This is a genomic window from Kitasatospora sp. MBT66, assembly GCF_000710405.2.
Taxonomy (GTDB): Bacteria; Actinomycetota; Actinomycetes; order Streptomycetales; family Streptomycetaceae; genus Kitasatospora; species Kitasatospora purpeofusca.
The window spans coordinates 232,205-275,184 of the sequence record NZ_JAIY01000004.1 but is presented as its reverse complement, the minus strand read 5'-3'; the positions used below and the strand labels follow the sequence as shown (position 1 = coordinate 275,184).

General features: G+C 71.9%; 33 protein-coding genes. 18 read left to right on the top strand and 15 right to left on the bottom strand.

Going from position 1 to position 42,980, the window contains the following annotated elements; all coding sequences use genetic code 11:
- The 5 genes from BI06_RS07970 to BI06_RS07950 form a co-directional block, all read left to right on the top strand.
- Positions 1-1,928, top strand: a 1,928-nt coding sequence (locus BI06_RS07970) for a KR domain-containing protein (RefSeq protein WP_158516403.1), incomplete at its 5' end; no start/stop codon positions are given.
- An 84-nt stretch (positions 1,929-2,012) separates the two neighbouring features.
- Positions 2,013-3,446: an NAD(P)/FAD-dependent oxidoreductase gene (locus BI06_RS07965; RefSeq protein ID WP_199523258.1), complete on the top strand. Its 1,434-nt coding sequence runs from the start codon at positions 2,013-2,015 to the stop codon at positions 3,444-3,446.
- Positions 3,443-5,605, top strand: a complete 2,163-nt coding sequence (locus BI06_RS07960) for an MMPL family transporter (RefSeq protein WP_082558365.1) — start codon at positions 3,443-3,445, stop codon at positions 5,603-5,605. The genes BI06_RS07965 and BI06_RS07960 overlap by 4 nt, the downstream gene beginning before the upstream one ends.
- A gap of 57 nt (positions 5,606-5,662) precedes the next feature.
- Positions 5,663-6,148, top strand: coding sequence for a nuclear transport factor 2 family protein (locus BI06_RS07955; RefSeq protein WP_051740464.1), 486 nt, complete (start codon positions 5,663-5,665; stop codon positions 6,146-6,148).
- A gap of 95 nt (positions 6,149-6,243) precedes the next feature.
- Complete coding sequence (locus BI06_RS07950) at positions 6,244-6,948, top strand: 4'-phosphopantetheinyl transferase superfamily protein (RefSeq protein ID WP_051740463.1); 705 nt, start codon at positions 6,244-6,246, stop codon at positions 6,946-6,948.
- On the opposite strand, the gene BI06_RS07945 is transcribed toward BI06_RS07950, so the two are convergent.
- Complete coding sequence (locus tag BI06_RS07945) at positions 6,933-7,754, bottom strand: S1 RNA-binding domain-containing protein (RefSeq protein ID WP_369826066.1); 822 nt, start codon at positions 7,752-7,754, stop codon at positions 6,933-6,935. The two genes, BI06_RS07950 and BI06_RS07945, sit on opposite strands and share 16 nt — an antisense overlap.
- 105 nt (positions 7,755-7,859) lie before the next feature.
- Between BI06_RS07945 and BI06_RS07940 the strand changes: the two genes are divergently transcribed.
- Positions 7,860-9,080 carry a glycosyltransferase gene (locus tag BI06_RS07940; protein WP_043466704.1) on the top strand — a complete coding sequence of 407 codons (1,221 nt, stop codon included), beginning with the start codon at positions 7,860-7,862 and terminating at the stop codon, positions 9,078-9,080.
- 6 nt (positions 9,081-9,086) lie between these two features.
- Here BI06_RS07940 and BI06_RS07935 read toward each other — a convergent pair whose 3' ends face one another.
- From BI06_RS07935 to BI06_RS07895, 9 genes are all read right to left on the bottom strand, one after another.
- On the bottom strand, positions 9,087-10,349 hold the full coding sequence (locus BI06_RS07935; RefSeq protein WP_051740461.1) for a hypothetical protein: 1,263 nt from the start codon (positions 10,347-10,349) through the stop codon (positions 9,087-9,089).
- A 134-nt stretch (positions 10,350-10,483) separates the two neighbouring features.
- Positions 10,484-11,098, bottom strand: a complete 615-nt coding sequence (locus tag BI06_RS49335) for a hypothetical protein (protein ID WP_149030309.1) — start codon at positions 11,096-11,098, stop codon at positions 10,484-10,486.
- Between the two features lie 37 nt (positions 11,099-11,135).
- Positions 11,136-12,410, bottom strand: coding sequence for a hypothetical protein (locus BI06_RS49330; protein WP_149030308.1), 1,275 nt, complete (start codon positions 12,408-12,410; stop codon positions 11,136-11,138).
- Positions 12,411-12,913: 503 nt separating this feature from the next.
- Positions 12,914-13,633 (bottom strand): hypothetical protein, encoded by a 720-nt coding sequence (locus BI06_RS07920; protein WP_043466698.1) that lies wholly within the window; start codon positions 13,631-13,633, stop codon positions 12,914-12,916.
- Between the two features lie 148 nt (positions 13,634-13,781).
- The gene (locus BI06_RS07915; protein ID WP_051740460.1) at positions 13,782-14,255 is read right to left on the bottom strand and encodes a hypothetical protein; all 474 of its coding nucleotides are present in this window, start codon (positions 14,253-14,255) and stop codon (positions 13,782-13,784) included.
- Positions 14,256-14,462: 207 nt separating this feature from the next.
- Complete coding sequence (locus tag BI06_RS07910; RefSeq protein WP_043466695.1) at positions 14,463-15,065, bottom strand: hypothetical protein; 603 nt, start codon at positions 15,063-15,065, stop codon at positions 14,463-14,465.
- 518 nt (positions 15,066-15,583) lie between these two features.
- On the bottom strand, positions 15,584-16,270 hold the full coding sequence (locus BI06_RS07905; RefSeq protein WP_149030307.1) for a hypothetical protein: 687 nt from the start codon (positions 16,268-16,270) through the stop codon (positions 15,584-15,586).
- A gap of 231 nt (positions 16,271-16,501) precedes the next feature.
- Positions 16,502-16,693, bottom strand: a complete 192-nt coding sequence (locus BI06_RS07900) for a DUF397 domain-containing protein (RefSeq protein WP_043466692.1) — start codon at positions 16,691-16,693, stop codon at positions 16,502-16,504.
- Positions 16,686-17,552, bottom strand: a complete 867-nt coding sequence (locus BI06_RS07895) for a helix-turn-helix transcriptional regulator (RefSeq protein WP_043466689.1) — start codon at positions 17,550-17,552, stop codon at positions 16,686-16,688. Before BI06_RS07895 ends, BI06_RS07900 begins: the two co-directional genes overlap by 8 nt.
- A gap of 295 nt (positions 17,553-17,847) precedes the next feature.
- On the opposite strand from BI06_RS07895, the gene BI06_RS07890 reads away from it, so the two are divergent.
- The 5 genes from BI06_RS07890 to BI06_RS47825 all read left to right on the top strand — a co-directional run bounded on the left by BI06_RS07890 (position 17,848) and on the right by BI06_RS47825 (position 21,869).
- A complete protein-coding gene (locus tag BI06_RS07890; protein ID WP_051740457.1) occupies positions 17,848-18,213 on the top strand; it encodes an ATP-binding protein in 366 nt (121 codons plus the stop codon).
- Entirely contained in the window at positions 18,210-18,443 is a 234-nt protein-coding gene (locus BI06_RS07885; protein ID WP_043466688.1) for a hypothetical protein, read from the top strand. Before BI06_RS07890 ends, BI06_RS07885 begins: the two co-directional genes overlap by 4 nt.
- Positions 18,440-18,652 (top strand): hypothetical protein, encoded by a 213-nt coding sequence (locus BI06_RS07880; RefSeq protein WP_043466685.1) that lies wholly within the window; start codon positions 18,440-18,442, stop codon positions 18,650-18,652. Before BI06_RS07885 ends, BI06_RS07880 begins: the two co-directional genes overlap by 4 nt.
- Positions 18,653-19,584: 932 nt before the next feature.
- Positions 19,585-20,064, top strand: a complete 480-nt coding sequence (locus tag BI06_RS07875) for a nuclear transport factor 2 family protein (RefSeq protein ID WP_043466684.1) — start codon at positions 19,585-19,587, stop codon at positions 20,062-20,064.
- Between the two features lie 425 nt (positions 20,065-20,489).
- A complete protein-coding gene (locus BI06_RS47825; RefSeq protein WP_043466682.1) occupies positions 20,490-21,869 on the top strand; it encodes a hypothetical protein in 1,380 nt (459 codons plus the stop codon).
- On the opposite strand, the gene BI06_RS07865 is transcribed toward BI06_RS47825, so the two are convergent.
- Entirely contained in the window at positions 21,798-23,327 is a 1,530-nt protein-coding gene (locus BI06_RS07865; protein WP_051740456.1) for an MFS transporter, read from the bottom strand. The genes BI06_RS47825 and BI06_RS07865 overlap by 72 nt on opposite strands.
- A 128-nt stretch (positions 23,328-23,455) precedes the next feature.
- On the opposite strand from BI06_RS07865, the gene BI06_RS07860 reads away from it, so the two are divergent.
- From BI06_RS07860 to BI06_RS07835, 6 genes are all read left to right on the top strand, one after another.
- Positions 23,456-24,502 carry an Lrp/AsnC family transcriptional regulator gene (locus BI06_RS07860; RefSeq protein WP_043466680.1) on the top strand — a complete coding sequence of 349 codons (1,047 nt, stop codon included), beginning with the start codon at positions 23,456-23,458 and terminating at the stop codon, positions 24,500-24,502.
- 180 nt (positions 24,503-24,682) lie between these two features.
- Complete coding sequence (locus tag BI06_RS07855; protein WP_082558363.1) at positions 24,683-25,561, top strand: sterol desaturase family protein; 879 nt, start codon at positions 24,683-24,685, stop codon at positions 25,559-25,561.
- Positions 25,562-25,808: 247 nt separating this feature from the next.
- Positions 25,809-35,369, top strand: coding sequence for a non-ribosomal peptide synthetase/type I polyketide synthase (locus tag BI06_RS07850; protein WP_082558362.1), 9,561 nt, complete (start codon positions 25,809-25,811; stop codon positions 35,367-35,369).
- Positions 35,370-35,427: 58 nt separating this feature from the next.
- Complete coding sequence (locus BI06_RS07845; protein WP_043466678.1) at positions 35,428-36,618, top strand: cytochrome P450; 1,191 nt, start codon at positions 35,428-35,430, stop codon at positions 36,616-36,618.
- 86 nt (positions 36,619-36,704) lie between these two features.
- On the top strand, positions 36,705-38,522 hold the full coding sequence (locus BI06_RS07840; RefSeq protein WP_043466676.1) for an NAD(P)/FAD-dependent oxidoreductase: 1,818 nt from the start codon (positions 36,705-36,707) through the stop codon (positions 38,520-38,522).
- Positions 38,519-39,577 (top strand): NADP-dependent oxidoreductase, encoded by a 1,059-nt coding sequence (locus BI06_RS07835; RefSeq protein WP_043466673.1) that lies wholly within the window; start codon positions 38,519-38,521, stop codon positions 39,575-39,577. The genes BI06_RS07840 and BI06_RS07835 overlap by 4 nt, the downstream gene beginning before the upstream one ends.
- 97 nt (positions 39,578-39,674) lie before the next feature.
- Here BI06_RS07835 and BI06_RS07830 read toward each other — a convergent pair whose 3' ends face one another.
- From BI06_RS07830 to BI06_RS07820, 3 genes are all read right to left on the bottom strand, one after another.
- On the bottom strand, positions 39,675-40,256 hold the full coding sequence (locus BI06_RS07830; RefSeq protein WP_030393624.1) for a TrmH family RNA methyltransferase: 582 nt from the start codon (positions 40,254-40,256) through the stop codon (positions 39,675-39,677).
- Positions 40,253-40,897 (bottom strand): class I SAM-dependent methyltransferase, encoded by a 645-nt coding sequence (locus tag BI06_RS07825; protein ID WP_043466671.1) that lies wholly within the window; start codon positions 40,895-40,897, stop codon positions 40,253-40,255. Before BI06_RS07825 ends, BI06_RS07830 begins: the two co-directional genes overlap by 4 nt.
- Before the next feature lie 118 nt (positions 40,898-41,015).
- Entirely contained in the window at positions 41,016-41,483 is a 468-nt protein-coding gene (locus tag BI06_RS07820) for a carboxymuconolactone decarboxylase family protein (RefSeq protein ID WP_043466669.1), read from the bottom strand.
- 211 nt (positions 41,484-41,694) lie between these two features.
- Here BI06_RS07820 and BI06_RS07815 point away from each other — a divergent pair, with 211 nt between their 5' ends.
- Positions 41,695-41,886, top strand: a complete 192-nt coding sequence (locus BI06_RS07815; protein ID WP_030393621.1) for a hypothetical protein — start codon at positions 41,695-41,697, stop codon at positions 41,884-41,886.
- A gap of 24 nt (positions 41,887-41,910) precedes the next feature.
- On the opposite strand, the gene BI06_RS07810 is transcribed toward BI06_RS07815, so the two are convergent.
- Positions 41,911-42,980: lysylphosphatidylglycerol synthase transmembrane domain-containing protein (locus BI06_RS07810; RefSeq protein WP_199523257.1), on the bottom strand; the 1,070-nt coding region annotated here is incomplete at its 5' end.

The following is a 42,980-nucleotide window of genomic DNA, read 5'->3' as shown; positions in this document are numbered from 1 at the left end:
AACACTCGGCGGAGGAGATCGGCGAGCTGGTGAGCCGGGAGCTGTACCGCTGGGGCGCGTTCGAGATCGGCCACCACGGCGGCCGCCGCTACAGCCTGCGGGCCCGGCACGCCCAGCCCGCCCCGCCGGTCCGCGCGCTGCGGCCCGGCGACACGGTGGTGATGTCCGGCGGCGGTCGCGGCATCGGCTACGCGCTGGCCCGTTCGCTCGCCGAGGAGTTCGGCGCGCGGGTGGTGGTCAGCGGCCGTGGCGCGGTGCCCGACCCGGCCGCCGTCCCGGCGCTGGCGTTCGACGAGCGGGAGTTCCGGCGGTACCGGGACGAGCGGCTGCGGGAGGCCGTGGCCGCGCGCCGGGTGCCGCAGGTCCGCGGCGAGCTGGAGAAGCTGGCCCAGGAGCGCGAGCTGTGGGCGAACCTCGTCTCGGCCCGCGAGGACGGTCTGCGGATCGACTACGTGCAGTGCGACATCACCGATCCCGAGCAGGTCGCCCGGCTGGTCGACGAGGCCGGCGACCGGCTGGCCGGCGTCGTCCACAACGCGGGCGTGGACGTGCCGGTGCGGCTGCCGGGCAAGACCGAGCAGATCGTCTCGCTGGTCGTCCGGGTCAAGGTCGGGGGCTTCCTCAACCTGCTGCGGGCGGTGGCGGACCGGCCGCCGCTGGCGTTCTTCTGCAGCGTCGGCTCGCTGACCGGCCGCTGGGGCGGCATGGTCGGCCAGCTCGACTACGGGGCCGCCAACGAGGCGCTGAGCCGGCTCGGGCTGTGGGCCTCGCAGGACGGCGAGCAGTCGGGCCGGGTCCGGCGGACGCCGGTGTCCACGGTCTGCTGGCCGACCTGGGAACGCCTCGGGATGATCACCAACTACGAGGCCACGCTGCGCTACATGTCGGCGGTGGACGTCCGCGAGGGCCTGTACCACTGGAAGCGGGAGCTGTTCTCCGGCGGCAGCGGCGAGTCGACGTTCATCGGCGACGTCGGTCCGGCGATGCTGCCGTCCGTGCTGCGCGGCTACCAGCAGGACACCGGTCTGCCCGGGATCGAGCGGCTCGCCGCGAGCCGCTACTACCTGGGCGAGCCGCTGGACTTCCGGCCGTACGCCGCGCTGACCACGGAACACCCGCTGACGGCCGGGGAGTTGCCGTGCTGCGACGACTTCCGGGTCGGCGGCGAGCCGGCGCTGCCGGTATCCCTCTGCCTGGAGTACCTGCGGGCGGCCGGTGACTGGGTGCTGCCGGAGAACGGGGACCAGCTGCGGTTCGCCGAACTCCGGGACCTGGACGTGGACCTGGCGGAGCTGCGGGTCGGCCCCGGGCGGCGGACGGCGGTGCTGACCCGGCACGCCGAGGGCCGCTGGGCGCCGGACGGCGACTGGCTGGTCGCGGTCACCCTGGAGCGCGCGGGGCGACGGCTTGCCGCCGCCGAACTGGTCTACCGGGCCGGGGAGTTGCCGCCGGAGCAGGCGGTGCTGCCGCCGACCGGGGCGCTGGGCGCGGAGGACGTGGCACCGCCCGCGCCGGGCGGCGCGCTCGGCTGGAGCGGGCACGCCTTCCGGCTGGCCGCCTGGCAGCGGGACGCGGTGGGCGGCCGGCTGTACGGGCGTGCGGAGCCGGGGCGGACGGCGGATCTGCTGCTCGCCTCGCCGGCGCCCGGCTCGGCCCTTCCGCTGAACCAGTTGGAGAACCTGCTGCGGGCCGCCTGGCTGGCCCAGGCGCCGCGGGCGGGCTCGGCGGGTGCGGTGGGCTCGGCGAGTGCGGCCGGGCAGGTCCGGCGGCTCACGGTGGAGCGGCTGTCCGTCGCGCCGTCGGCCGGGGAGGGCACCGTCCTGCTGGTCGGCACCCCCGACGGCCGCGACTGGACCGGCTACCACCCGCTCGAACTCTTCGAACCGTGCCCGGTGGTGCTCCGGGTGACCGGCCTGCGCCACCACTGACACCGGACGGTCGTAGCCCGACCGTCCGGTACCGACCGAATCACCGTGCCCCGGGGCACGGCACGACACCACCAGGGGGATCCGTTGACCACGATCGTTGACCGGTCGAAGGCCTATTGCGTCGTGGGCGCCGGGGCAGGTGGTCTGTCCGCCGGCAAGAACCTGCGGGAGTTCGGCATCGAGTTCGACGTGATCGAGCGCGCCGACGACGTGGGCGGCAACTGGTACGGCGGCAACACCTACAGCGCCGCCTACGACTCGGTGCACCTGATCACGTCCAAGCCCTACATCCAGTACGACGACTTCCCGATCCCGGCGCACTTCCCGACCTACCTCGGCCGGGAGCACGCGCACGCCTATCTGCGCGCCTACGCCGAGCACTTCGGGGTGTACGAACACGTCGAGTTCAGCCGCACGGTGGAGTCGATCGAGCGCCGGGACGGCTCGCCGGACTGGTTCGTCACCCTCGACGGGGGCGAAGTCCGCCGCTACGCCGGGGTGGTGATCGCCAACGGGCACAACTGGAGCCCCCGGTACCCGGAATACCCGGGCACGTTCGACGGGGAGATCATGCACTCCTGCGAGTACCGCAACCCCGAGCCGCTGCGCGGCAAGCGGGTGCTGGTGGTCGGCGGCGGCACCTCCGGCTGCGACATCGCGGTGGAGTCCTCGCAGAACGCCGCGTCGACCTCGCTGAGCATCCGCCGGGGCTGCTACTACTGGCCGAAGTACCTGTTCGGAATGCCGACCGACGTGCTCTACGAGAACGTCCTGAAATGGCGCATGCCCCGGCCGGTGGTGCGCTTCTTCGGTAGTCTCTTCCTGCGGCTCAACAGTGCCGGACGGCCGGAGCAGTACGGACTGCCCAAGCCGTCGCACAAGTTGCTGGAGGAGCATTTCGTCATCAATTCGACGCTCCTCTACCACTTGGGGCACGGTGATATCGGGGCGAAGCCGGACATCGCCGAACTCCGGGGGGAGCGGGTGAAGTTCAGCGACGGGAGCGAGGAGGCGTACGACGTGATCGTCTACGCCACCGGTTACCGGATGACCGAGTTCCCGTTCATCGACCGCAAGTACTTGAACTGGAACGGGCGCACTCCGCAATTGCACCTCAGCGCGTTCCACCCCGAGTACGACAACCTTTTTGTCATCGGTTACTTCCAGACTTCCACCGGCAACTGGCCGATCATGGATTACCAGTCCCAGCTCATGGCCCGCTACCTGCACCTGCTGCGCACCGACCCGCGGCGGGCGTCCTGGTTCAAGCAGGCCAAGGCCACGCCGATGGCGGGGGCCGAGCTGAACGGCGGCATCCAGTACTACGACTCCGAGCGGCACTGGCTCCAGGTCGAGCACTTCTCCTACCGGGCCATGCTGCGCAAGCTGGTCCGCCGGATGAACGCCGATCCGTCGCCCGCCGCGCGCAACCGGGGCACCGCACCCGGCGCCGGCGGCACCGGCCCCGCGGAGCAGGCCAACGCGCCGGCGGCGACCCGGCTGAGGAGCCACGCATGATGGACCTGATCGCACGGCTGGCGAACCGGCATGCCCGGGTGATGGTGCTGTGCGCCGTGGTGGTGGCCGCGGTGGCGGCCTTCATCGGCGCGCCCGTCGTCACATCGCTGACCGGCGGCAACCCGGACTTCGTCACCCCGGGGTCGGGCAGCGTCCGGGCGGACGACCGGATCGGCGCGGCCACCGGCATCCAGAGCGACGGCGGCATCATCGCCCTCGTCGACACCGGTGCCCCGGTGGACGACCCCCGCACCCGGGAGGAGGTCGACAAGGTCGCCGGACTGATGACCGGGGACCCGACCTTCGCCGACGTCCTGACGTACTACCGGACCCAGGACAAGAACCTGGTCTCCGAGGACGGGCGGCGGACGATCGTGGTCGGCCGACTCAAGGACAGCGCGGAGGACCACTACCAGGACGCCGTCGACCGGCTGTCCGACCGGCTCGACGGCGACGCCGCGGTCAAGCTCGGCGGCAGCGAGGTGGTCGGCAACCAGGTCGTCAGCACCGTCCAGCACGACCTGGAGCGGGCCGAACTCCTGGCCTTCCCGGTGCTGTTCCTGCTCTCGCTGTGGATCTTCCGCAGTCTGGTGGCCTCCGCGCTGCCGCTGGTCATCGGCGGCCTGAACGTCGTCCTGACCCTGTTCGGCCTGCGGGTGGTCGACCAGTTCACCCCGATGTCGATCTTCTCGCTCAACCTGGTCACCGCGCTCGGCCTCGGCCTCGCGATCGACTACAGCCTGCTGATCGTCTCCCGCTTCCGCAGCGAGATGACGGTCGAGCCCGACATCGACCGGGCGATCCGGGTCACCCTGCACACCGCGGGCCGCACCATCCTGTTCAGCTCGCTCACCGTGAGCGCCGCGATGGCCTCGCTGTTCGTCTTCCGCCAGCGCTTCCTGTACTCGATGGCGGTCGGCGGCCTGCTGGTCTCCGCCTCGGCGCTGCTGGTCGCGCTGCTGGTGCTGCCCGCGATGCTGCGACTGCTCGGCCGGCACATCGACTTCCTGGCCCCGGCCCGGTTCCGCCGCTCGCTGGAGGCGCCGGAGAACACCGAGGGCGGCTGGTTCGCGCTGGCCCGCGGGGTCATGCGGCGGGCCCCGCTGGTCGCGATCGGCGCCGGCGCGCTGCTGGTGCTGCTCGGACTGCCGTTCCTGAAGGTCGCCTTCACCACCGTCGGTCCCGCTTCGCTGCCCACCAGTACGAGCAGCCGCTCGGTCGCCGACACCCTGCGGGCCGACTTCCCGGCCGACCCGCTGGAGTCCGTGCAGGTCGTGGTCGCGGCCGGCGGCGACACGGCGGGCGCGCAGCCCCGGGTGGACGCGCTGCGCGACCGGATCGCGGCCCTGCCCGGCGCGGCCGCCGTCACCCCGGCCGTGGCGCTGAACGCGGACACCTGGCTGCTCCAGGTCACCCCCCGCGAGCCCGGCCTCAGCGGGGAGAGCCAGACCCTGGTCAAGGACGTCCGGGCGCTCTCCGGCCCGGACGAGGTCCTGGTCGGCGGGCAGACCGCCACCTTCGTCGACCTGCAGGACAGCCTCACCGACCGGCTCCCGGCCGCCGCGCTGATCGTCTTCCTCACCAGCATGCTGGTGCTGCTGCTGATGACCGGCTCGCTGGTGCTGCCGCTCAAGGCCGTGCTGATGAACCTGCTCACCCTCGCCGCGACCTTCGGCATCCTGGTCTTCGTCTTCCAATGGGGCCACGGCGCCGGGCTGTTCGGCACCGAGGCGCAGAACGCGCTGGACGCCACCCAGCCGGTGCTGCTGTTCGCGATGGTCTTCGGACTCTCCACCGACTACGGCGTGTTCCTGCTCGCCCGGATCAAGGAGGCCAGGGACGCCGGGGTCGGCGAGGCCGAGTCGGTCGCCCAGGGCCTGGGCCGCACCGGCCGGGTCGTCACCGCGGCCGCGGTGCTGTTCTGCGTCGCCCTGGGCGCGCTCGCCACCTCCGAGATCGTGTTCATCAAGGAACTCGGGCTCGGCACCGCGCTGGGCGTGCTGCTGGACGCCACCATCGTCCGGGCGTTGCTGGTGCCCTCGTTGATGCGTCTGCTCGGCCAGTGGAACTGGTGGGCCCCGGCGCCGCTCCGGTGGCTGTACGAACGATTCGGGCTCCGCGAGGGCGGGGCGCCGCCGCTGGCCGTCGAGAAGTCGTAAGGTTTTGACGCACCGTCACCACTATCGACCGGCCTGTCTACGACCAGAGGTGGAAACGTGTACCACGCCATCGTCCGGCGCAATCTCCGCAATTCGTTCGCCGACGTCAACCGCGGCAACTACGCGGCCATCGTGCGGCAGTTCACGCCCGACGCGGAGCACTGGTTCTCCGGTGCGCACGCGTTGTCGGGCGGGCGCGACACCGCCGAGCAGATCCAGCGGTGGTACGACCGGCTGGCGGAGGTCATGCCCGACCTGCGCTTCGAGCTGAAGAAGGTCGTCGCCAAGGGCTGGCCCTGGGACACCGTGGCCTTCGCCGAGTGGGTCGACCACCTGACCGACCGCGAGGGCAACCGCTACTCGAACCAGGGCGTGCACGTGGTCCGGATCAAGTGGGGCAAGATCACCGAGCTCCACATCTACTGCGACACCGAACTGCTGGAGTCGGTGCTGGACAAGCTGGGCGAGCAGGGCGTCGGCGAGGCCGTCGCCACGCCGGTCGGCAACCCCGGCCCGTTCCGCGAGGCGCGCGTCGGCAGGTGACGCGCGCGGGTACGCCGACGCGGGCGGTCCGGTGACACCGGGCCGCCCGTCGTCGTTCTCCGCCGTTGGGGGTCGGTGCGGGTGAAGGGGGACGGATGAACGCGCAGGACCCGGGGGTGGTCGAGCTGTGGCTGCTCGAAGCCGCCGCCGTACCGGTGGGACCGGCCGAGCTGTACGGCCTCGACGAGGAGGAGCACCGGCGGGCCGGGCGCTTCGTCCGGGACGCCGACCGGGCGGTCTACCTGGCCGCGCACGTCGCACTGCGGCACGTGCTCGGCCGGCGGCTGGGGCTCGCCCCGGCGGCGCTGGCCTTCGGCCGGGAGCCGTGCCCCGGCTGCGCCGAACCGCACGGGCGGCCGCGGTTGGCCGGCGGCCCGGCCGGGGCCGCTGCCGGGGACCCGCACTTCTCGCTCTCCCACGGCGGCGGCCGGGTGCTGATCGGCCTGGCCGCCGCCCCCGTCGGCGTGGACGTGGAGCCGCTGCCCGCGGCCGACAGCGTGGAGGTACTCGCCACGACGCTGCACCCGGCCGAGCAGGCCGAACTCGCGGACGTCCGGCCGGCGGACCGTCCCGGCGCCTTCGCCCGGCTGTGGACCCGCAAGGAGGCGTACCTGAAGGGACTCGGCATCGGCCTCGGGCGCCCGCCCGCCGCCGACTACCTCGGCACCGCCGAGCCCGCACGCCGCCCGGCCGGCTGGGCCGTCACCGATGTACCGGCCGGGCCCCGGCACGCCGCCGCCGTGGCGCTGGCCGGGGGCGGCGCGTCGGTGGAGTACCGGCTGCGTCACACCCTGGGCTGACGGCGCCCGGGCCCGGCGGTGCCGGGCAAGGCGTGCCGGAGGGACAGCAGCAGGCGTCGCCGCTCTCGGTCGAGTCCGGTGACGACGACCAGGACGTCCGCGCCGACCCGGAGGACGTCCTCGGGCTTCTCGACGGACGTCCGTGCGAGCTCTTCGAGCGGGAACAGCCCTTCGATTCCCTCGGCGACCCGCACGAACGCGCCGAAGGGGAGCAGCCGGGTCACCTTGCCGGGCAGGGCCCGGCCCACCTCGTTGTCGGCGGCGAAAGCCCGGAAGGGGTCCGGTTGCGTCGCCCGGAGGGACAGCCGGGCCTCGCCGTTCCAGGTGTCGAACTGGAGGAAGGCACAGGAGACGCGCTGCCCGATCCGCACGACCTCCTCCGCCGCCTCGAAGCGCTGCCAAGCCAGTTCGGGGTACGTGATGAAGCCGACGCCCGGGAAGACCGGATGGGCGGGGCCGTCGTCCAGGGCGACGAACACGCCGAACGACTCGACTGCCGCGATGGTGCCGGAGAGGATCTCGTCCCGCTCCAGCCCCTTCAGGAACGCCCAGAGCTCGGGGTGTGCGGCGGCCGCCATGGAGAGGCGGACCACGCCCTCGTCCGGGTCGACGGCGGTCACCCCGGCGGTGATCCGCCGGCCGACCTCCAGGGCGTCGAGTCGGGCGTCCCCCCAGGCCAGGTCCAGGGGGCCGAGCGACCCCAGCGCCTTCGTGGGGAACCCGTCCAGGGTCACCGTCGCTCCGTGGGAACGGGTGATTCCGGTGACCACGCCACTGCAGAGGTCGCCGATGTCGATCGATGCCAAGAAGCTCCGTACATCCCGATCGTCCGACACTTCGTTCATAGCGGTCAGCCTTCCACGAACTCCGTTCGGTGACGGGGATCTTGGTGGCGGGGGAGAATCGGGCGCATGCGTGCTCTGATCATCACCGCCGGTTCACGAGGAGACGTCGCGCCCTTCACGGGGCTGGGGCGGAGGTTGCAGGAGGCGGGGCTCGAGGTTTCGGTGGCCGCGCATTCGGCGTTCGAGGCGCTCATCGGGGGGTGCGGGCTCGGGTTCCGGGCGGTGCCGGGGGATCCGCAGGGGCTGATCCGGGACTGGGCCCGGGCGGGGTCGCGGGAAGAGGTCCAGGCGCTGACGCGGGCGTACGCGGACGGGCTCGCCGACGGGGTGGCGCAGGCCGTGGAGGGCGGCATCGATGTGCTGCTCACGGCCTTCGGCCCGGCGCCGCTGGCCCGGGTGGCGGGGGATGCCCTCGGCATTCCGGTGATCGGTACCTACCTCGTACCGTCCGTCCCCACCGGGGAGTTCGCGCTGCCGAACGCGCGCGGCGACCTCGACGGGCCGGAGGGCAGGCTCGCCGCCGGCCGGGACGTGGTGCGGCGGGCGGAGGGGGTCTTCTCGGGCGCCGCGACCCGGTTGCGGTCGCACTTCGGGCTCCCCGCCGAGGAGCCGTCAGTGCCCTCGGTGCCGTCGGGCGTGCGGCCGGTCTTCCACGGCTTCAGCCCGTCGGTGCTGCCGCGCCCCGCGGACTGGCCGTCCTGGGTCGACGCCTCCGGCTACTGGTGGTCCGCCCGGCCGGAGGGCTGGCAGCCGCCGGCCGAACTGGTCGACTTCCTCCAGGCCGGGCCGCCACCGGTGTTCATCGGCTTCGGCAGCATGGCGGTGGGGGAGGGCGAGCGGCTCGGCGAGCTGGTGGCCGGGGCCGTGCGGCGGGCCGGTGTGCGGGCGGTGGTGCAGGCCGGGTGGGCCGGGCTGTACGGCTTCGGCGGCGACGTCCTGGCCGTCGGCGACGTCCCGCACGACTGGCTGTTCCCGCGCACCGCCGCCGTCGTCCACCACGCCGGGGCGGGCACCACGGCCGCCGCCCTGCGGGCCGGCGTGCCCGCCGTGCCCGTTCCGGTCATGGCCGACCAGCCGTTCTGGGCGGCCCGGCTGTGCGAACTGGGAGTCGCGCCCCGCTCCCTGCCTTTCGCGGACCTCACCGCCGAAGCCCTCGCCACCGCGATCACGGACGCCCTCACCGAGCCGTCCCACCACCGCCGCGCCACCGAACTCGCCCACGCCATCGCCACCGAGGACGGCGCGGCGGCGGTCCTCGCTCACCTCGACTCGGTCGCGGCGGGCTGACCGGGCTCAGAAGAGATCGGCGAGGCGTTGCCACCAGGGAGCGGGGGCGGGGGTCGGCCGCGCTGTGACGACGGGGACGAAGGTGGTCTCGATGGGGGCGTCCCAGGTGAGCAGGGTGGCCGGGAACCAGGCGACCGGTTTCGTGTCGTCGCGGGCGTTGGCCCAGGTGGCGAGGCGGTCGGCGGTGGTGCGGTCGGGGAGCAGTCCGCGGTTGTCGGTGGTGATGCCGAGCTCGCGGACGGCGTCGTCGTGGAGGTCGTTGCAGAGCCAGGTGTGCAGGATGCCCTGGTCGTAGCCGAGCACCTCCCAGCCGAGGGCGCGGCCGCCCTCGGCCGGCTCGGGGGTGGGGGCGGGGCCGTCGAGGTGGGCGAGGAGGACCGGTTCGTGGGTCTCCGCCTCGCGGATGTCGGTGACGAGCGCGTCGACGTGGTCGCCGGGCACGAGCAGGGCGAAGAGCCGGGCGTCGGTGGGGATGTCGATCATGCCGCAGGCGGCCAGGGCCTCGGCCGGGGTGGTGAACCAGCTGCCGTCCTGCCAGAGCTGGTCGGTCAGGCAGTCGGAGGCGGTGGTCAACTGCTCGGTGCGGGGCATCCCGGTGCCGTGCAGGGGTTCCGGCGTGGCGACGAAGTAGCCCGCGAGGACGGGGTCCGCCGTGCGGGGAGGGGCGGCTCTGCGGGACCGGAGCAGTTCGGGGCGTGCTTCGCCGGGGAGTGGCGATCGGCCCTCCGCGAGGTGGAAGAGGTAGCCGCGGAGGTACGTGTCCAGGCCGCCGTCGAGGTGCAACAGGTAGTCGCGCAGCCCCTGCGCGGCGTCCCGGTAGTGCTCCCGGTATTGGCCGCGGACCCGTGACCAGCGTTCGGAGGTCGTGGCCGCCCATTCGCGCACCCGCCCGCGTTCCTGCCACCACTCGCGCACGGAGGCGTCGGTCCAGTGCTCGTCGCCGTCCATCGCGAAGCCGCCGTGGCCGAAGAAGCAGCCGCTGAGGAGGTCCTTGGTCTGTGCGGCGTCGGTCGGCTGGCGGTAGACGAACTCCTGCCCGTCCAGCGGCCCGAACTCGTCGTCGTACGCGATGTGGAACGGCGCGTCGAGCCGCCCCATCTGCATGGTGTCGGTGTCCGCCCCGTAGAACGGTCCGGGGACGTTGCGCCAGTTGCGCCCCTCCCAGACCCCGCCGAAGTGGTCGAGCGACGGGTTCTTGACGAGCAGCCGTCGGGAGGTGGGCAGCGGGTCCCAGTAGCCGCCGGGTATGCGGGTGGTCCCGTCGTCCATGGGGCCGGTCCGTTCTGTGGTGCGGTGCAGGGGCTGGTGGCAGGCTCCCAGTGATATCAGAGGTGGCGGGCATGACGGCCGGAGTGGGTAGTCGGCGGGTTCGACTTCCCACTCCGGCCGCAGCGTTGGCCCGGTCACTTCATCGGGGCGCCCATCGTGGCGGTGGCGTCAAGGTTGTGGATCGGGAGGCTCTCCTCGTAGGAGACGCGGATGTCGCCGACCAGCTTGGCGACGGCGTCCTTCAGGTCCTTCGAGGTGGTGCCCGCCTTGGTGGTAGCGATCTTGATGCCGGAGCCGTCCGGGAACATGGCGGCGGAGTAGACGGGGGCTGGGAGTTTGTTTGACTCCGCCGCTTCTCCGATCAGTTTGATCGCGGGGTCGACGATGCCTCGGGAGTACTGGCACTTCCGGATCGCAGTGTAGGAGGTCTCGATGCCGGGGTGCTTCTTCGAGGCCGCTTCGACAAGGGAACGTGCCCGGCCCTCGTCGGTCGCGAACAGGATCACGTGTCGTCCGGCCGGGTCGAGTTGGAGCGCGCCAAAGGTGTCCTTGAACTCCGCCCGTCCCTGTTCGCCCAGTGCCGACTCCAGGTTTTGCAGGGCGGAGTACGTAATGGGATCGATCGGTGCCTGGGGAGACTCGGGAACCCCGTCGCTGGCACTCGACAATGATCCACTACCGCATGAGCTGAGCAGGAGGCTCATGAGCAGCCCTGCCGACGAAGCGGCCGCCGAGCGTTGCCATTTCACGTCAACTCATCCGTTCTGCCGACTGATTCGGGCTCATTCAAGCATGGTAGGGGGAAAGGCTCAGCCCGACTTCCCTGAAGTAGTCCTTGATTTCGGTCCAGCAAACGTTCTTGGTGTCCGAGCCGGCCGAGACACTTCCTCGGGCCTGGCGAGTACCACCACTGAAGGCGAACACCAGAGCGCCACTGTCTCCGTGATCAGCGGCCCAGTTGTCGGCGTGCCCACAGACTCCGCGGGAGGTGTGCTGCAAACCGTCCCACCAGTAGGGGTTGCTTGTCCTCCAGCTGGTGTCATCGTTGGTGACCTTGATGCCGCACGGCACACCATGGCCGGAATAGTAGGACGTAATGCCGTTCTGGCACACCCAATCGCCGTTGTAACTGTAGGCAACACCTTCCACCCGGTACCACTGGCCCGGGACGTTGTCCGCTTCGTCGGACGTTGCCCCGATTCCTCCTCTGGTCCCTGTGTAGATCGCTTCCATGTCCCATTGGGGAGAGGCGTTGGTAACGGTTCCGATGCGATTGCCTGTCCATTGATGCGCCAGGTCGTGATACGGATAGGCGTTTCCGTAGACCTCCCAGCCATCTGGGAAGCAGTGAGCAGCGGTGAGGATGAAGTCGCCGGTTCCTATGCCTGCGACGGCTCCCGTCGTGCATTGATGGCCGTTGACTCCCACGTAGTCTCCGGCGATGAATGGCTGCTCATCGTTCCAGCGCCATTCAAGGCTCTCCAGCGCTTCGCCTGCTTCAAAGGAGATGGGGATACGAGCCCCTGTGGCGGTCCGGTATTGCATGGCCTCGGACTTTGCGACGGCAGTGGCGGCGTTGACCTTGTCCGTGACAACCTTGAGGCCGCTGGAGTCGGGGTTCAATGACACGGAGCGGACCGAGTACAGAAGTTTCTGTGACTCGGAGTCCGCCATGACCTGGTCCCGCGCTTCGGCGAGGTCCTTTCGGGAGTAGTTCGCTTTCGCGAGCCTGATCACCGACGTGTCGATTGAGGGTGAGGACTTCTTGGCATCAGCGATGAGGCGGTTCGCTTTTGAGATATCCGTCACATAAAGCACGACGTGCCCTTTGGGGGCATCGATGGTGAGTGACCCATAGATGCCGGAGTGGGTCGATCGACCCTGGTCTCCCAGCGCGTTTGCTACTGCTCGAAGCGGTTCGAGGATCTTTGTCTGCCGGGCGGGATCCAGGTGCGCGAACTGCTGGTCCGTGAGATCAGGTTCGGTGGCCGGTGAAATCCCTGTGGTTACTGCGGCCGTCAGTGCCGTTGCTGCAATAGCAATTATTGCGCGTCGAATCATGGAGCCCCCTTGATCGAATTTGCGCCGCACGCCGTGGAGTGAGTTGGTATCAGCCGTGCGACAGCCCCCGAGGGAATTCTGGCAGATCGTTTACTGTGGGGCCACTGAGATGCTGATTCTGGCCTTTGATTTGCCCCTTTCGAGATGATCCGTCGGTTAATTCTGGAGCTCTGGTGTATGCGAGTGATCGCGGGGAGTCGACATGGTTCTTTTGTCGGATTGATATCGACTTCGTGGCAATAGGGACTAAGATGGGGTTCGCGAGATATTGCTGGTCGATGTGAATTGGGGCGTATCGGGCCTCCTTGAAGGTTGTGCGGGTAGGTGCGTAATCCGGCGGAAAATTCCTGATTGGTAACAGAAGACCTTTTGGGGTGCAGTGAACCTGGCGCGCGCGTGCTGGCATGAGCGTGCCCCTCGCTCGGGTCGAGCGAGGGGCACTGAGTAAGAGGTTGCCGCGGCCACGGTCGGGGTGAGCCTCGGCACGGGGCCGGCGGCGGCGGTCAGGCCTTGCGGATGTAGTAGCCGGTGCCGCTGCCGTAGCAGGCGTTGGTGCTGTAGGAGCTCGTGACGATCCAGCCCGCCGGGAGGGGGGAGAAGGAGCACACGGAGGCGGTGGTCTGGGTGGTGATCTTGGCGATGCTGTAGCCGACGCCGGTGCCGACGCACGCGTTGGTGCTGTACGACCAGGTGACGACCCAGTTCGGCGGCATCGGGGTGAAGGAGCACACCGAGGCGGTGGTGGAGTTGGTGACGTTGGCGATGCTGTAGCCGACGCCCGTGCCGGCGCAGGCGTTGGTGCTGTACGACCAGGTGACGACCCAGTTCGGCGGGATGGGCGTCATCGAACAGACGCTGGCACTGGTGGCGTTGGTGACGTTGGCGATGTTGTAGCCGACGCCGGTGCCGATGCAGTTGTTGGTGCTGTAGGACCAGGTGATGACCCAGTTCGGCGGGATCGGCGACATGGAGCACACGCTGAGGCCGGTCGCACCGTTCGAGTCGGTGATGTTGTAGCCGACGCCGGTGCCCGGACAGGCGTTGGTGCTGTACGAGGAGGTGATGACCCATCCGGCCGGGATGGTGCCGTTGGAGCAGATGCTCGCGCCGGCCGTGACCCGCTGCGTGGCTGCCTGGGCCGGCGCGGTCGCGGCGGTCATCAGGCCGAGGAGCATCAGGACGGCGGTTATCAGGTGCGGGACGTGCTTCCGCGCGGTCTTCATGTGGGCCCGGGATCCTCTCGACGTTCCACGGCTGCGGTGATGCAACCGAGACGAACCATTCGCTTACTGTCTGTTCGTCGCGGCTGAGATGGTGTCAGAGATGCTGGTGTGACACCAGGGTGCAGTGGGAACACCCTCCGAGGTTTCGTCAGAGCTTCCGGATGGTGTAGGCGATGTTGCTGCCCGCGCAGGTGCCGGTGTTGAAGGAGCCCGTCACGACCCAGCCGGCGGGGAGGGGCGAGAAGGAGCAGACCGTGGTGGTGGTCTGGGTGGTGATCTTGGCGAGGGTGTAGGCGTAGCCGAACCCCTCGCAGGTGCTGGTGGTGTAGGAACCCGTGATCACCCAGTTGGTGGGGATGGGGGAGTTGGAGCAGACCGTGACGTTGGTCAGGTTGCTGGTGTCGAGGATCGTGTAGATGTACCCGGCGCCCGCGCAACCGTTGTTGCGGTAGGAGCCCGTGACGACCCACCCCGCCGGAATGGGCGAGTTGGAACAAATGGTCGTACCGGCGGTGAGCCGCTGCGGGGTGGCCTGCGCCTGGGTGGAAGCGGCGGTCATCAGCCCCAGGAGCAGCAGCAGGGCGGTTATCAGGTGCGGGACGCGGGTCCGGAAGGTCGTCATGGTCGGCCTCAGATTCTCTTGGTGGCCCCCGGCTGCGCGGATGCAGCCGCGGCGAACCATTCGCTCACTGCCTGTTTGTCGCGGCTGAGATGGTGTCAGAAGTGTGAAGACGGCACCAGAGTGCGATGGGAGTGCTCTCCTCGCCGGACGTGCAAAGGGTTGCCCCCGCGCTCGGGTCGAGCGCGGGGGCACGCGGGGCGAGGGGTGTCAGGCCCTGCGGATGTTGTAACCGAAGCCGTTGCCGCCGCAGTTACTGGTGTTGAAGGTGCTGGTGATGACCCAGCCGGTGGGGATGGTGGAGAAGGGGCACGCGGTGGTGTAGCTGAGACCAGCGGTGTTGACGATGTTGAACAGGTAGGTGGCGCCTGCGCAGTAGCTGGTGGTGGAGGTGCTGGTGGTGACCCAGCCGGTGGGGATGTTGGAGAAGGAGCAGGCCGTCGTGTAGCTGAGGCCGGCGGTGTTGGTGAGGTCGAACATGTAGGTGGCGCCCGAGCAGTAGCTGGTGGTGGAGCCGCGGGCGACGACCCAGCCGGTCGGGACGGTGGAGAACGAGCACGCCGAGATGGAGTTCAGGCCGGCGGTGTCGGAGATGTTGTACGCGTAGCCGCTGCCCGTGCAGCTGCTGCTGGTGACGACGCGGGTGACGACCCAGCCGGTCGGGACCGGCGAGTAGGAGCACACGGTCGCGCTGCCGCCCAGCGGCTGCGGTGCGGCCTGCGCCTGGGTGGTCGCGGCGGTCATCAGTCCCAGGAGCAGGAGTACGGCTGTCAGGAGGTGCGGGATGCGGTTCCGTAGGGTCTTGATTGCCATTGCGGGATCCCCTCGGTGCACTGCGGCCGCGTTGGTGTGGTCGCAGTGAACGATTCGCGCACTTCCTGTGCGCGCCGATGGTGATGCTGGCAGGGCTGTCGCGGGGTGCGCCAGGGTGTGGCGATCGGCTGCCAAGGGGGAGTGGGCAGTTCAGGCCGCCCTGCAAGGTGTTCGGTCGATGGTTCACGTTCCGGCAACGGCGGCGGCACGGGCAGGCCGAAGGGCTTCGGGCCGGACGTCGTGGTCGTGCGGACGATGGCGATGTGGCGGAGCGAGGGCTGTGCCGGTACCTCGTCCACCGGCCTCGCCGAGGCGGCCGGGGCTGCCCAAGGTGGTCTCTACCTCTTCTTCGACTCCAGGCGGGGAGCTGTTCGCCAGGGCGCAGGATCTGGGGGGCCGGACCGGTTCGGAATTGGCCGAGGAATTCCTCTCGCGGCTGGCCGCCGCCGAAAAGTGCGCCCGTACGGGTCGTGCCCCCGCGCTCCGGGTCGAGCGCGGGGGCACGCGGAGCGGGTGGGTCAGACCTTGCGGATGTAGTAGCCGAAGCCGCTGTCCGCACAGCTGCCGGTGTTGTAGGAGCCGCTGATCACCCAGCCGGCGGGGATGGGGGAGAACGAGCAGACGGCGGCGTTGGTCTGGGTCGTGAGCTTGGCGAGGGTGTACATGTAGCCGGCGCTCGTGCAGCCGCCTGTGCTGTAAGCGCTGGTGATGACCCAGCCGGTGGGGACGGGGGAGTACGAGCAGACGGTGACGTTGGTCAGGTTGGCGGTGTTGGCGAGGGTGTACACGAAGGTGGTGCCCGTGCAGATGCCGAGGTTGTAGGCGCTGGTGATCATCCACCCCTTGGGGACGGGGGAGTACGAGCAGACGGTGACGTTGGCCTGGGTGGTGAGCTTGGTGATCGTGTACACGAAGGTGGTGTTCGCGCAGATACCACTGTTGTAGCCGCTGGTGATCACCCAGCCGGCAGGGACAGGGGAGTACGAGCACACCGTGGCATTGGTCAGGGTGCTGGCATCGCTGATCGTGTAGAGGTAGCTGGTGCCCGTGCAGCTGCCGGTGCTGTAGGAGCTGGTGATGACCCAGCCGGCCGGTATCGGCGAGTTGGAGCATATGGTCGCGTTACCGGTGAGTCGCTGCGGAGCTGCCTGTGCCTGAGAAGTGGCGGCGGTCATCAGGCCCAGGAGCAGGAGCACGGCTGTCACCAGGTGCGGGATACGGCTCCGTAAATTCTTCATTGACATTCCGGGATCCCCTCGACGCTCTACGGCTGCATTGATGTAGCAGAGGTGAACGATTAGCGCGCCTTTCCCTGCACGCCAGCTGCGATGGTGGCAGAGCCGGGGCAGGCGCACCAGGGTGCCGGGAGCGGGGCAGAGGCGGCATAATTGCGCCCCCTCGCTCGGGTCGAGCGAGGGGGCGCCGGGGTGCTGGGGTCAGGCGTGGTGGTCGAGTTCGCCTGCCTTGATGGTGCGGAGCAGGTTGGAGAAGGCACCGGGGGCGGTGCGGAGTATGAGTTCGCCGTCATCGGACTCCCGGAGTTCGACCAGCCCACTTGCAGCACGCACCTCGACACAGTTGTCGTTTGCTGCGGAGTAGCTGGACTTTTGCCAGGTCTGGCTAGCCATGCTTGCGTTCACTTTCCTTCATGATGGACTGGATGAGGTCTCGTGACCTTTCCTCGGACAGCGCTGTGGATCCCATCTGGGCGATGAGCGCACGGAATCTCGCCAGGTGCGCGGGTGCATCGAAGAGCTGGCCACCATGGCCTGTGTCCATCTGTGCAGCGTCCAAATCGACGACGGGCCCCTCCGAGTAGGTGAAATTCTCGCTCGGGCTCGGGACGGAATCGACTCCGAACGGAACGATTCGGAGCGAGATATTCGGACGCTCTGATTCGACAAGAAGCGCTTCGAGCTGTTCGGCGAGGTCCTTCGGCCCACTGAACTGCATCCGCAGGGCTGCCTCGTGTATGAAGGCACAGAACGGCGTGGCGGCGGATTGCACCATGAGCTGCCTTCTCATGCGGAAGGACGTTCTGAGTTCAACCTCGTGGGGAGGCAGGGGTGGGTACGTCTGGGAGAACAGAGCCGAGGCATAGGCGGTCGTCTGAAGCAATCCAGGAACGAAGGTGGTCGTGTAGGTGACTAGCCTCCGCGCATCAGATTCCAACTCCGCCACGTCCAGGAAGTCCGTGGCGAGCTCTCCGCGATACTCCTCCCACCACCCACTCTTCCCTCGCGTTGTGATGATGTCGGCGAGAGCGTCGATCAACGGTTGATTGACGCACATGCACAGTGCGGCGATAGTGCGCAGCCGCTCGACACTGATGCCGGTCTTCCCTGCTTCCATCTGCGTCACGTGAGCGGGGTTGATGCCGAGGTCGCGAGCGAGCTGACTGCCTCCAAAGCCGGCCTGCTCCCGCATCCGCCGCAGCTCTGTACCGAGCCTGCGTTGACGGAGGGTTGGGTTGGAGCGAAGGGCCATGGCGTCCTCTCTGGATAGCGCAGGGCCAGTGTGCCGCGCCCACGGCGAGCGGGTCCATCCGGGCCGGATGCCACGTTAGAGGGAACTTCCCGATTGGCGCCACAAATCTGTGGCGACGTGGGCTATGGTCTGTCTCATAGCGATCCGACGGATCGTCAGTAATGCCTGTTTGTATGGGCAGTAGGCGCCTGCTGCCCTTTGCGCCGCAGAGCAGCCATGGCCGGGCCTGGCTCACGGTGACGTCTCCGCCGACGCCTCTTCTCCCCACTCGCACGACCTCATTCGGAGGTTTCTCATGCGTGCCTGCAACCCGCCCGACTGCTCCGCCGTCCGCGCGGAACTGCGTTCCCTCCTCCTCTCCGCCGGGTGGCGGCCCGATGCCGTCGACGACGCCGAACTCGCGTTCCATGAGCTCTTCGTCAATGCCTGGCGGCACGCCGGTTCCGCCGTCCCTGCCGTCCTGGTCTGCCTCCGGCCGACCACGCTGCGCGTCGCCGTCTGCGACGACTGCCCCGATCTCCCCGAACCCCGCATCTCCGCCGACCCCTACGCCGTCTCCGGCCGAGGCCTCCATCTCGTGCGCGCCCTCACCCACCGCCTCGGCGTCGACCCCACCAGGACCGGCAAGGTCGTCTGGTTCGAACTGGACTTCGCCGCGTGAACGCCCCCGTCGACCCCCACGACCCCTACCTGCGCACCTACACCGAACCCGAGGTCACCGCCCTCCTCCTCGAACTCCACGAACGCGGCAGACCCCACGGCCTGCGCTGGGGCTCCATCGCAGTCTCGGACCCCACCATCGACGGCCGCCTCCTCGTCGACTTCGGCGACGCCCCCCTCTCCACCCTCCTCAACCTCCTCACCCTGCTGCGCGAGGCGGCCCCGGGGTGAGCGGCTTCCTCGTCGGCGCCGCCTTCGCCGTCCTCCTCGCCCTCGCCATCGCCACCGTGATCACCGGCGTCGTCACCGCCCTCAGGATCGGCCCGCCCCCGCCGCCGATCACCCGCCACGGCCACTGGGAAACCCACACCCTCCCCGACGGCACCACCGAACACACCTGGACCGCCCACCAGCAGCCCCACACCCGCATACCCCAGTAACCCTCCCGGAGTGGGAAGTCGGACCCACCGACCTCCCACTCCACCCGGTACACGGCCCGGCCCCGGTGGCTCCCTTGCGAGCAGCAAGGGAGCCACCGAACGAGCGTGCAGGAACAGGAAGTCGGCGACACCGACTTCCTGTTCCTGCTGACTTTCGGCCTCCCAGAAGAAGCAGCGTCGGCGGAGGGCTGCCCACAGACGGCGGCGCTCCGGTGGCGCAGGAAGTCGGCCCGTCCGACTTCCTGCGCCACCTCCGAGTTGGCCGGTGCAGTTCATCGGCCCTCACCGGAACCCGACGAGGGCCCTTGCGGTGCTCCGGTGGCCCCTTGCGTGCAGCAAGGGGCCACCGGAAACGATTCTCACCGCGTCCTCCCCTCACTTCGACCTCAGCCGGCTGCCCCTCGCTCAAGCCGAGCGAGCTGGAGTGGGAAGCCGGACTCACTGACTTCCCACTCCACCGGCGGTGCGGCCCGGTCCGGGCGGCTCCGTGCACACGGCAAGGTCCATCGGAGGGAAAGACCTGGGAGTGGGAAGTCGGCGGAATCGACTTCCCTGCTCCCGGTGACCTCCGACCGTGCCAGAAGGACGGTGTTGGCGAACGGCTGCCTACGGACAGCGGTGTTCCGGTGGCCCCCTTGCCGCACAAGGGGGCCACCGGGGCGGAGTAGGAAGTCGGCCCCATCGACTTCTCGCTCTGTCCGGCCCGCGGCATGAGCAGATTCCTCTCGCTCGGGCCGAGCGAGAGGCAGTCGGCCGAGGTCGGGGGAGCGGAGCGGATCGGTGGCTCCCTTGCGCGCAGCAAGGGAGCCACCGAAGAAAGGTTCAGGCCGGCCGGGTCCGCAGCGAGAAGTACCGAGTCGACTCGGCAGTGGTGCCGGACGGCGCCGGAAAACCGCTGCTCCGCTACCCGATCCAGCTGCTAGGAAGAGGGAATGGACGACAAGATCATTACCCCGATCGACCGATTGCTCGCGGAACGCGCTTGCGAGCGGATCATCGTGGACTTCATCCACCGCCTCGACCTCGGTGAGCCGAGTTCGGTGGCTGAACTGTTCACGCCCGACGGCGTCTGGTACTGGCCTCACGGCGACCGCCGCATCGAGGGTCGTGAGGCCCTGGGTGCGTACTTCGCGTCGCGCCCCTCGGACAGGCTCTCGCGTCGCCTGATGACGAACATCCTGGTCACGGTCGAGTCCGCGACGAAGGCTCGCGCAGTTTCGTATCTGACGACATATCGGGTCGACGGCTACACCGGCGGCATCATCGAGCCCCGCCTCCCGGCGAACGTGGGTCACTACGAGGACACCTTTCACAACATCGATGGCAGCTGGCTCCTCGCCACTCGAACCGTCTTCCTTCCGTTTGGTGCCGACACGGAGCGACTCCCCTCCGGTACCGCGCCTCGCACCTGACGGGAACCGCTTCGCGGCCCGAACAGCGGGAGCAGCCGCGCAGGGCGCGGTCGGCCAACGTCCCTTCCTCAATGGGAAGGTGGCGACCGCCGTGGCTGGCCGCTGTCGGGGCAACCGGCTGAGGTCGGGCGATGCGGAGTGGGAAGTCGGCCGCTCCGAATCCCCATTTCACCGGCGGCGTGGCTCGGTTTCGGTGGCTCCCTTGCGCGCAGCAAGGGAGCCACCGAAGAAAGACCCAGAAACAGGAAGTCGGCCTCATCGACTCTCCACTCCGCCCGGCCTCCGACTTGAGCGCCGGCCCCTGGCTCGGGCCGGGCGAGGGGCAAGCCGGGTGCGGCCGGTTGATGTGGAGCGGGGTTGTGACGTCCGCGGGGTGGTGCCCGTCGCCGCCCGGTGGCGACACTGCCGTCGAAGGGGGAGGTCGTATGGGGGAACGGACGGAGTGGGTCGCCCGGGACGGGAAGACGGTGGAGGTCGACTACCCGAGCCCGGCCCGGACGGTGGTGCTGACCGTGGCCGTGGACGGGCTGGAGGAGATCACCGTGCTCGCGGGCGGGGCGGACGGCACCGAGCTCCACCGGGGGAAGGGCGCCTGGAGCGTGCTGGTCCCCCCGGCGAGGCAGGACGAGCTGCGCCGGATCACCGTGACCGGCCCACGCCGGTGGCAGCTGCGGCTCCACGATCCGTCGGAGGCGGCCGAGCTGACCGGCCGGGTCACCGGCGTCGGTCCCCGGGTGCTGGTCCACCCGGGCGGCACTGTGCTGGTCGACGTCACGCACCGTTCCTCGACGAACGACGCCCAGTTGTTCCGGCTGGTCCGGCCCACGGCGGACGGCGGCCGGGAGGTGCTGGCGACCGGTGACCGGGCCGGGAAGCTGTACCGGTCGGACAACTGGACGCTGCTGCTGGAGGGCCGGCAACTGCTGGTGGTCGAGCAGGGGGAGGACTGGTCGATCACCGGCCGTCCGGCGGACCTGCCGCCGTCGACGGAGACGGTGCGGCACGGTATCGGGGACCGCCGCGAGGTGTTCGCGTGGCCCGAGGGGGCGGGTCCGGCCCTGTTGGAGGTCGAGACCGAGGACGGAGTCCTGCTGGGACTGGAGGACCACGCCGGTGGGAGGCTGGCGTTCGTCCATGTCATGGCGCGGAACGGTGTCCAGCGGCTACTGGTGCCCGCCGACCCGGCCCGGCGGGCGCTCGGCCCGTTCCGGGGCGAGGTGATCCGCAGCCGGCGCAGGTGGCGGTTGGAACTGCTGCCGGTCGAGGACGCCCGTGAGCTGACCGGCCGGGCGGACGGCACCGGACACGACGTCCTGGCCTACACCGGGCCCCCGGCGGTACTGCGGGCCTGGTCGCTCGCGGACACGGCCTCGTCCGTCACGGTCGAGGCCGGGGGCCGGCGGATCGCGACCGGGTACGGCAGCCCGGGGGAGTGGGGCGGCGCCATGCCGGTCGGCGGCCCGCCGGAGCCGGGCGAACCCGAGCAGGTCCGGGTGGAGAGCGGCGGCCGGTGGCGGCTGGAGGTGGTGCCGCTCACGGCGGTGCCCGCCTTCGACCGTCGGCTCGCCGGCCGGGGCGCCGAGGTGGTCCGCTGGGCCGGGCCGCCGGGGCGGCTGACCGTGCGGACCGGGCGGTGGCACGGAGGGCTCGCGGAGGCGACCGTGCTGGACGAGCGGCTGAACCCGCTCGGCGCCACCAGCACCTTCGGTCGGCGGCGGCACGAGCCGGTGGAACTACCGCCCGGCAGTCTGGTGGCGGTTCGGACCTGGGGCCTCGAGGACCGCTGGCGACTGGTCGTCCGGTGACCCCGCCCGCTCCGGCCGGCGCCGCAGCAGTACCGCGACCAGCGCGGCGCCCGCCAGGGCGGTGAGGCCGGCGGCCAGCAGGGTGCGGTCGAGGCCGGTGGCGAAGGCGGTCCGGAGCAGTTCCCCGGGCAGCCCGGCCGGGGGCCGGCCGGACGCCAGCGCGCCGGCGGTGGCGTCCGGGTCGGGCCCGGCCGCCGGGTGCCCGGCCAGGGCGTCGCGCAGGCCCCCGTGCAGGACGAGCCCGAGAACGGCGATGCCCAGCGCCTGGCCGAGCTGCCGGAAGGTGTTGAGGGCGCCGCCGGCCATGCCGCCGCGCTCGGGCGGGACGGCCGCCATCGCGGCGGACGCCAGGACCGGGCTGACCGCGCCGATGCCGAGGCCGGTCAGGGCGAGGCCGGGCAGCAGGGCGGCCCAGCCGGAGGAGCCGTCCAGGACGCCCTGCACTAGCGTGCCCAGCCCGATCACGGCCAGGCCGCCCGCCAGCGGCACCGCGACCGGCAGCGCGGCGAGCCGACGGCCCGCCAGCGCCGGGACGGCGAAGGCGACGACGCTCATCGGCAGCAGCGTCAGCCCGGCGGCCATCGGGCCGAGGCCGAGCACCGACTGCAGCCAGAGCGAGATGTACGGCAGGCCGGAGAAGGCGGTGGCCGAGTAGACGGCGCCGCACAGCAGGACCCCGGTGAAGGCCGGCCGGCGCAGCAGGGCCGGCGCCAGCAGCGGGTGCGGGCTGCGCCGTTCGACCAGCACGAACACGGCGAGCGCCACGACCGCGGCGGTACCCGCGCCGAGTACGGCGGGCGAGGTCCAGCCGTCCGTCCCGCCCCGGATCAGCCCCAGCACGGCCGCCCCGGCCGCGACGGTGAAGGCCGCGGCGCCGGGCAGGTCGAGCCGGCGGGCGCCCGGGTCGCGGGACTCCGGCAGTGTCCGCCGGGCCAGCACCACGGCGGCGAGCGCGAGCGGCAGGTTCACCAGGAAGATCGACCGCCAGCCCAGGTACTCGGTGAGCAGGCCGCCGGCCACCGGCCCGACGGCCGCCGCCGCGCCGCTGACGGAGCCCCAGACGCCGAAGGCCACCGCCCGGTCACGGCCCCGGTAGGAGAGGTTGAGCAGCGCCATCGCGGTGGCGAACATCGCCGCACCGCCGCCCGCCTGGACGATCCGGGCTCCCACCAGGGTGGCTCCGTCCGGGGCGAGGCCGCAGGCCAGCGAGGCGAGCGCGAACACCGCCAGGCCCACCGTGTACACCCGCCGCCGGCCCACCCGGTCGGCGAGGGCGCCGAGGCCGAGCAGCAGCGCGGCCAGTGCCAGCGCGTAGCCGTCGAGCACCCACTGCAGTCCGTCGAAGTCCATGTCCAGCCCCGCGCCGATGTCCGGCAGGGCCACGATCACGATGCTGACGTCCGTCAGCAGCATGAACACCCCGAGGCAGACCGCCACCAGCGGTCCCCATGTGCGCATCCCCGTTCCCCCTCGTCCAGGCCCGGCCACTGCGGCCGGACGCCCCGTCACTCTCGGTCCGGCGGCCGCTCCCGCGCCGCTCGCAGGGGCCTTTCCGGCGGATCTCGACACCGCCTACCATCCGGCTGGTGGAAACCGTGACGCTGGACGGACTGGACCGGGCGCTGCTGCACGCCCTGCACGTGGACGGCCGGGCGCCGTTCCGGCGGATCGCCGAGGTGCTGGGGGTGTCCGACCAGACGGTCGCCCGCCGCTACCAGCGGCTGCGCGCCGCCGGGGTGGTGCGGGTGGTGGGGCGGACCGATGCCCGGCTGCTCGGGCAGGTCGACTGGCTGACCCGGATCCGGTGCGTGCCCGACGCCGCCGCCCCGCTCGCCGAGGCGCTGGCCCGGCGGCCGGACACCTCCTGGGTGAGCCTGCTGTCCGGCGGCGAGATCGTCTGCAACGCCCGCGCGCGGCTGCGGCCGGAGCGCGAGGAACTGCTGCTCGGCGCCCTGCCCCGGAGCCCGCGGGTGCTGTCGGTCTCCGCGCACTACCTGCTGCGCACCTATGTCGGCGGGCAGGTGGCGTGGAGCGGGCGGACCTCGGCGCTGACCGACGGGCAGATCGGCCGGCTCCGCGCCGCGGCGGGGACCGGGCCGACGGCGGCGAAGGCCCCGGGCCTCCCGCATGTCCCGGGCGTTCCTGACGTTCCGGATGTTCCTGACGTGCTGGACGTGCTGGACGTGCTGGACCGGGCGCTGCTGGCGGCGCTCGCGGTGGACGGGCGGGCCCCGCTGGCCGCGCTGGCGGCCGCGTCCGGGAGCCCGGAGACGACGGTGCGCCGGCGGCTGGCCGCGCTGGTCGACGGCGGGCTGCTCTTCTTCGACGTGGACGTCGATCCCCGCCCGCTCGGCTTCGAGGTGGAGGCGTTCTGCTGGCTGACGGTGGCGCCGGGGCGGCTGGCGGCGGTCGGCCGGGCGATGGCGGAGCACCCGGAGGTGGGCTTCGTGGCGGCGACCACCGGGCCGAGCAACCTGGTGGCGGGGCTGGTCTGCCGGGACACCGGGGCGTTCTACGACTACCTGACCCAGGGGCTGGGCGAGCTGGAGGGGGTGGTCGCGGTGGAGACGGCTCCGCTGCTCCGGAGCGTCAAACGTGCCGGGATGATCATGCCGTCATCGAATAATCCGTAAAAGCTCGCCGCTGGCCGGATTCTCGCGGCTTCTGGCTAATTATTTGTCTACAGATCATCAGACAAATCGAGAATTCCATGATTCCCCTCGAAAATGCCTCGCCATGACTTCGGGCCGCCCTTAGTATCTGAACGAACACTTTTGGTGACTGTTCGACCGCGGACAGCGAAGGGGGTCGTCATGGGCGAGCGGCTTCGAACCGTGCTGCGCCACGTCGCCTACCCGTTCCTGCTGGTCACCCTGGTGGGGATAGCCGTCGCGGCCCTGCGTCTGCGCTGGGACCTCGACCGGGTGAACCAGCTGTTCCTGCTCGGCGTGATCGCTTTCATGTCCCTGCTCGAACGTTTGATTCCGTACGAACCGGAATGGTCTCCGAGCGTGCGCGAGTGGGGCTGGTACGGCGTCTACTTCCTGCTGACGATGATCGGCGGGGCACTCTCCCAGGTGCCCGTGGCCGCCCTCGTCGGCTGGTTGGCCCCGCCCCGGTCGGCGCTGCCGCCGTGGGTGGAGATCCCGGCCGCCCTGCTGCTCGGATCGCTGGCCAACTACCTGGTCCACCGCTGGTGCCACACCAGTCCGCGGCTCTGGCGGCTGCACGGCGTCCACCACGTGCCCGACAAGGTGAACGTCGGCAACAACGGGGTGAACCACCTGTTGGACGTGCTGCTCACCCAGGGCGCCGTCCAGCTGGCGCTGGCCGCGGCCGGGTTCTCGGCGCCGACGGTGTTCGTGGTCGGCCTGTTCGTCGTCGCCCAGGGCTACTTCGTGCACGCCAACATCGACGTCCGGATCGGCCCGCTCAATTATGTGCTCGCCGGTCCCGAGCAGCACCGCCTGCACCACAGCACCGATCTGGCGGAGGCCGGGCACTACGGCTCCGACCTGTCGGTGTGGGACCACGTGTTCGGCAGCTTCACCTGGCGGCCCGGCCGCCGGCCGCTCGCGGTGGGGCTGGCGAATCCGGCCGACTTCCCGGCCACCGGCCGGGTGGTCGCCAGCCACCTCCAGGCCTGGCACCGCCCCGCCCGGGCCGAGCGCTCCCCGACCGGCACCACCTGAGCCGCGCCCGCCGTCCCGTCCCCGCCGTCCCGTCCCCGCCGTCCCGTCCATGCTCTGCCCCGCCGTCCCGCCCCAGCCCTGTCCCACCGGCCCGTCCCCCCCGCTCCTCCCGACCGGCTCGCCCCTTCGGCCGACCCGGCTTCCGGCCTGCCCGGAACCCGGCGCGCGGCCGCTGTCCCCCGGCGCGCGCGGCGCTCCCGCAGCCCGCCAGCGCGCGCGAACGCAGCGACCCAAGGACTCGACTCGTATGACGGATTCCCGCTTCGTCACCTCCCCGGACCTCCCCGAACCCTCCGAACGCCCCGTCCCCGGCGGCCCGTCCGCCGCGCCGGGCGCCGGTCGGGAGAAGATCGCGATCATCGGGATCGGCTGCCGCCTGCCAGGCGGGGCCAGCGACCACCGCACCTACTGGCAGAACCTCCTCGACGGCAAGGACTGCATCACCCCGACCCCGCGCAGCCGCTACGACGTCGCCACCCTCGGCAGCCGGGAAAAGGCCAAGCCCGGCCGGCTGGTCGGCGGCCGCGGCGGCTATATCGACGGCTTCGACGAGTTCGACCCGGCGTTCTTCGGCATCAGCGGCCGCGAGGCCGACCACATGGACCCGCAGCAGCGGAAACTGCTGGAGGTGGCCTGGGAGGCGCTGGAGGACGGGGGGCAGAAGCCGGCCGAACTGGCGGGCCGTGAGGTCGGCGTCTACGTCGGCGCGTTCACCCTGGACTACAAGATCGTCCAGTTCTCGGACCTCTCCTTCGACACCCTCGCCGCGCACACCGGCACCGGCACCATGATGACGATGGTGTCGAACCGCATCTCGCACTGCTTCGACTTCCGCGGCCCCAGCGTCTCCCTCGACACCGCCTGCTCCTCCTCCCTGGTCGCCGTCCACCTCGCCGTGCAGAGCCTGCAGCGCGGCGAGACCGACCTCGCCCTGGCCGGCGGCACCCTGCTGCACATCGCCCCGCAGTACACGATCGCGGAGACCAAGGGCGGCTTCCTCTCCCTGCAGGGCCGCTCCCGCACCTTCGACGCGTCGGCCGACGGCTACGTCCGGGCCGAGGGCGTCGCGGTGGTCGCGCTCAAGCGGCTCTCCGACGCGCTGCGCGACGGCGACCCGGTCCACGCCGTGGTCATCGGCAGCGGCGTCAACCAGGACGGCCGCACCAACGGCATCACCGTGCCCAACCCGGACGCCCAGGTCACCCTGATCGAGCGGGTCTGCGCCGAGGCCGGGATCGTCCCCGGCAGCCTCCAGTACGTCGAGGCGCACGGCACCTCGACCCCGGTCGGCGACCCGATCGAGGCGGGCGCCCTGGCCCGGGCCCTCGCCGTCGGGCGCCGTCCCGGCGACAAGTGCTACGTCGGCTCGGTCAAGACCAACATCGGGCACACCGAGTCGGCCTCCGGGCTGGCGGGGCTGATCAAGTCCGCGCTCGCCCTCAAGCACCGGACCGTGCCGCCGCACATCAACCTGGAGCGGCTCAACCCGGCGATCGACCCGGCCGCCCTGCCGTACGAGATCCCCACCGAGGTCACCCCCTGGCCGGAGCACGAGGGCCCGGCCCGGGCCGGGGTGAACTCCTTCGGCTTCGGCGGCACCAACGCCCACGTCCTGCTGGAGGCCGCGCCGGAGCCGTCACCGGAGCCGTCACCGGAGCCGTCACCGGTGTCCGTACCCGCGCTGGCCGGCGCCGCCGACAATGCCACCGCCGCCGACGATGCCACCGCCGCTGCCGGGGGCACCGAGCACGGACCGGCCGCCGGGCGCCCGCGCTGGACGGTGCTGCCGCTGACCGCCAGGGAGGCCGCCGCCCTGCCCGAACTGGCCGCCGGTGTCCAGGCCGAACTGGCCGGCGTCCGCGGCGGCAGCCCGGCCCGCCCGGCCGACCTCGGCCACACCCTCGCCCACCGCCGCCAGCACCACGACGCCCGGCTCTCGGTGGTCTACGACGCCCGCGAGCACGCCGCCCGCGCCTCGCTCGACGAGGCGCTCACCGCCCATCTGCGCGGCGAACCGCACCCCCGGGTCCTCACCGGCCACCGCCGCGAGGCCCGGCACCGCCGGCTCGCCTGGGTCTTCACCGGGATGGGCCCGCAGTGGTGGGCGATGGGCCGCCGCCTGCTCGCCACCGAACCGGTCTACCGGGAGGCCGTCGAGTCCTGCGCCGAGCACCTCGCCGAGCTGGCCGGCTGGTCCCTGATCGACGAGCTCACCGCCGACGAGGCGGACTCCCGGATGGCCGAGACCTGGCTCGCCCAGCCCGCCAACTTCGCCGTCCAGACCGGCCTGGCCGCGCTCTGGCGCAGCCGTGGCGTGCGGCCGGACGCGATCGTCGGCCACTCCACCGGTGAGGTCGCCGCCTTCTACGAGGCCGGGGTCTACGACCTCGCCGACGCGGTCAAGGTGGTGTTCCACCGCAGCCGGCTGCAGCAGGAGCTGGCCGGCACCGGCGGCATGCTCGCGGTCTCGCTCACCGAGGCCGAGGCGCTGCGCCGGATCCGCCCGTACGGGGGCGCGGTCTCGGTCGCCGCCGTGAACAGCCCCACCGCGCTCACCCTCGCCGGGGACGCCCCGGCCCTCGCCGAACTGGCCGCCGCGCTCACCGCCGAGCAGGTCTTCGCCCGTCCGCTGACCGTCGAAGTCCCGTACCACAGCGCCCGGATGGACCTGATCAAGGACGAGCTGCTGGAGTCGCTCGCCGACATCAAGGCCCGCCCGGCGCAGACCCCGCTCTACCTCACCGGCCGCGAGGGCACCGCGCGCGGCACCGAGCTGGACGCCGGGTACTGGTGGCACAACGTCCGCGACAGCGTCCGCTTCCGGCAGGCCGTGGAGCGGCTCGCCGACGACGGCTACGGCCTGTTCCTGGAGATCGGCCCGCACCCGGTGCTCGGCCGCTCGATCCAGGAGACCGTGGAGGCCCACCCCGGCACGGCCGACCGGCCCGAGCCGCGGACCCTGCCCTCGATCCGCCGCCAGGAGGACGAACAGGCCACCTTCACCGCCTCGCTGGCCGCGCTCCACAACCTCGGTGTCGAGGTCGACTGGTCGGTGCTCCAGCCCGCCGGGCGGATCGTCCCGCTGCCCCGCTACCCGTTCCGGCGCGACCGGCACTGGGTCGAGCCGAGGGCGGTCGCCGAGGTCCGGCAGGGGCTGGTCGACCACCCGCTGCTCGGCCGCCGGCTGCCCGGCGCCGAACCGGCCTGGGAGGCCCGGCTCGACGCCGAGGCCCTGCCCTACCTGGAGGACCACCGGATCCAGGGGGACGTGGTGTTCCCGGCCGCGGGCTATCTGGAGATGGCCGTCCAGGCGGTCCGCGCCCTCACCGGCGGGACGGACGCCGCCCTGGCCGACATCGAGCTGCGCAAGGCGCTGCTGCTGCCGGACGACGAGAGCCGCGCCGTCCGGCTCACCCTCTGCGCCGAGCAGGGCACCTTCACCGTCGCCACCGGCGAGGGCCGCGAGCGCACCGTGCACGCCGTCGGCACCGTCCGCCCCGGCCAGCGTCGCCGGCCCGGTCGGCCGCTGGACGCGGAGGCGGTCCGCGGGCGGGCGCTGCGCCGGCTCGCCGGGGCGGACTGCTACGCCGGACTCGCCGCGCTCGGCTACCACTACGGCCCCGCCTTCCAGGGCATCGAGGAGGTCTGGATCGGCCCCGGCGAGGCACTCGCCCGGATCCGTCCGCCCGCCCCGGTCGCCGGGCAGGGCGAGCGGCACCAGGTGCACCCGGTGGTGATGGACGCCTTCTTCCAGACCCTGCTGACGCCCCAGCTGCTGGCCGACCGGCCGGCGGACGCCCGGGGGATCCGGCTGCCGGTGGCGATCGGGGAGGTCCGGCTGGACGCGGTCGGCGACCGCCCGCTCTGGGTGCACGCCACCGTCACCCGGGGCGCCGGCGCCGAACTCCTCGGCGACCTCGCGGTGTACGAGGAGCAGGGCGCCCCGCTCGGCGGGGTCACCGGCTTCCGGGCCGCCGACGTCGAACGGGCCGCCACCGCGGTCGGCCTCGGCACCATCGACGGCTGGCTCGCCGAACCGGCCTGGGCGGAGCTGCCGGCCGCCGGCGACGCCCCGGACCTGCTGGCCGAGCACCCCGACCACTGGCTGCTGTTCGCCGACGGCGGCGGGGTCGCGGACGCCCTGGCCGAGCGGATCGCCGCCCGCGGCGGCAGCTGCCTGCGGGTCCGCCCCGGCACCGGCTACCTGGCCGCCGCCGACGGCCACCCGGCCACCGTCGAGCCGGGCTCGGCCGCGGACCTGGCCCGGCTGCTCGCCGACCGGCGGGCCGGAGGCGCCCCCGACCCGGCCGCCGTGGTCCACCTGTGGAACCTCGACCGCCCCGGGCTCGCCACCGCCGACCCCGCCACCGCGGCCGGCCACACCGCCCCCGGCGCCTACAGCCTGGTCACGCTCGCCGCCCTGCTGGCGGCCGAACTCCCCGACTGCCGGCTCCATGTGATCACCCGGGCCGCGCAGGCCGTGGCCCCCGGCGAAGCCGTGGAGCCGCTCGCCGCCCCGGCCTGGGGCATCACCCGGGTGCTGCGGCACCAGGAGCTCCCCACCCACCAGGGCAAACTGATCGACCTCCCCGCCACAGGCATCGAGGCGGAGGCCGAGGCGGAGGCCGAGGCCGAGGCGCTGCTGCGCGAGTTCGCGCTGGCCGACGAGGACGAGATCGCGCTGCGCGGCGGCCGGCGGCTGACCAGCCGGCTCCGGACCGCCGAGGGGCTCAGCCGCCCGCTGGCGCCGCGGCTGCGGGCGGACGGCGCCTACCTGGTGACCGGGGCGTTCGGGGCGCTCGGGCAACTGCTCTGCCGCACCCTGGTGAAGCGCGGCGCCCGCCGGCTGATCCTGGTCGGCCGCAGCACGCCGCCGCCGCGCGAGTCGTGGCGCGCGCTCGACCCGGAGAGCCGGGACGGGCAGCGGGCGGCCTTCCTGCGCGAGCTGGAGGAGCTCGGGGCCGAGGTCGTCCCGGCCGCGCTGGACGTCACCGACGAGCCCGCGCTGGCCGCCTGGCTGGCCGAGTACCGGCGGTTGGACCGGCCGCCGGTCCGGGGCTTCTTCCACCTCGCCGGGCAGGTCAGGGACACCCTGGTCGGCGAGCTGGACCGGTCGGCCTTCGACACCGTGTACGGCCCCAAGGTGCTCGGCGCCCTCGCCCTGCACCGGCAGCTGGCCGGGGAGCCGCTGGACCACTTCGTGCTGTTCGCCTCGATCGCCTCCCTGCTGACCACCGCCGGCCAGACCAACTACGCCGCCGGCAACGCCTTCCTGGACGCCCTCGCCCATCACCGCCGGGCGCTCGGCCTGCCCGCGCTCAGCCTGGACTGGGGCCCCTGGGCCACCGGGATGATCGAGGAGCTCGGCCTGATCGACCACTACCGGCACAGCCGGGGCATGAGCTCGCTCGCCCCGGAGACCGGTATGGCCGTGCTGGAGCGGGTGCTCGGCCAGGACCGGGCCCAACTGCTGGTCGCCACCGTGGTCGACTGGCCGGTCTTCCTCTCCTGGTACCCGGCCCCGCCGCCGCTGGTGACCGAACTCGCCGCGGCCGCACGGGAGTCCACGCCGGCCGTCGAACGGACCGGGCTGCTGGACACCCTGCGGACGGCCGGCGAGGAGGAGCGGCGGGCACTGCTCACCGAGCTGTTCACCGAGCTGGCCGCCACCGTGCTGCGGGTGCCGGCCGACCGGGTCGACCCGGCCGCCGGTCTCGGCGGCCTCGGGCTGGACTCGCTGCTGGCGATGGAGCTGCGCGCCCGGCTGAGCGGCGAACTCGGGGTCACCCTCCCGGTGGTGGCGCTGCTCGGGAACGCCCCGGTGGCCGAGCTGGTCGCCCGGCTGCACGAGTCGCTGACCGAGCTGCTGGACGAGGAGCCGGCCGGTCCGGGGGCGGCGGGGGTGGAGCGCTACGAGGACGAGTCCGCGCACCCGCTGACGCACAACCAGAAGGCGCTCTGGTTCCTCAAGCAGCTCAACCCGGACGGCTTCGCCTACAACATCGGCGGCGCGGTCGAGGTTCGGGTGGAGCTGGAGCCCGAGCTGATGGCGGCGGCCTTCCGGGCGATGGTCGAGCGCCACCCGAGCCTGCGGGCGAACTTCACGCTCGACGCCGGCCGGGCGGTGCAGCGGATCTCCGCCGAGGTGGAGCCGGACTTCGACGTCTTCGACGTCGAGCACCTGGCCTGGGACGACATCCACGCGATGATCGTCCGCGAGTACCGCCGACCGTACGACCTGGAGCGGGACCCGCTGGTGCGGTTCCGGCTGTTCCGGCGCGGCCCGGCCCGCTGGGTGATCATGAAGGCCGTCCACCACATCATCTCGGACGCGATCTCCACCTTCACCTTCATCGAGGAGCTGCTGGCCGTCTACGAGGGGCTGCGCCGGGGCCGGGTGCCCGAGCTGCCCCCGGTCGCCGCCCGCTACCTGGACTTCCTCAACCGGCAGAACGCCTTCCTGGCCGGCCGCGAGGCGCCGAGGATGCTGGAGTACTGGCGCTCCCACCTGCCGGCCGAGGTGCCGCTGCTCAGCCTGCCGACCGACAAGCCCCGGCCGGCGGTGCAGACCCACAACGGCGCCTCCGAGTTCTTCGTCCTGGACGAGGAGCTCAGCGCCCGGGTCCACGCGCTGGCCCGCGCGCACAACGTCACCGTCTTCATGGTGCTGCTCAGCGCCTACTACCTGCTGCTGCACGCCTACGCGGGCCAGGAGGACATCATCGTCGGCAGCCCGGTGACGGGTCGCACCGACGAGGAGTTCGCCGGCGTCTACGGCTACTTCGTCAACCCGCTGCCGCTGCACGTCTCGCTGGCCGGCGGGCCGACCGTGGCCGAGCTGCTGGAGCGGGTGCGGACCACCGTGCTCGGCGGGCTGGACCACCAGGAGTACCCGTTCGTGCTGCTGGTGGAGCAGCTCGGGCTGCAGCACGACCCGAGCCGCTCGGCGGTCTTCCAGGCGATGTTCATCCTGCTGCACCACAAGGTGGCCACCGAGAAGTACGGGTACCACCTCGAGTACATCGAACTCCCCGAGGAGGAGGGGCAGTTCGACCTCACCCTGTCCGCCTACGAGGACGAGGCGGAGCGCCGCTTCCACTGCGTCTTCAAGTACAACACCGACCTCTTCCTGCCCGGGACGACGGCGCGGATGGCGCGCCACTACGTCAATCTGCTCGACGCGCTGACCACGGCGGGGCCGGAGCGGGCGGCCACCGGGCTGGAGCTGCTCGGCGAGCGGGAGCGGTCCGTGGTGCTCCGGGAGTGGAGCGGCGCCGACCGGCGGGTGCCGTTCGCCGAGCCGGTCCACGAGCTGGTGCTGCGCGCGGCGGCGGCCGACCCGGCGGCGCCCGCGGTGGCGGTGCCGGCCGAGTCCGGCCCGACCGTCCGGCTGACGTACGGCGAGCTGGCCGGGCGCTCCCGCCGGGCCGCCGTGCGGCTGCGGGCGCTGGGCGCCGGACCGGGCACGGTGGTCGCGCTCTGCCTGGAGAAGTCGCCGGAGCTGATCGTGGCGCTGCTCGCGGTGCTCCGCACCGGCGCGGCCTACCTGCCGCTGGATCCGGGCCACCCGGTGGAGCGGCTGGCGTACCTGGTCGGCCACACCGGGGCCGGGCTGCTGGTCGGCGACGACCGCGAGCGGCTCGGCGGACTCCCGGCCCGGCTGGTCACCACCGCCGAACTCGGTGCCGACGGCACCACCGGTGCCGACGACCCCGACGGCGAGGGCTTCGCCGACGTGCCGGTGGGCCTCGACGACCCGGCCTACGTCATCCACACCTCCGGCTCCACCGGCCGCCCCAAGGCGGTGCGGGTCTCCCACGGCAACCTCGCCTCGGCGTACCGGGCCTGGCAGTCCGAGTACCGCCTGGACATCGACGCCAGGACCCACCTCCAGATGGCCGGCCCCGCCTTCGACGTCTTCACCGGCGACGTGGTCCGCGCGCTGTGCTCGGGCGGCACCCTGGTGCTGGTCGGCCGGGAGCTGCTGTTCAACACCGCCCGGCTGTACGAGGTGATGCGCACCGAGCGGGTGGACGCCGCGGAGTTCGTCCCGGCCGTGGTCCGCACCGTGCTGGACCACTGCGAACGCACCGGGCAGGACCTGGCGTTCATGCGGCTGCTGGTGGTCGGCTCGGACGTCTGGAAGGTCGAGGAGTACCGGCGGCTGGGCGCCCTGTGCGGCCCGCGGACCAGGCTGGTCAACTCCTACGGGCTCACCGAGACCACCATCGACAGCGCGTACTTCGAGGGGCCGACGGACGGCCTGGAGCCCAGCCGGATGGTCCCGATCGGGCGGCCGTTCCCGAACAGCGCCTTCCACCTGCTCGACGCCCAGGGCCGGCCGGTCCCGCCCGGGGTGACCGGCGAGCTGTGGATCGGCGGCTCCGGCGTGGCGCTCGGCTACCTCGGAGACGAGGAGCAGACCGCGCGCCGCTTCGCCACCCTGCCGCTCGGCGGCGCCGACGGCACCGAGCCGGTCCGGCTCTACCGCACCGGGGACCTCGCCCGCTGGGACGCCGACGGCGGGGTGCACCTGCTCGGCCGGGCCGACTCCCAGATCAAGGTGCGCGGCCACCGGATCGAGCTGGGCGAGATCGAGACCCGGCTGGCCGAATGGCCGGAGCTGGCCGGGGCGGTGGTCACCGTCCGGGCGGACCGCGGCGGCGAGCACGTGCTCTGCGCGTACTGCGTGCCGGCGCCCGGCCGGACCTTCGACCACCGGGCGCTGCGCCGCCACCTGGCCGGGCAGCTGCCGACCTTCATGATCCCGACCCACTTCACCGAACTGCCCGCGCTGCCGCTCACCGCCAACGGCAAGGTGGACGTGGCGGCGCTGCCCGAGCCCCGCACGGACGCCGCCGAGGCCGCCGAACCGCCGGTCACCCTCTACGAGGTCCGGATGGCCGAGCACTGGCGCACCCTGCTCGGCATCGAGGAGCCCGGCCTCCAGCACGACTTCTTCGAGTCGGGCGGCTCCTCGATCAGACTGATCGAGCTGATCCACGGGCTGCAGGCCGAGTTCAACATCAGCATCCCGGTCAGCCAGCTGTTCAAGGTCACCACCCTGCACGGGATGGCGAAGACCGTGGAGCACATCATCACCGGCCGGATCGAGGGCGCCCAGCCCTACCTGGGCTTCAACCAGGAGCAGCGGCAGACGCTGTTCTGCTTCCCGCCCGCCGGCGGCCACGGTCTGGTGTACCGGCAGTTCGCCGCGCACCTGCCGGAGTACCGCACGATCGCCTTCAACTACGTGTCCGGGGACGACAAGGTCGACCAGTACGCCGACCTGGTCGAGGCGCTCCAGCCGGAGGGCCCGTGCGCGTTGCTGGGCTACTCGCTCGGCGGCAACCTCGCCTTCGAGGTCGCCAAGGAGCTGGAGCGGCGCGGCCGCGCGGTGCCCAATGTGGTGATCATGGACTCGCACCGGATCCCGGAGTCCTTCGACCTCGCCGACGAGCACCTCCAGGCCTTCGAGACCGAGCTCGCCGAGCACCTGCACCGGCACACCGGCTCCGCCGCCGTCGCCCGGGAGACCCGCGAACAGGCCCGGGACTACCTGCGGTTCTGCAGCCGCACCCCCAACCACGGGGTGGTCGCCGCCGCGCTCAGCGTGATCTCCGACGACGAGAAGGTCGCGCTGTACGAGGCCGGCCGGGACGGCGCCTGGCACGGCAGCTCGGCCACCCGGACGGCGGTCTTCAAGGGCTTCGGCACCCACGCCGAGATGCTCGACCGCGAGTTCATCGCCCACAACGCCGGGCTCGCCCGGTCGATCCTCACCGGAGCCGCCACCCATGCGTCCTGAGACGGCCCCCGGGCGGGCCCCGAGCCTGCCCGCCCCCGCACGAGAGACGGAAGCGACCATGCTCCGGCAGCACCCGCCGCTGACCTACCCGTTCGAGCCCAACGGCCTCGAACTCGACCCCCGCTACGCCGAGTTGCGGGACCAGCCGCTGGTCCGGATCCGGATGCCGTACGGCGACGGCGCCTGGCTGGCCACCCGGTACGAGGACGTCCGGGCGGTGCTCGCCGACCCGAGGTTCAGCCTGGCCGCCGCGATGGGCGAGGACCAGCCCCGGATGCGCCCGGTGTCCCGCACCGGCGCCGGCCTGTTCTCCACCGAACCGCCCGAGCACACCCGGCTGCGCTCGCTGGTGGCCAAGGAGTTCAGCGCCCGCCGGGTGGAGCGGCTGCGGATCCGGGCCGCGGAGCTGGCCGACGAGCTGCTCGACGGCATGCTCGCCGCGGGCGCCCCGGCCGACCTGGTCGAGGACTTCGCGATCCCGATGCCGACCACCATCATCTGCGAGGTGCTCGGCATCCCCGCCGAGAACCACCGGATGCTCTGGGAGTGGGCGGAGACGGTGCTCTCCGCCGTCACCCCGGGCGAGGTGCTCGCGGTCGAGGGGCGGGCGTTCATCGACTACATGGCCGGGGTGCTGGAGCTGCGCGGCCGCGAGCCCGGCGAGGACCTCCTCACCACGCTGGTCCGGGCCTGCCGCGAGCAGCGGCTGATCGGCGAGGAGGAGCTCCTCTCCATCGCCTGCGACCTGCTGATCGCCGGCTTCGTCTCCACCACCAACCAGATCGGCAACTTCTTCCACCAGCTGCTGGTCAACCCCGAGGAGTCGGCACGGCTGCGGGAGCGGCCCGAGCTGATCCCCAGGGCGGTCGAGGAGCTGATGCGGTACGTGCCGCTGCTCACCGGCTTCAGCCTGCCCCGGTACGCCACCGCGGACGTCGAGCTGGGCGGGGTGGTGATCCGGGCCGGCGAGGCGGTGATGATCGCGACCGCCGCCGCCAACCGGGACCCGGAGGTGTTCGAGGAGCCGGAGCGGCTGGTCCTCGACCGGCCGGGCAACCCGCACATCGGCTTCGGCCACGGCGTGCACTACTGCATCGGCGCGCACCTGGCCCGGCTGGAGCTGCAGGTGGCGATCGAGCGGGTGCTGACCCGCCTGCCCGGCCTGCGGCTGGCCGTCCCCGAGCGCGAACTGCGCTGGAAGGAGGCCTCGATGGTGAACGGTCTGCAGGCGCTCCCGATCGCCTGGTGACCGCCGTCGCGGGCGGCCCGACCGGGCCACCGCCAGGCACCGCCAGGCACCACCAGGCAAGGCAAGGACCACGAGGAAGGCCAGAGATGGCACGGCAGAAAGACACCGCACCCCGGCGGGAGTCGATGATCGTCATCGGCGGCGGTCTCGGCGGACTGTCCACCGGGTGCTACGCCCGGATGAACGGCTACCGCACCAGGATCTTCGAGATGCACGAGATCCCCGGCGGCTCCTGCACCGGCTGGGACCGCAGCGACTTCACCTTCGACTGGTGCATCAGCTGGCTGCTCGGCAACGGCCCGGGCAACGAGATGTACCAGATCTGGCTCGAACTGGGCGCGCTCCAGGGCAAGGAGATGCGGCACTTCGACGTCTTCAACATCGTCCGGGGCCGGGACGGCCGGGAGGTCCGCTTCTACTCCGATCCGGACCGGCTGGAGGCGCACCTGCTCGGCCTCTCGCCGGCCGACGCCGCCCCGATCCGCGAGTTCTGCGCCGGGATCCGCACCTTCCGCAAGGCGCTCGCGGCCTATCCGTTCCTCAAGCCGGTCGGGCTGATGGGCCGGCTGGAGCGCTGGCGGATGCTGGCCTCCTTCGTCCCCCACTTCAACACCATCCGCAAGTCGATCACGCTGCTGATGACGGACTTCTCGCAGCGGTTCCGCGACCCGCTGCTGCGCGAGGCGTTCAACTTCATCCTCTACGAGAAGCACCCGGCCTTCCCGGTGCTGCCGTTCTACTTCCAGCTCGCCTCGCACGCCAACCACGCCGCCGGGGTGCCGGAGGGCGGTTCGCTCGCGCTGGCCCGGTCGATCGAGGAGCGCTACCTCGGTCTCGGCGGCGAGATCACCTACAACGCCAAGGTCGAGGAGATCCTGGTCGAGCGGGACCGCGCGGTGGGTGTGCGGCTCAGCGACGGCCGGGAGTTCCGCGCCGACATCGTGGTGTCCGCCGCCGACGGCCACACCACCGTGATGAAGCTGCTCAAGGGCCAGTACCTCAACGACACCTACCGGCGGCTCTACACCTCGCTGATCGACGAGCCGGGCCAGCTGTCGCCCGGGTACGTGTCGCTCTTCCTGGGGCTGCGCAAGCCGTTCCCCGAGGGCGACCCGTGCACCACCCACCTGCTGGGCGAGCGGGAGACGGCGGAGCTGACCGGGATCCGCTGCCCCTCGGTGAACGTGCAGTTCCGCACCCGGCACTACCCGGAGCTGGCGCCGGAGAACTCCACCGTGGTGTTCGCGACGTACTTCTCCGACATCGCCCCCTGGCGGGCGCTGCACGAGGGCCCCGAGCAGTCCTCCCGGGTGCGGCGCGGCGAGGAGCTGCACACCCTGCCGGTCAAGCACGGCCGGGAGTACATGGCGGCCAAACGGCGGGTCCGCAACGGCATCGTCGGCTTCCTGGACGAGCGCTACCCGGGCTTCAAGGACGCGGTGGCCGTCGCCGACGTGTCCACCCCGCTGACCCAGGTCCGCTACACGGGCGTCTACGACGGCACCTTCCCCGGCTGGAACCCCTTCGTGGAGGGCGCCGAGACGGTGGAGGAGGAGATCAAGAAGAGCGGCCCGGTGCTGCCCGGGCTGTCGAACTTCTACCTCTCCGGGGTCTGGGCGACCATCGGCGGGCTGATCCGGGCGGCTGCCGCCGGACGGCACGTCATGCAGTTCGTCTGCCGGGACGACGGGATCGAGTTCACCGCCGGGATCGACCCGAGCGCCCCGATGCCGACCCACCTGGTGATCCCGGTGGGGCGGCCCGCGGAGCCGGGCCGGCGGACGGTGCCGCCCGCGAGCAAGCCTGCGAGCAAGGCCGCGAGCAAGGCCGCGAGCGGCAAGGGCGGCAAGAGCGACGAGAACAGCGAGGACAGCGAGAACGTGCAGACGGGAGCCCTGGCATGAGGATCGAGAAGTGGGTGGTCCGGGAGCACCTGGACGGTGTGCCCGACGTCAACCGGGTCTACGAGAAGGTCGTGGAGGACGTCCGGATCGACCTGCGGCCGGACGAGATGCTCTTCCGGACCAGGTACGTCTCGGTGGACCCGTACCAGAACGGCCTGGCGCTGGAGACGCCGATCGGCCACCACATGGGCGCCGACTCGATCATGGAGGTGGTCGAGGCCGGTCCGGCGGCGGCGTTCGCGGTCGGCGACCTGGTGCAGGGCTTCGGCGGCTGGCGCACCCACGTCGTCCACAACGGCGCCGAGGAGCTGTGGACGACCGGCATCTTCCCGATGGTGTTCCCGGCCTACCGCCGGCTCGACCCGTCCTGGTACGGCGAGCGGCTGCCGGTCTCCACGGCGCTCGGCATCATGGGCGCGCCCGGGATGACGGCCTGGGGCACGCTCACCCGCTTCCTGGAGGTCCGGCCCGGCGACACCGTGGTGGTCAGCGGCGCCTCCGGCTCGATCGGCACCCTGGTGGGCCAGTTGGCGAAGCGGGCCGGGGCCGGCCGGGTGGTCGGCACCACCGGTTCGCCGGGCAAGGCCGAGTACCTGCGCGAGCTGGGCTTCGACGAGGTGGTGCTCTACACCCAGGGCGACGACGCGGAGAAGGCCCGGCAGGCGCTGCTGCTGGCGGCGCCGGACGGCGTCGACCGGTACTTCGACAATCTGGGCGGCACGGTCACCGATGCGGTGTTCACGATGCTGAACGTGGACAGCCGGGTGGCGGTCTGCTGGCAGTGGGCGACCACGGTGAACGGTGAGCTGACCGGGCCGAGGCTGCTGCCGTACATCATGTTCCCGCGCACCACGATCCGCGGCATCTTCGCCCAGGAGTGGTTCACCGAGCCGCTGTTGGCGCAGATGCACCAGGAGCTGGGCGGGCTGGTCCGGGACGGGGAGATCCGCTACCACCAGACCGTGCACAAGGGCTTCGACGAGATCCCGGCGGCCTACCGCAGCCTCTACCTGGACCGCGAGCACAACCGGGGCAAGGTGCTGGTCGAGGTCTGACCCGGCCGGGGCCCGCCGGGACTCCCGGGACCCGCCGGGACTCCCGGGATCCGAGCCGGTCCGCCGGCGGGAGGGGTGCCCTCCCGCCGGCGGCGGATCACTCGTCGTCGAGGTCGATGTCGAAGCCGCCGGCGTCCGAGCCGTCCGGGGTGCCGCTGATCGCGTACCCCTGGCGGCGCGCCTCGTAGCAGGCCACCGTGGCGGCGGCGGAGACGTTCAGCGAGCCGACCCGGCCCAGCTGGGGCACGAACACCACCTGGTCGCAGAGGGCGAGCGCGTCCGCCGTGATGCCGCGGTCCTCGTGGCCCAGCACGAAGGCGACGGCCGGGGTCAGCTCGGCGGCGAACATCGGCACCGCCTCGTCGGCCAGTTCGAGGCCGACCACCTTGAAGCCGTCGGCCTTCGCCGCGGCCACCGCCTCGGCGACGGTGGGGAAGTGCTCCACCTTCAGGTACTTGTCGGTGCCCATCGCGGCCTTCTGCGCGCCGGAGGAGCGCACCGACGGGGTGTCACCGGTGAGGTAGAGCTTCTCCGCGCCCATCGCGGCGCCGGTCCGGACCACCGAGCCGACGTTGAACGGCGACTGGAGGTTCTCCAGGATCATCGCGAGCCGGAACTCGTTGCCACGCCGCCAGGAGCGGTGCAGCCGCTTCAGTTCGGTCCCGCGGAGCTGCTTCACGACGTCGTCCCTCGTCCACTCTCGGGGCCCTCGCCCGCCGTCGGGCGGGGCCGCGCTTCCAGAATCCGGAACCCGTTGACCGAGGTCAGCCGGGTGGTCGGCCAGCCGTGCTCGTTCAGCCACTTCTGCAGCGAGTCCGAGCCGAGGTGCTTCTGCACCACCAGGAAGGCCGAGCCGTCCGGGGTGAGCCGGTCCAGCCACTGCTCCAGCAGCCCCCGCAGCGCCGCCTTGCCGATCCGGATCGGCGGGTTGGAGTAGATCGCCGCGAACCGCAGTTCGGCCGGGACCTCCTCCGGCAGCGCGGCGTGCACATTGCCCAGGCCCAGCGACTCCGCGTTGTCCCGGACCAGGTCCAGGGCGCGGCCGTTGACGTCCACCGCCCAGACCGGGAGCCGCTTGCGGCGGCTCGCCCAGGTCAGCGCGATCGGGCCGTAGCCGCAGCCGATGTCCAGGATCGGGCCGCGCACCCGGGGCGGCGGCGCCTGCTCCAGCAGGATCCGGGTGCCCGGGTCCAACCGGCTGCGGGAGAAGACGCCCGCGTCGGTGCTGAGCTCCAGGGTGAGGTCCGGCAGGGTGACCGTGATCGGCCGGCGCTCGCTGGCGACCTCGGGTGCACCGGAGAAGTAGTGCGAGCCGGACATGCGTTTCCCCGTCGTTCGTAAGGGCCTCGGGGCCACCGGGAGGTGTGGGTAAGCCCTGCTGGTACGGCTCCGATCGTACCCCGGTGCCCGGCGGGGCCCGTGTCCCGCGCGGCGGGGGTCAGGGCGTCCCGGGGGTCTTGCGGGTGGCGACGTTGATCCGGTTCCAGGCGTTGATGGTGAAGCAGAGCGAGATCAGCTGCGCCAGCTCCGGCTCGGGGAAGAGCTCGGCGGCCCGCTGGTACACCGCGTCGGAGACGCCGTCGCCGATGCGGGTGATTTCCTCGGCCAGCGCGAGGGCGGCCCGTTCGCGCTCGCTGTAGACCTCCTCCGGGGCCTCGCGCCAGACCGGGAGCAGATAGATCCGCTCGTCGCTCTCGCCGGCCTTGCGGGCGTCCTTGACGTGCATGTCCAGGCAGTAGGCGCAGCCGTTGAGCTGGGAGGAGCGGACCTGCACCAGCTCGACCAGCGCTGGGTCGAGGCCCGCGCGGGCGGCGGCGTCCAGGGCGATCATCGCCCGGAACACCTTGGGGGTGGTGCGGGCGAAGTCGAGGCGGGCGGTGGTCCGGTGCGTGGTGGTGTTCGTCATGGGTACGAGCCTAGGAACGGGGTGCACCCCGGGCGGGGTGCATTCCGGGCCGGTTTTCCCGGGTCAATTCCCCGGGCGGGCAACACGCCGGGGGGCCGGTGGCGCGTCGCGCCGGGCCGGTGGCCGACGGATACTGCGAGTACCCCAGCGAGCGGGACCCACGGGCCGGGGGAAGCCTCCGAGGAACCTTCGAGGAACGAGGACGGACACCATGCCGCAGAACCACGAGGACTACCTGGACGAGGTCGCCGAGGCCGTGGAGGCGGAGAACGAGGCGGCGGAGGACGAGTACGACGAGCTGGCCGAGCGCCGCGCACTGGGCGCGGACCCGGCCACCGAGGTCGCGGACGTCGCCGAGCAGAGCCGGACCGTCCCGCTGGACGAGGACGAGTACCGGGAGTAGCCGGCCGGGACCCCTCGCCGGGCCCTAGAGCGCCCTGCGGCGCTGGAGCCAGGTGAACGCCGCCCAGCCGGGGAGCACCGGCAGGACGAAGGTGAGCAGCCGGAAGAGCACGACGGCGGCCATCGCGCCGCCCACCCCCATCGAGGGGGCCCGTTCCAGCAGTCCCACCAGCGCGCTGTCCACGAAGCCCGCCCCGCCGGGGGTCGGGGCCGCGTTCCCGGCCGCGTTGCCGACCAGGAACACCACCCCGACCGAGGCGAAGGACGGATCCTGCCCGACCGCCCGGGCGCAGCAGTACAGACAGGCGATCAGGGTCAGCGACACCAGCAACTGCCCGGTGAAGCCGACCGCCAGCCGCCCCGGGTTGCGCAGCAGCTCCACCAGCCGGGGCAGCACCTCGGCGGTCAGCGGGCGCAGCCGGGCGGCCAGCCAGCGCCGGGCCGGCGGCACCGAGGACACCGCGGCCAGCAGGACGCCCGCCACCGCGAGGCCGCCGACCACGGCCGGTAGGGCGTCCAGGTCGGAGCCGCCGGGCTCGACCCCGGTCAGGTAGACGAACGCGCCGAGCTGGAGCAGGTGCAGGGCCAGGCCGAGCAGCTGGCCCACGCCGACGCTGGACAGGGCCTGCGCGGTCGGGATGCCGGCCCGCTGGAGGAAGCGGGTGTTCAGCGCGACGCCGCCGACCCCGCCGGGGGAGACCAGCTTGACGAAGGACCCGGCCACCTGGGCGAGTACGGCGTTGCGGAAGTCCAGCCGTTCGGGGACGAAGCCGACGAAGCCCATCGCCCCCGCGACATGGCCGGCCGCCGCGGCCAGCACGGCGAGGGCGAGCCAGAACGGGTCGGCGTCGGCGAGGGCCGCGATCGGGTTCTGCTCGGTGGCGAACAGCTGCGGCACCAGCAGCCACCCGGCCGCCAGGCCGCCGACGACGGCGAGCAGGGTGCGGGGGCGCAGCCGTTCCAGCCGGACCGGCCGGACGGGCGCCTGCGGGCGGCTGCGGAGCACCTCGGCGCGGATGCCGTCCAGCAGATCGGGGGCGGGTCCCGCGGCGGGCGCGTGGTCGGCAGGCGCGGGGTCGACGGGCGCGGGGTCGA

Excerpts from the sequence above, each read along its gene's own strand:
- BI06_RS07960 (WP_082558365.1), top strand. The coding sequence starts at position 3,443 with ATGATGGACCTGATCGCACGGCTGGCGAACCGGCATGCCCGGGTGATG.
- BI06_RS07950 (WP_051740463.1), top strand. The coding sequence starts at position 6,244 with ATGAACGCGCAGGACCCGGGGGTGGTCGAGCTGTGGCTGCTCGAAGCC.
- BI06_RS07940 (WP_043466704.1), top strand. The coding sequence starts at position 7,860 with ATGCGTGCTCTGATCATCACCGCCGGTTCACGAGGAGACGTCGCGCCC.
- BI06_RS07935 (WP_051740461.1), bottom strand. The coding sequence starts at position 10,349 with ATGGACGACGGGACCACCCGCATACCCGGCGGCTACTGGGACCCGCTG.
- BI06_RS49330 (WP_149030308.1), bottom strand. The coding sequence starts at position 12,410 with ATGATTCGACGCGCAATAATTGCTATTGCAGCAACGGCACTGACGGCC.
- BI06_RS07920 (WP_043466698.1), bottom strand. The coding sequence starts at position 13,633 with ATGAAGACCGCGCGGAAGCACGTCCCGCACCTGATAACCGCCGTCCTG.
- BI06_RS07915 (WP_051740460.1), bottom strand. The coding sequence starts at position 14,255 with ATGACGACCTTCCGGACCCGCGTCCCGCACCTGATAACCGCCCTGCTG.
- BI06_RS07910 (WP_043466695.1), bottom strand. The coding sequence starts at position 15,065 with ATGGCAATCAAGACCCTACGGAACCGCATCCCGCACCTCCTGACAGCC.
- BI06_RS07900 (WP_043466692.1), bottom strand. The coding sequence starts at position 16,693 with ATGGCTAGCCAGACCTGGCAAAAGTCCAGCTACTCCGCAGCAAACGAC.
- BI06_RS07895 (WP_043466689.1), bottom strand. The coding sequence starts at position 17,552 with ATGGCCCTTCGCTCCAACCCAACCCTCCGTCAACGCAGGCTCGGTACA.
- BI06_RS07890 (WP_051740457.1), top strand. The coding sequence starts at position 17,848 with ATGCGTGCCTGCAACCCGCCCGACTGCTCCGCCGTCCGCGCGGAACTG.
- BI06_RS07875 (WP_043466684.1), top strand. The coding sequence starts at position 19,585 with ATGGACGACAAGATCATTACCCCGATCGACCGATTGCTCGCGGAACGC.
- BI06_RS47825 (WP_043466682.1), top strand. The coding sequence starts at position 20,490 with ATGGGGGAACGGACGGAGTGGGTCGCCCGGGACGGGAAGACGGTGGAG.
- BI06_RS07865 (WP_051740456.1), bottom strand. The coding sequence starts at position 23,327 with ATGCGCACATGGGGACCGCTGGTGGCGGTCTGCCTCGGGGTGTTCATG.
- BI06_RS07855 (WP_082558363.1), top strand. The coding sequence starts at position 24,683 with ATGGGCGAGCGGCTTCGAACCGTGCTGCGCCACGTCGCCTACCCGTTC.
- BI06_RS07850 (WP_082558362.1), top strand. The coding sequence starts at position 25,809 with ATGACGGATTCCCGCTTCGTCACCTCCCCGGACCTCCCCGAACCCTCC.
- BI06_RS07845 (WP_043466678.1), top strand. The coding sequence starts at position 35,428 with ATGCTCCGGCAGCACCCGCCGCTGACCTACCCGTTCGAGCCCAACGGC.
- BI06_RS07840 (WP_043466676.1), top strand. The coding sequence starts at position 36,705 with ATGGCACGGCAGAAAGACACCGCACCCCGGCGGGAGTCGATGATCGTC.
- BI06_RS07835 (WP_043466673.1), top strand. The coding sequence starts at position 38,519 with ATGAGGATCGAGAAGTGGGTGGTCCGGGAGCACCTGGACGGTGTGCCC.
- BI06_RS07825 (WP_043466671.1), bottom strand. The coding sequence starts at position 40,897 with ATGTCCGGCTCGCACTACTTCTCCGGTGCACCCGAGGTCGCCAGCGAG.
- BI06_RS07820 (WP_043466669.1), bottom strand. The coding sequence starts at position 41,483 with ATGACGAACACCACCACGCACCGGACCACCGCCCGCCTCGACTTCGCC.
- BI06_RS07815 (WP_030393621.1), top strand. The coding sequence starts at position 41,695 with ATGCCGCAGAACCACGAGGACTACCTGGACGAGGTCGCCGAGGCCGTG.